The organism is Coprococcus sp. AM100_B19A (assembly GCF_027662015.1).
GTDB lineage: Bacteria > Bacillota > Clostridia > Lachnospirales > Lachnospiraceae > Allocoprococcus > Allocoprococcus comes.
The window spans coordinates 115344-173014 of sequence record NZ_JAQDKN010000007.1; the positions used below are offsets into that span (position 1 = coordinate 115344).

At 43.7% G+C, this 57671-nt stretch carries 56 protein-coding genes, 11 tRNA genes, 1 other RNA gene and 1 pseudogene (1 of these 69 only partly in view); 61 read left to right on the forward strand and 8 right to left on the reverse strand.

The genetic code is table 11. The annotated features are described in order from the left end of the window. Positions 1-219: 219 nt before the first annotated feature. Positions 220-630: pseudogene (gene eda / locus PGQ33_RS09075) on the forward strand (bifunctional 4-hydroxy-2-oxoglutarate aldolase/2-dehydro-3-deoxy-phosphogluconate aldolase); the annotation flags it as partial. A 129-nt stretch (positions 631-759) separates the two neighbouring features. Here the strand turns inward: eda and PGQ33_RS09080 are convergent. Beyond that, positions 760-1068, reverse strand: coding sequence for a hypothetical protein (locus tag PGQ33_RS09080; protein WP_181974553.1), 309 nt, complete (start codon positions 1066-1068; stop codon positions 760-762). A gap of 50 nt (positions 1069-1118) precedes the next feature. Further along, entirely contained in the window at positions 1119-2117 is a 999-nt protein-coding gene (locus tag PGQ33_RS17155) for an N-acetylmuramoyl-L-alanine amidase (RefSeq protein WP_330663253.1), read from the reverse strand. Positions 2118-2536: 419 nt separating this feature from the next. On the opposite strand from PGQ33_RS17155, the gene PGQ33_RS09095 reads away from it, so the two are divergent. Then, on the forward strand, positions 2537-3226 hold the full coding sequence (locus PGQ33_RS09095; RefSeq protein WP_270205621.1) for a hypothetical protein: 690 nt from the start codon (positions 2537-2539) through the stop codon (positions 3224-3226). Positions 3227-3642: 416 nt separating this feature from the next. Here the strand turns inward: PGQ33_RS09095 and pckA are convergent, their stop codons facing one another. Further along, positions 3643-5247 carry a phosphoenolpyruvate carboxykinase (ATP) gene (pckA, locus tag PGQ33_RS09100; RefSeq protein ID WP_055157751.1) on the reverse strand — a complete coding sequence of 535 codons (1605 nt, stop codon included), beginning with the start codon at positions 5245-5247 and terminating at the stop codon, positions 3643-3645. Between the two features lie 285 nt (positions 5248-5532). Beyond that, entirely contained in the window at positions 5533-6825 is a 1293-nt protein-coding gene (locus tag PGQ33_RS09105) for an HlyC/CorC family transporter (protein ID WP_270205622.1), read from the reverse strand. A 288-nt stretch (positions 6826-7113) separates the two neighbouring features. Here PGQ33_RS09105 and murB point away from each other — a divergent pair, with 288 nt between their 5' ends. The 46 genes from murB to PGQ33_RS09335 all read left to right on the forward strand — a co-directional run bounded on the left by murB (position 7114) and on the right by PGQ33_RS09335 (position 45118). Next, on the forward strand, positions 7114-8025 hold the full coding sequence (gene murB, locus PGQ33_RS09110; protein WP_117823387.1) for a UDP-N-acetylmuramate dehydrogenase: 912 nt from the start codon (positions 7114-7116) through the stop codon (positions 8023-8025). Between the two features lie 2 nt (positions 8026-8027). Beyond that, entirely contained in the window at positions 8028-8909 is an 882-nt protein-coding gene (gene rapZ / locus PGQ33_RS09115; RefSeq protein WP_270205623.1) for an RNase adapter RapZ, read from the forward strand. An 8-nt stretch (positions 8910-8917) separates the two neighbouring features. Then, positions 8918-9877: a DNA-binding protein WhiA gene (gene whiA / locus PGQ33_RS09120; protein WP_173690104.1), complete on the forward strand. Its 960-nt coding sequence runs from the start codon at positions 8918-8920 to the stop codon at positions 9875-9877. Beyond that, positions 9874-10137, forward strand: a complete 264-nt coding sequence (locus tag PGQ33_RS09125) for an HPr family phosphocarrier protein (protein ID WP_008372676.1) — start codon at positions 9874-9876, stop codon at positions 10135-10137. The genes whiA and PGQ33_RS09125 overlap by 4 nt, the downstream gene beginning before the upstream one ends. Positions 10138-10258: 121 nt before the next feature. Further along, on the forward strand, positions 10259-11155 hold the full coding sequence (locus tag PGQ33_RS09130; protein ID WP_055262206.1) for a diacylglycerol/lipid kinase family protein: 897 nt from the start codon (positions 10259-10261) through the stop codon (positions 11153-11155). Positions 11156-11241: 86 nt separating this feature from the next. Beyond that, positions 11242-11313: transfer RNA gene (locus tag PGQ33_RS09135), tRNA-Glu, on the forward strand. A gap of 40 nt (positions 11314-11353) precedes the next feature. Next, positions 11354-12220, forward strand: coding sequence for a class II fructose-1,6-bisphosphate aldolase (gene fba / locus PGQ33_RS09140; RefSeq protein WP_022219974.1), 867 nt, complete (start codon positions 11354-11356; stop codon positions 12218-12220). Between the two features lie 152 nt (positions 12221-12372). Beyond that, positions 12373-14493, forward strand: a complete 2121-nt coding sequence (locus tag PGQ33_RS09145) for a glutamine synthetase III family protein (protein WP_117823392.1) — start codon at positions 12373-12375, stop codon at positions 14491-14493. A 334-nt stretch (positions 14494-14827) separates the two neighbouring features. Beyond that, positions 14828-16942 (forward strand): glutamine synthetase III family protein, encoded by a 2115-nt coding sequence (locus PGQ33_RS09150; protein ID WP_044999028.1) that lies wholly within the window; start codon positions 14828-14830, stop codon positions 16940-16942. A 338-nt stretch (positions 16943-17280) separates the two neighbouring features. Continuing rightward, positions 17281-17736 (forward strand): DUF1700 domain-containing protein, encoded by a 456-nt coding sequence (locus PGQ33_RS09155; RefSeq protein ID WP_195478965.1) that lies wholly within the window; start codon positions 17281-17283, stop codon positions 17734-17736. Positions 17737-18055: 319 nt separating this feature from the next. Next, positions 18056-18289 carry a hypothetical protein gene (locus PGQ33_RS09160; protein WP_022219969.1) on the forward strand — a complete coding sequence of 78 codons (234 nt, stop codon included), beginning with the start codon at positions 18056-18058 and terminating at the stop codon, positions 18287-18289. Between the two features lie 179 nt (positions 18290-18468). Continuing rightward, the gene (locus tag PGQ33_RS09165; protein WP_117823400.1) at positions 18469-19629 is read left to right on the forward strand and encodes a THUMP domain-containing class I SAM-dependent RNA methyltransferase; all 1161 of its coding nucleotides are present in this window, start codon (positions 18469-18471) and stop codon (positions 19627-19629) included. Positions 19630-19648: 19 nt separating this feature from the next. After that, the gene (gene rdgB, locus PGQ33_RS09170) at positions 19649-20254 is read left to right on the forward strand and encodes an RdgB/HAM1 family non-canonical purine NTP pyrophosphatase (protein WP_270205624.1); all 606 of its coding nucleotides are present in this window, start codon (positions 19649-19651) and stop codon (positions 20252-20254) included. Further along, positions 20251-20733 carry a metallophosphoesterase family protein gene (locus tag PGQ33_RS09175; RefSeq protein ID WP_117823404.1) on the forward strand — a complete coding sequence of 161 codons (483 nt, stop codon included), beginning with the start codon at positions 20251-20253 and terminating at the stop codon, positions 20731-20733. Before rdgB ends, PGQ33_RS09175 begins: the two co-directional genes overlap by 4 nt. Before the next feature lie 166 nt (positions 20734-20899). After that, positions 20900-20974, forward strand: a tRNA-Pro gene (locus tag PGQ33_RS09180). 8 nt (positions 20975-20982) lie between these two features. Next, positions 20983-21053, forward strand: a tRNA-Gly gene (locus PGQ33_RS09185). A 22-nt stretch (positions 21054-21075) separates the two neighbouring features. Next, positions 21076-21149, forward strand: a tRNA-Arg gene (locus PGQ33_RS09190). Positions 21150-21157: 8 nt separating this feature from the next. After that, positions 21158-21231: transfer RNA gene (locus PGQ33_RS09195), tRNA-His, on the forward strand. 199 nt (positions 21232-21430) lie between these two features. Next, positions 21431-21502 (forward strand) — tRNA-Gln (locus tag PGQ33_RS09200). 4 nt (positions 21503-21506) lie between these two features. Continuing rightward, positions 21507-21579: transfer RNA gene (locus PGQ33_RS09205), tRNA-Lys, on the forward strand. Between the two features lie 39 nt (positions 21580-21618). Further along, a tRNA-Leu gene (locus PGQ33_RS09210) sits at positions 21619-21699 on the forward strand. A 478-nt stretch (positions 21700-22177) separates the two neighbouring features. Continuing rightward, positions 22178-23389, forward strand: a complete 1212-nt coding sequence (locus tag PGQ33_RS09215) for a glycosyltransferase family 4 protein (RefSeq protein ID WP_117558581.1) — start codon at positions 22178-22180, stop codon at positions 23387-23389. 127 nt (positions 23390-23516) lie between these two features. Further along, positions 23517-24200 (forward strand): PHP domain-containing protein, encoded by a 684-nt coding sequence (locus PGQ33_RS09220; RefSeq protein WP_117558582.1) that lies wholly within the window; start codon positions 23517-23519, stop codon positions 24198-24200. A 317-nt stretch (positions 24201-24517) separates the two neighbouring features. Beyond that, on the forward strand, positions 24518-25684 hold the full coding sequence (locus PGQ33_RS09225) for an FprA family A-type flavoprotein (protein ID WP_117558583.1): 1167 nt from the start codon (positions 24518-24520) through the stop codon (positions 25682-25684). A 41-nt stretch (positions 25685-25725) separates the two neighbouring features. After that, positions 25726-26658 (forward strand): DMT family transporter, encoded by a 933-nt coding sequence (locus tag PGQ33_RS09230; protein ID WP_330583458.1) that lies wholly within the window; start codon positions 25726-25728, stop codon positions 26656-26658. A 79-nt stretch (positions 26659-26737) separates the two neighbouring features. Next, positions 26738-26923 (forward strand): DUF6472 family protein, encoded by a 186-nt coding sequence (locus PGQ33_RS09235; protein WP_117557673.1) that lies wholly within the window; start codon positions 26738-26740, stop codon positions 26921-26923. Positions 26924-26968: 45 nt separating this feature from the next. After that, positions 26969-28507: an MATE family efflux transporter gene (locus PGQ33_RS09240; RefSeq protein ID WP_270205625.1), complete on the forward strand. Its 1539-nt coding sequence runs from the start codon at positions 26969-26971 to the stop codon at positions 28505-28507. A gap of 80 nt (positions 28508-28587) precedes the next feature. Then, the gene (locus tag PGQ33_RS09245) at positions 28588-29508 is read left to right on the forward strand and encodes a glycosyltransferase (protein WP_270205626.1); all 921 of its coding nucleotides are present in this window, start codon (positions 28588-28590) and stop codon (positions 29506-29508) included. Then, on the forward strand, positions 29508-30053 hold the full coding sequence (locus PGQ33_RS09250) for a histidine phosphatase family protein (RefSeq protein WP_055156301.1): 546 nt from the start codon (positions 29508-29510) through the stop codon (positions 30051-30053). The genes PGQ33_RS09245 and PGQ33_RS09250 overlap by 1 nt, the downstream gene beginning before the upstream one ends. Before the next feature lie 9 nt (positions 30054-30062). Continuing rightward, positions 30063-30536 (forward strand): LURP-one-related/scramblase family protein, encoded by a 474-nt coding sequence (locus tag PGQ33_RS09255; protein WP_055156302.1) that lies wholly within the window; start codon positions 30063-30065, stop codon positions 30534-30536. Positions 30537-30626: 90 nt separating this feature from the next. After that, a tRNA-Leu gene (locus PGQ33_RS09260) sits at positions 30627-30709 on the forward strand. 437 nt (positions 30710-31146) lie between these two features. Continuing rightward, on the forward strand, positions 31147-31542 hold the full coding sequence (panD, locus tag PGQ33_RS09265; RefSeq protein WP_055156306.1) for an aspartate 1-decarboxylase: 396 nt from the start codon (positions 31147-31149) through the stop codon (positions 31540-31542). Between the two features lie 80 nt (positions 31543-31622). Further along, the gene (gene panC, locus PGQ33_RS09270) at positions 31623-32462 is read left to right on the forward strand and encodes a pantoate--beta-alanine ligase (protein WP_270205627.1); all 840 of its coding nucleotides are present in this window, start codon (positions 31623-31625) and stop codon (positions 32460-32462) included. Between the two features lie 3 nt (positions 32463-32465). Continuing rightward, a complete protein-coding gene (locus PGQ33_RS09275) occupies positions 32466-33440 on the forward strand; it encodes a bile acid:sodium symporter family protein (protein WP_270205628.1) in 975 nt (324 codons plus the stop codon). A gap of 285 nt (positions 33441-33725) precedes the next feature. Beyond that, positions 33726-34688 (forward strand): beta-ketoacyl-ACP synthase III, encoded by a 963-nt coding sequence (locus tag PGQ33_RS09280; RefSeq protein WP_117823457.1) that lies wholly within the window; start codon positions 33726-33728, stop codon positions 34686-34688. Between the two features lie 36 nt (positions 34689-34724). Continuing rightward, positions 34725-34949, forward strand: coding sequence for an acyl carrier protein (locus tag PGQ33_RS09285; protein WP_008372743.1), 225 nt, complete (start codon positions 34725-34727; stop codon positions 34947-34949). 35 nt (positions 34950-34984) lie between these two features. Continuing rightward, on the forward strand, positions 34985-35923 hold the full coding sequence (gene fabK, locus PGQ33_RS09290) for an enoyl-[acyl-carrier-protein] reductase FabK (RefSeq protein WP_055249162.1): 939 nt from the start codon (positions 34985-34987) through the stop codon (positions 35921-35923). Further along, entirely contained in the window at positions 35916-36836 is a 921-nt protein-coding gene (fabD, locus tag PGQ33_RS09295) for an ACP S-malonyltransferase (protein WP_270205629.1), read from the forward strand. The genes fabK and fabD overlap by 8 nt, the downstream gene beginning before the upstream one ends. Before the next feature lie 27 nt (positions 36837-36863). Further along, positions 36864-37619, forward strand: a complete 756-nt coding sequence (gene fabG / locus PGQ33_RS09300; protein WP_270205630.1) for a 3-oxoacyl-[acyl-carrier-protein] reductase — start codon at positions 36864-36866, stop codon at positions 37617-37619. 673 nt (positions 37620-38292) lie between these two features. Beyond that, a complete protein-coding gene (gene fabF, locus PGQ33_RS09305) occupies positions 38293-39531 on the forward strand; it encodes a beta-ketoacyl-ACP synthase II (protein ID WP_117557682.1) in 1239 nt (412 codons plus the stop codon). Positions 39532-39541: 10 nt separating this feature from the next. Beyond that, a complete protein-coding gene (gene accB, locus PGQ33_RS09310; RefSeq protein ID WP_117557683.1) occupies positions 39542-40009 on the forward strand; it encodes an acetyl-CoA carboxylase biotin carboxyl carrier protein in 468 nt (155 codons plus the stop codon). 20 nt (positions 40010-40029) lie between these two features. Then, positions 40030-40476, forward strand: a complete 447-nt coding sequence (gene fabZ / locus PGQ33_RS09315) for a 3-hydroxyacyl-ACP dehydratase FabZ (protein ID WP_008372752.1) — start codon at positions 40030-40032, stop codon at positions 40474-40476. Further along, positions 40469-41824, forward strand: a complete 1356-nt coding sequence (locus tag PGQ33_RS09320; protein WP_173825382.1) for an acetyl-CoA carboxylase biotin carboxylase subunit — start codon at positions 40469-40471, stop codon at positions 41822-41824. The genes fabZ and PGQ33_RS09320 overlap by 8 nt, the downstream gene beginning before the upstream one ends. A 26-nt stretch (positions 41825-41850) precedes the next feature. Then, positions 41851-43548 carry an acetyl-CoA carboxylase carboxyltransferase subunit alpha gene (locus tag PGQ33_RS09325; protein WP_173825383.1) on the forward strand — a complete coding sequence of 566 codons (1698 nt, stop codon included), beginning with the start codon at positions 41851-41853 and terminating at the stop codon, positions 43546-43548. Between the two features lie 19 nt (positions 43549-43567). Further along, the gene (locus tag PGQ33_RS09330) at positions 43568-44638 is read left to right on the forward strand and encodes an NAD(P)H-dependent flavin oxidoreductase (RefSeq protein ID WP_173825385.1); all 1071 of its coding nucleotides are present in this window, start codon (positions 43568-43570) and stop codon (positions 44636-44638) included. Between the two features lie 39 nt (positions 44639-44677). After that, positions 44678-45118 carry a MarR family winged helix-turn-helix transcriptional regulator gene (locus tag PGQ33_RS09335; RefSeq protein ID WP_117557686.1) on the forward strand — a complete coding sequence of 147 codons (441 nt, stop codon included), beginning with the start codon at positions 44678-44680 and terminating at the stop codon, positions 45116-45118. Positions 45119-45246: 128 nt separating this feature from the next. On the opposite strand, the gene PGQ33_RS09340 is transcribed toward PGQ33_RS09335, so the two are convergent. Further along, the gene (locus tag PGQ33_RS09340; protein WP_117823471.1) at positions 45247-45966 is read right to left on the reverse strand and encodes an NAD-dependent protein deacylase; all 720 of its coding nucleotides are present in this window, start codon (positions 45964-45966) and stop codon (positions 45247-45249) included. Between the two features lie 194 nt (positions 45967-46160). On the opposite strand from PGQ33_RS09340, the gene PGQ33_RS09345 reads away from it, so the two are divergent. The 7 genes from PGQ33_RS09345 to ssrA all read left to right on the forward strand — a co-directional run bounded on the left by PGQ33_RS09345 (position 46161) and on the right by ssrA (position 52477). Next, positions 46161-47036, forward strand: a complete 876-nt coding sequence (locus tag PGQ33_RS09345; RefSeq protein WP_117823473.1) for a YitT family protein — start codon at positions 46161-46163, stop codon at positions 47034-47036. After that, positions 47029-48219: a YncE family protein gene (locus PGQ33_RS09350; protein ID WP_117823475.1), complete on the forward strand. Its 1191-nt coding sequence runs from the start codon at positions 47029-47031 to the stop codon at positions 48217-48219. Before PGQ33_RS09345 ends, PGQ33_RS09350 begins: the two co-directional genes overlap by 8 nt. An 89-nt stretch (positions 48220-48308) precedes the next feature. Further along, on the forward strand, positions 48309-48551 hold the full coding sequence (gene secG, locus PGQ33_RS09355) for a preprotein translocase subunit SecG (protein ID WP_008372776.1): 243 nt from the start codon (positions 48309-48311) through the stop codon (positions 48549-48551). A 71-nt stretch (positions 48552-48622) separates the two neighbouring features. After that, the gene (rnr, locus tag PGQ33_RS09360; protein ID WP_270205631.1) at positions 48623-50773 is read left to right on the forward strand and encodes a ribonuclease R; all 2151 of its coding nucleotides are present in this window, start codon (positions 48623-48625) and stop codon (positions 50771-50773) included. Then, the gene (smpB, locus tag PGQ33_RS09365) at positions 50766-51239 is read left to right on the forward strand and encodes an SsrA-binding protein SmpB (protein ID WP_055156322.1); all 474 of its coding nucleotides are present in this window, start codon (positions 50766-50768) and stop codon (positions 51237-51239) included. Before rnr ends, smpB begins: the two co-directional genes overlap by 8 nt. Before the next feature lie 134 nt (positions 51240-51373). Continuing rightward, positions 51374-51976, forward strand: coding sequence for an ECF transporter S component (locus PGQ33_RS09370; protein ID WP_044999095.1), 603 nt, complete (start codon positions 51374-51376; stop codon positions 51974-51976). 155 nt (positions 51977-52131) lie between these two features. Next, positions 52132-52477: a transfer-messenger RNA gene (gene ssrA, locus PGQ33_RS09375) on the forward strand. 105 nt (positions 52478-52582) lie between these two features. Here ssrA and PGQ33_RS09380 read toward each other — a convergent pair. After that, positions 52583-52861: a DUF3343 domain-containing protein gene (locus tag PGQ33_RS09380; protein WP_055156326.1), complete on the reverse strand. Its 279-nt coding sequence runs from the start codon at positions 52859-52861 to the stop codon at positions 52583-52585. Between the two features lies 1 nt (position 52862). Beyond that, positions 52863-54137: a double-cubane-cluster-containing anaerobic reductase gene (locus PGQ33_RS09385; RefSeq protein ID WP_117557690.1), complete on the reverse strand. Its 1275-nt coding sequence runs from the start codon at positions 54135-54137 to the stop codon at positions 52863-52865. A gap of 314 nt (positions 54138-54451) precedes the next feature. Here PGQ33_RS09385 and PGQ33_RS09390 point away from each other — a divergent pair, with 314 nt between their 5' ends. The 4 genes from PGQ33_RS09390 (at position 54452) to PGQ33_RS09405 (ending at position 55938) form a co-directional block, all read left to right on the forward strand. Further along, positions 54452-54994, forward strand: coding sequence for a GNAT family N-acetyltransferase (locus tag PGQ33_RS09390; RefSeq protein ID WP_195509173.1), 543 nt, complete (start codon positions 54452-54454; stop codon positions 54992-54994). 143 nt (positions 54995-55137) lie between these two features. Further along, a tRNA-Val gene (locus PGQ33_RS09395) sits at positions 55138-55210 on the forward strand. A gap of 27 nt (positions 55211-55237) precedes the next feature. Further along, a tRNA-Met gene (locus PGQ33_RS09400) sits at positions 55238-55311 on the forward strand. Positions 55312-55596: 285 nt separating this feature from the next. Beyond that, on the forward strand, positions 55597-55938 hold the full coding sequence (locus tag PGQ33_RS09405) for a VOC family protein (RefSeq protein WP_117557694.1): 342 nt from the start codon (positions 55597-55599) through the stop codon (positions 55936-55938). A 182-nt stretch (positions 55939-56120) separates the two neighbouring features. On the opposite strand, the gene PGQ33_RS09410 is transcribed toward PGQ33_RS09405, so the two are convergent. Beyond that, a complete protein-coding gene (locus tag PGQ33_RS09410) occupies positions 56121-56825 on the reverse strand; it encodes a 3'-5' exonuclease (protein WP_270205632.1) in 705 nt (234 codons plus the stop codon). Between the two features lie 213 nt (positions 56826-57038). Between PGQ33_RS09410 and PGQ33_RS09415 the strand changes: the two genes are divergently transcribed. After that, the gene (locus tag PGQ33_RS09415; RefSeq protein WP_195502519.1) at positions 57039-57446 is read left to right on the forward strand and encodes a helix-turn-helix domain-containing protein; all 408 of its coding nucleotides are present in this window, start codon (positions 57039-57041) and stop codon (positions 57444-57446) included. Positions 57447-57459: 13 nt separating this feature from the next. Beyond that, positions 57460-57671 carry the 5' portion of a hypothetical protein gene (locus tag PGQ33_RS09420; RefSeq protein ID WP_055261784.1) on the forward strand. Its footprint extends 124 nt past the window's final position, so 212 of the gene's 336 nt are visible here — the first part of the coding sequence; the start codon lies at positions 57460-57462; its stop codon lies off the right edge, out of view.

The window sequence follows — 57671 nt, forward strand, 5'->3', positions numbered from 1 at the left end:
GGTGTTTTTTGTTACCCAAAACCCATAATTCAATACATAACCACAGGTTAGTACAAATAACTTATGTGCTTTTTTGAAAGGCTTAGAAAGGTACCAGCGGTCATGTAAACAAGGTATGGTTTTCCTTCAGCGCGTTTTCTATCAAGGAACTGATAGACAGGTTCGTTTACAGGCTTGGAGAAAACTTAGAGAAACTCAAGGAAAACGGATTCTATGAGAAATGCTGTTGTTAAGGCAGGAACAAAATTCATCGTAAGTCCTGGATTCAATCCTGAAATCGTAAATTATTGTCTGGAAAAAGAAATTCCGATTTTCCCGGGATGTGTGACACCGTCTGAAGTGGCACAGGCAGTAAAAAGAGGACTGAAAGTAGTTAAATTCTTCCCGGCAGAACCTGCAGGTGGAGTGGCTATGATCAAAGCAATGGCAGCACCATACAATCAGCTTCGTTTTATGCCGACAGGTGGAATCGGAACACAGAATCTGAAAGATTATCTGGGATTTGACAAGATCATCTGCTGCGGCGGAAGCTGGATGGTAAAAGCAGATCTGATCCAAAACGGCGAATTCGAGAAAATCTGTAATCTGACAAAAGAAGCGAAAGAACTGGCAAAGAGCATTCGCCCTTAATGAACTGAGCCCTTTTATCAAGGGGAACACATGACCTCCAAGGAGGTACTAATCTATCCTTTATAATATACAAAAAAGAACAGAAAAGATTTTGGTATCTGAGAATCTTTTCTGTTCTTTTTACTTGGCTTAAAGTGCATTGATGTGGATATGATTAAAACCCCTGGGAGATTTATTGTTTGGTTCAAAATAAGTTTCTGTATCTTTTTCATCACGGAAAATATCAGCAACAGAACCGTCACAAGCAACCAAACGATAACGGTTCCTGTATAGAGTAGGTTTAAGCTTCTGGTTAAAAATCTGCAAAAGTTCCCATAATGCACCATCTTTTAATTTTGTACGTTGGCGATAAAAAGCAGCTTTTGATGGTGTTTCATCGGAGCGTCCGAAAAAATGGTAAAGTTCTTCCCTTAAACAGTCATCTTCCATGGTCAGCAAAAGAAGAAGAAAATCATGGAAGCTAATGTATGAATTTTTTGCAGTATCAATCAGGCTTCTTCAGAAAAACTCACGATCACAGTTGGATATCCGCTCTGTTTTAGTCTTCGTTCCATCATGGCGGCATCATTCAATACATCGAACTGACCGACCAGAACCCGGTCATACTGGCTGCTGTCATCAATCCGGGCAGGGAAATCCATTTCGGTCAGTTCATTAAGAAGCCGTCTGGCATACGCCGGATTTCGGAATGCACCGACCTGCACACTGTAGGTTACAGATGGAGAAAAATTAGGAGATTCGGAGTCTGTATTTTTATCAGACGGATTCATGTGAGCAGAGTCTGACGTACAAGGAGAATCAGGGACTGAGCCTGAATTTGTCAGGGTACCAACATCTGATTTTGTAGAACCGTCAGCAGGAGAAACGGAAGCAGAAGTATCTGCGTCAGAAGAAGTCCTTCCTGATTCCGATGCGGTCGAACTGTTTCTTGCGCCTTCTGGTTTCCAGAGCCCTTTTTCTTCCAGCGTATCCAGGATTCCATCTGCAATTGCCTGCGCAATATCATTGAAGTTCTTATCGAAAATTGTGTTATCAGAATCGGAATTGATAAAACCGACTTCGACCAGAATCGCCGGCATTTTTGTACGGCGAAGGACAACCAGATTTGGGCGCACCTTTACTCCGAGATCCTTGAACCCAACTGTCTCCAACTGTGCATTGATATTTTCCGCCATCTCATATTTGATACCGGAAAGGTTATAGATCAGGCTTTCCACACCCATGTACTGATTGGCAAGAGGACTGGAATTCCGGTGGATCGATATGAAGAAATCCACACCGGCTTCGTTTGCCTCTGTTGCTTTCTGGAAAGGTGTCTCATAAATATCCGTTGTCCGTGTGTATTCCACATCAATTCCGCTGTTTTGTAAAATTTCTCCGATCGCAAGCACCAGCTTCAGTACATCATCTTTTTCCTGGCGACCATTATACACAGCTCCCGGATCACGTCCTCCGTGACCGGCATCGAGCATGATAGATACAGGCATAGATATACCTCAAAAAATGAACTTTATATAATATATGTCGGATATCCTGAAAAGTGAAAATGAGAAATCGATTAAGAAAAATATGCTGCGTGCTTTGCACTCTCGCAATTCTCAAAAACATTCGTAATCCGCTCATTTTTCTTTGAAAAATGGCTACTTACTCATGTTTTTGGTGGGTCAAGAGGTCAAAAATCCTCTTGCAAGCAAGCATGCATCGGCTTTCTGACCTTTTGACCCTGGTATCCTCATTATATTGCAGAAAAATAAATTGTCAGGTAGGAAATATAATGTTATGATAAGTCTGTAGCGATATGCTACAGGAAAGCAATCATTAGTTTGTTGATTACGTTTCTTGTCTTTCTTGACCGGAAGAACAAGAAAAATATATTCATATATTATAGAATCGGGAGAATCAAAATATGGCAGAAAGATTAGAATTTCGTGAAAAACTTGCAGGGATCCTTACCCTGTGTGAAAGCCAGAATAACATCACAGACAAAGCCACAGTCGAAGCTTACTTCGCAGAAGACAATTTATCAGCAGAACAGATGGAGCTTGTATTTGATTATCTTCTTTCCAAGAAAGTAATCGTAAAAGGCTACGTCAAAGCTGGTGGTTCGATCAAAAATGCAGAAAACACCGAAGGACCGATCCGATATACCCAGGAAGAACAGGATTATTTAAACCTTTACGAGCAGGATCTGAAAGGATTAAGAGATGGGGATCCATTAAAAGAACTCCTACCGGCAATCCTCACCATGGCAAAAGAGATGCACAGGGCAGATATCTACATCGGAGATCTCGTCCAGGAAGGCAACATGGGACTCATGCTCGCCATGGAAGACCATGCAGATGATACCGAAGCCCTTTTAAGCATGGCAAAAGAAAGCATGCAGGCACTTCTTGAATCTCAGGAAGAAACTAAAAAACAAGATAACCGCATGGTAGAAAAAGTCAACGACCTTGATGAACAGATCAAAAAACTTTCCGATGAACTCGGCCGAAAAGTCAGCGTAGACGAGCTGGAAGAATTCGCTGGCATCACCGAAGATGAGATCAGCAACATCCTAAAACTAGCCGGTGAAGAACTTCCCCCAGAAGAGAAGTAGAAATATACTGCAGAAAAAAATTATTTTACATAAATACATGTAGTTGATATTACACTATCGTCATACTCTAAAAGTACGAAAAGAATATCTGCAACCAACAAACTTCAACAGTCAATAGAACCCACAGCCCGAAGATGGCTGTGGGTTCTGTTTCTCATAAATCATTCCATTCTGTTTTGTCTTGAAAAACCAGAGGGAGAGGTTATTGCAGCCTCTCCCTCGTCCATTCGCACAATCGAGTAAGCTGACGCCTACTCGATTGGCATACTTTGTACACCATCTCGCTTGACAGATCGATGATGTACATTCGCCAAATGCAGATCCTTGTGCAAGCACAAATCTGCACTTGGCTCATCGTATACACAAAAAAATGGATGCAGGAGAAACTCTCCCACATCCATTTTCTAATTTTGCATTTAAGCCTGCGGTCCAGCAGATACAAGTGCTTTACCAGCAGCATTTCCTTCGTATTTAGCGAAGTTCTTAACGAATCTTGCAGCAAGATCCTTAGCTTTTTCTTCCCATTCAGAAGCATCAGCATATGTGTCGCGAGGATCAAGGATTCCTGAATCAACGCCCGGAAGTTCTGTAGGTACTTCGAAGTTGAAGTAAGGAATTTTCTTGGTCGGTGCATTTAAGATGTCTCCGTTCAGGATTGCATCGATGATACCACGAGTATCTTTGATAGAGATACGTTTTCCTGTTCCGTTCCATCCTGTGTTAACGAGGTAAGCTTTTGCTCCGCTCTTTTCCATCTTCTTAACAAGTTCTTCTGCATATTTTGTCGGATGCAGTTCAAGGAATGCCTGTCCGAAGCAAGCAGAGAATGTTGGTGTCGGTTCTGTGATTCCACGTTCTGTACCGGCAAGCTTAGCTGTGAATCCAGACAGGAAGTAGTACTGTGTCTGTTCCGGTGTCAGTACAGATACCGGTGGAAGTACTCCGAAAGCGTCTGCAGACAGGAAGATTACATTCTTAGCTGCCGGTGCAGAAGAAATCGGACGTACAATATTTTCAATGTGGTTAATCGGATAAGATACACGTGTATTTTCTGTTACACTCTTATCAGCAAAATCAATTTTTCCTTCAGCATCAAGAGTTACGTTCTCAAGAAGAGCGTCACGTCTGATTGCGTTGTAGATATCTGGTTCAGATTCTTTGTCAAGGTTGATAACCTTAGCGTAGCATCCACCTTCAAAGTTGAATACTCCGTTGTCATCCCAGCCGTGTTCGTCATCACCGATGAGGAGGCGCTTCGGGTCTGTAGAAAGTGTAGTTTTACCTGTTCCTGAAAGACCGAAGAAGATAGCTGTGTTTTCGCCGTTCAGATCAGTGTTTGCTGAGCAGTGCATAGCAGCGATTCCCTTAAGTGGGAGGTAGTAGTTCATCATAGAGAACATACCTTTCTTCATCTCTCCGCCGTACCATGTATTAACGATAACCTGTTCTTTGCTTGTGATATTGAATAAAACAGCTGTTTCAGAGTTAAGTCCAAGTTCTTTGTAGTTTTCAACTTTTGCTTTAGAAGCGTTGTATACTACGAAGTCAGGCTCGAAGTTCTCAAGTTCTTCAGCTGTTGGTTTGATGAACATGTTTGTCACAAAATGAGCCTGCCAAGCAACTTCAACGATGAAACGGATTGCCATACGTGTATCTTTGTTAGCGCCGCAGAATGCATCTACAACATAAAGTTTCTTGTTAGAAAGTTCTTTCTTGGCGATCTCCTTTACAGCTTCCCATGCTTCCTGTGAAGCCGGGTGGTTGTCATTCTTATATTCGTCTGAAGTCCACCATACAGTGTCTTTAGAGTTTTCATCAACTACGATGAATTTGTCTTTAGGGGAACGTCCGGTGTATACACCTGTCATTACGTTCACAGCACCAAGTTCGCTGACCTGACCTTTTTCAAATCCTTCAAGACCTGCTTTTGTTTCTTCTTCAAACAGTAATTCGTAAGAAGGGTTGTGCACGATTTCTGTTGTTCCAGTAATACCATACTTGCTTAAATTGATTTCTGCCATTGCAATTAACCTCTTTCTCCTAATTCTAGTTAAATGGTTAAATGATAAAAGCTGTGAGCGCAGATTTTATCATCTGATGAAGTAAAATTCTTCACCCATTTACCATAATTATACATAATTACGCAATAAAATCAATAAAAAACCGATATTTCTTGAAAAAATTGTTTAAAAAATAACGAAATCCCAAAAGGAAAAGGCAGTCCGCTTTGGACTGCCCTGAAATTGTTGTATATCCTGCAAAATATAAAGAAAAAATTTGTCAGGATTTCTTACTGGGAGGTCTGCTTAATCGTCATTTTCCGATGAGTCAGACGTATGTTCGCGGTAATTCTCCGGAAGATACAGGTGAACGGTCTCAATCCGGTTTTTGTCGAGCTTTTCTACGACCATACGGATTCCATCTTCGGTGACAACGGAGTCACCGGCTTTCGGAAGACGGTCCAGCTTTTCGATGATAAAGCCTCCGAGAGAATCATAATCTTCCGATTCCAGATTCAGCTCCAGGGAATCATTGAGATCGTCAAGATTAGTAGAACCCTCAATAATATATTCGTGTTCGCCTACCGCTTTGATATTTTCTTCTTCATTCTCATCATATTCATCGTGGATCTCGCCAACAATCTCTTCAAGAATATCTTCCAGGGTGATCAGACCGGATGTTTCACCGTATTCATCCAGGACAATTGCGATATTGAATGAGGCCTGGCGCATTTCAACAAGAAGCTCGGAAATGCTCTTGTATTCATAAGTGAAGTAGGCTTCACGGAGAATGTCTTTAATCTGGAACTCACTTTTCTTATTGTCATAAAGAAGAAGATCTTTCATATTGATCGTTCCGACAACATTATCCTTTGTCTCCTGGTAAACCGGAAGACGGGTGAATTTGTCTTCCCGGAACAGGTCGATCAGTTCATCGTAATTGCTGTCAATATCAGCAAAAGTTACGTTGACACGGGGCACCATGACGTCTTTGGCAATGGCATCACCGAGATCAAACACATTGTAGATCATCTCTTTTTCATCCGATTCGATCACGCCGTCCTGATGGCTGACATTTACCACACTTCGGAGTTCAGCTTCGGTCATGGTATTGTCTTTGGCATTCGGATCGATGCGAAGAAGCATCAGAAGACCGGTGGAGAGACCATTTACAATGAAGATAATCGGAGTCATGATCTTCATAAAAATATTGATAACCGGTGCGTAGAAAAGAGACATCTTCTCAGCATGAATGGTTGCCATCGTCTTCGGAGTAATCTCTCCGAAAAGGATGATGAGAAGCGTCATAAGCCCACTTGCGATCGCGACAGCGGTTCCACCAAGGCGGTATGCGATTGTGGTGGCAAGGGAAGCTACCGCAGTATTAACAATGTTGTTGCCGATGAGGATCGCGCTAAGCATTTTACCTGAATTCTCAGTTACGGCAAGTACGGCGCTGGCACGCTTGTTACCCTCGTCTGCAAGGGCACGCATCCGGATTTTGTTGTAGGTTGTAAGTGCTGTCTCGGCTGACGAAAATATGCCGGATAAGAGCAGCAGGACTAGCAAAATAAGTATTTGCGAGACACTCGAGTCCACAGTTAAAAATCACTCCTTTTTGAAAATATTGATAAAATTTCTATGTTATGCCTTACTATATCGCATTTCACTTAATTTTGCAAGAGTGCGTTGAACTTGCATATTTTTTGGTGTATCATATGATGTAAGTTCCAAAATTTATTTTTGACACTTACATCATATGAGGATGATATTAAAACGTGCTTTGGCACGTAGTAACTTCTATTTGGCGGGAGGTCCAATGGCAATTTCCTGTTAAATAAAAAAAGAAGAATGGCATAGAATATTTATAGATACTAGGAGAAGAGAATGGAACAGAATTTTGAGACATGTTTGTATAATGTGGTCGATGCAGCCAAAATACAGAAGGATGAACCGATGAAGAAGCATACAACCTTCCGAATCGGTGGTCCGGCAGATTATTTTATCATGCCATCGAATGAAAAGGAACTGGCAGAGGCAGTCCGGGTGTGCCGGAAATTTTTGATACCTATATATATAGTAGGAAATGGAAGTAATCTTCTGGTTGGAGACAAAGGTTTCAGAGGCGCGATCATCCAGCTTTATAAGAGTATGGGAACATTTCAGGTAGAAGGAAATCAGATTACGGCGCAGGCAGGATGTTCGCTTGCGCAGATTGCAAATGCAGCACTTGATGCAGCACTGACCGGATTTGAGTTCGCAGCGGGTATTCCGGGAACGCTTGGCGGAGCGGTTGTGATGAACGCCGGTGCGTATGGCGGAGAGATGAAGGATGTACTGACGAGTGTCAGGGTTATGACAGAAGAGGGCGAGATCATGGAGCTTCCGGCAGAAGAACTGGGACTGGGATACCGTACAAGCATTATTCCGGAGAAAAGATATATCGTTTTGGGTGCTGTGATTTCGCTTACAGAAGGCAAAAAAGAAGAAATAAAAGCGCAGATGGATGACCTACGTCAGAAGCGGGTATCGAAGCAGCCGCTGGAGTATCCGAGTGCAGGCAGTACCTTTAAGCGTCCGGAAGGATATTTTGCAGGAAAACTGATCCAGGACAGCGGACTGAAAGGATTTACAGTAGGTGGAGCGCAGGTTTCTGAAAAGCACAGTGGATTTGTGATCAATAAAGGAAATGCGACAGCGGCTGATGTGATGGAGCTGATCCGTCAGGTAACAGCGAAAGTGAAAGAAGATACCGGTGTTACGATGGAACCGGAAGTGAAACAAATAGGAGAATTTTAGGGATGAGATTCGTAATTGTAACGGGAATGTCCGGAGCAGGGAAAAGTACAACTTTGAAAATGATGGAAGACATGGGATATTTTTGTGTGGATAACATGCCGATTCCTTTAATGACAAAACTGACAGAACTTTTGATCGTTCCAAATGGTGAGATCACGAAGATCGCTCTGGGACTTGATATCCGCAGTGGTCAGAATCTGCGTGCACTGGACCAGGTTCTGGACGAACTTGAAAAAGCCAAGATACCACTGGAGATTCTTTTCCTTGAATCGAATGATGATACACTGGTGAAAAGATATAAAGAGACAAGAAGGAACCACCCACTCTCAAAGGGCGGCAGAATTGAGAACGGGATCGCCAAAGAACGTAAGAAGATTGCCTTTTTAAAAGAAAGGGCAGATTACATCCTGGATACAAGCCGGATGCTGACCAGGGAGCTGCGCAGTGAACTGAACCGTATTTTTGCCGAGAATAAAGAATACAAGAATCTCTACATTACCGTGTTATCTTTCGGATTTAAATATGGAATTCCGAGTGATGCAGATCTGGTATTTGATGTCAGATTCCTTCCGAATCCGTATTATATTGATGAACTTCGCCCGCAGAGTGGCAATGACAAGCCGGTCAGGGATTACGTGATGAATAACGATATTTCAAAAGAATTCCTGAAGAAGCTGGTCGACATGGTTGAGTTTCTGATTCCGAACTATGTTGCAGAAGGAAAGAACCAGCTTGTGATCGCAATCGGATGTACCGGCGGAAAACACCGCTCCGTGACACTTGCCAATGAGTTGTATGAACGGCTGTCTGTGGCAGAGAAAGAGTACGGTGTAAAAAAAGAGCATCGTGATATCGAGAAAGATGCAATTACGAAAGCAAAATAGGTGATAGTATGTCTTTTTCTGGAAATATTAAAGAAGAAATATCGCGTCAGCTAAGTCCTGCAAGACATTGCCGGATTGCAGAACTTGCAGCGATCATCAGCATGTGTGGGGCTGTCATGATCGACAGCAGAGGTCATGCAGCACTTAAGATTCATACGGAAAATCTGGCAGTTGCAAGAAAAAGCTTTACTTTATTGAGAAGAACGTTTAATATAGTGGTTGATATCGCTATTCGGGTGAACCGGGAAAAAGGCAGCAGCTACTATTATATAGTTGTAAAAAAACACGAAGATGCTATCAGGGTGCTTCAGGCGGCAAAACTGCTCAATCCTTATGGAGACGTGGAAGAAGAGCTTTCTGTAGTAAAGAATGTCGTGATTCAGGAGACTTGCTGTAAGCGGTCTTTCCTGCGTGGCGTTTTTCTTGCATCGGGATCCATGAGCGACCCGGAGAAGTCCTATCATTTTGAAATTGTCTGTGCGTCGATGGGAAAAGCGCAGCAGATTCAGAAGATAATGAGATGTTTTGCTCTGGACGCAAAGATTGTATCAAGGAAGAAATCATTTGTGGTTTATCTGAAAGAAGGAGCTCAGATCGTGGATGTGCTGAATGTGATGGAGGCACATCAGTCACTGATGGAGTTGGAGAATATCCGTATATTGAAAGATATGAGAAATACGGTGAATCGAAAAGTGAACTGCGAGACTGCGAATATCAATAAAACGGTTTCCGCTGCTGTAAAGCAGATTGACGATATAAGGTATATTGAGGAAACAAAAGGACTCGATAAGCTGCCGGAAGGATTGAAGGACATGGCCCTTACAAGACTTACATATCCGGAGGCATCTTTAAAAGAGTTAGGCGCACTTCTGCAAAATCCGGTAGGCAAGTCCGGAGTGAACCACAGATTGCGCAAGTTAAGTGAAATGGCGGAAGAGATAAGGGCTAAGCAAGGAGGAACATTATGATCAAAAAACCTGTTAAGATTCAATTGTCCGAGGGATTAGACGCCAGACCGATTGCACTTCTTGTTCAGGAAGCTAGTCAGTATTCAAGTTCGGTATATATCGAAGTTGACCAGAAGCAAGTCAATGCAAAGAGCATTATGGGGATGATGAGTCTGACACTGATGCCGGGAGAGGAAATCACCGTTGTTGCGAACGGAACAGATGAAAAGGAAGCAGCAGCTGGTATCGAAAGGTTTCTTGTGAACGTTAAGAACAGATAATTGCATAAAACTTTGAAGAGTCTGCCGAAAGCAGGCTCTTTATGCTATAATGCATGTATCCGTAAGGAGCTGTGGGGACAGCCCTTATAGAGAAAAGAACAGATAACAGGAGGACGGACGTATGAAAAAAGCATTGTTTATTTATAATCCGAATGCAGGAAAGGGACTTTTAAAACCGAAGCTTTCTGATATTATTGACATTATTGTAAAAGCAGGATATGAAGTGGTTGTATATCCGACGCAGAAATATAAAGACGCTTATTATAAAGTAAAGACATTTACAGAGGAGTATGACCGTGTGATCTGCAGTGGTGGTGACGGAACACTTGATGAGGTCGTAACCGGAATGATGAAGAGAGAAAAAAAGATTCCGGTCGGTTACATCCCGACAGGAACGACCAACGACTTTGCGAGCAGTCTCCATATCCCTAAGAATCTTCTCCAGGCGGCAAGTACAGCTGCAGGGGGGGAAGAGTTTCCCTGTGATATCGGACGGTTTAACGGAGATGTGTTCGTGTACATTGCAGCATTCGGACTCTTCACGGATGTATCTTATGAGACAAAGCAGGAAATGAAGAATGTTCTGGGACATCTGGCATATGTGCTGGAAGGAGCAACCAGAATTTTTGATATCCCGTCATATAAATTAAAAGTGACACATGACGGAGAAACGATTGAGGACGAATTTATTTATGGTATGGTGACGAATTCCAGATCTGTTGGCGGTTTCCGTAATATGATCGGGAAGAATGTGGTTTTTGATGACGGAGAATTTGAGGTTACCCTGATCCGGACACCGAAGAACCCGCTCGCGCTTCAGGAGATCATTGGGGCGCTTCTGAGCAGCCAGATCAATACGAAGCACATTTATTCATTTAAGACAGGTGAGATCCATTTTGAATCAGTGGAAGAGATCCCATGGACGCTGGATGGAGAGTTCGGTGGGGAACACGACAGTGTCTGCATCAAGAACGCGAAACAGGCACTTAAAATCGTAGTTCCGGAAGAGGAACAGTAAAAAAATAAAAAAAGGTCTTGTCAAATGAAAAGAAGTACGTTATACTAAGCAAGTGAGTTAGCCAGACAGCTAATGAACATACATCTGGCCCCCTGGTCAAGCGGTCAAGACGCGACCCTCTCACGGTCGAATCAGGGGTTCGATTCCCCTGGGGGTCAGCCTATAAAAGCCTTTAACAGAGAAGTGGAGGAATACAAAATGTTAGTTTCAGCAACAGAGATGTTAAAAAAAGCAAAAGCAGGTCATTATGCAGTAGGACAGTTTAATATCAACGATCTTGAATGGACCAAAGCAGTTCTGACTGCAGCTGAGGAATTAAGATCACCGGTTATTCTTGGTGTGTCTGAAGGCGCAGGAAAGTACATGGCTGGATACAGAACAGTTGTAGGAATGGTAAATGGAATGATCAAAGAAATGGACATTTCGGTTCCAGTTGCACTTCATCTTGATCATGGTAGCTATGAAGGCTGCCTGAAATGTATAGATGCAGGATTCTCATCAGTTATGTTTGACGGATCTCATTATCCGATCGAAGAAAACATTGAGAAGACTACAGAACTTGTTAAACTTTGCCATGGAAAAGGACTTTCTATCGAAGCAGAAGTTGGTTCTATCGGTGGAGAAGAAGATGGTGTTGTAGGAATGGGCGAATGCGCAGATCCTAAGGAATGTAAGATGATTGCAGACCTTGGCGTTGATTTCCTTGCAGCAGGTATCGGTAACATTCATGGAAAATATCCGGCAAACTGGAAAGGACTCAGCTTTGAGACTCTTGCAGCAGTTCAGGAGCTCACAGGAGAACTTCCACTCGTACTTCACGGAGGTACAGGAATTCCGGATGATATGATTAAGAAAGCAATTGACCTTGGAGTTTCTAAGATCAATGTTAATACAGAATGTCAGCTGGTATTCGCAGAAGCTACCCGCAAATACATTGAAGCAGGAAAGGATCTTGAAGGAAAAGGATACGATCCACGTAAACTTCTGAAACCGGGTGCAGATGCAATCGTTGAAAAAGTAAAAGAGAAGATGATTCTGTTCGGTTCTGACGGAAAAGCTGAATAGTCTGATTTTTGATAATATCATGGACAAAGGCGTCCGAAGAAAACGGTATAAAAGGAGTTTTGCGTAAGTGCAAGACTCCTTTATTTGAATCAAAAAACGACCGTTTTGTATAAGTAGTAGAAAATGAGTAGTAGAAAAGAGAGGTACATGGGATGAGCGAATGGATTAGTGTAGCAGAAATATTTGGAGAAAACGTCTTCAATGATGCTGTTATGCAGGAAAGACTTCCGAAGAAGACTTACAAAGAGCTGAAAAAGACGATTGAAGAAGGTAAAGAGCTTCAGGCTGCAACAGCAGACGTTATTGCACATGAGATGAAAGAGTGGGCGATTGAAAAGGGTGCCACTCACTATTCGCACTGGTTCCAGCCTCTTACAGGAGCAACAGCTGAAAAGCATGATTCGTTTATTTCAGCACCGAAGTCAGATGGAAAGATCCTGATGGAGTTTTCGGGAAAAGAGCTGATCAAAGGAGAACCGGATGCATCTTCCTTCCCGTCAGGAGGACTGCGTTCTACATTTGAAGCAAGAGGTTATACAGCGTGGGATTGTACATCGCCTGCATTTGTTAAAAAGAGTCCGGATGGGAAAAGATCGATTTTATATATACCGACGGCATTTTGTTCCTATACCGGAGAAGCACTGGATCAGAAGACACCTCTTCTTCGCTCTATGGAAGCAATCAACAAACAATCCATCCGTCTTCTGCGTCTTTTTGGAAACACAACGTCCCAAAAGGTTACACCATCTGTTGGAGTTGAGCAGGAATATTTCCTGGTAGACAGAGAAAAATATCTTAAGAGAAAGGATCTTGTATTTACAGGACGTACATTATTCGGGGCAAATCCTCCGAAGGGACAGGAACTGGATGACCATTATTTTGGTGCGATCCGTGAGAGAATCGCAGCATTTATGACTGATGTCAATGAAGAACTCTGGAAGATGGGTGTATCTGCAAAGACACAGCACAACGAAGTAGCACCTGGACAGCATGAGCTTGCGCCGATCTATGCACAGTGCAACGTAGCAGTTGACCATAATCAGCTGATCATGGAGACGCTGAAGAAAGTGGCATATCGCCATAATCTCCAATGCCTGTTACACGAAAAGCCGTTTGAAGGTGTAAATGGTTCCGGAAAGCATAACAACTGGTCACTGGTTACAGATGATGGGATCAACATTCTGGATCCGGGAAAGACACCTCATGATAATATTCAGTTCCTTCTGGTTCTGACCTGTATTCTCCGTGCAGTAGACCTGCATGCAGACCTGCTCCGTGAATCTGCTTCTGACGTAGGAAACGATCACAGACTTGGAGCAAATGAAGCACCGCCGGCAATTATTTCCGCATACCTCGGAGAACAGCTTGAAGACGTGCTTGCACAGCTTATTGATACCGGAGAAGCTGCACACAGCTTAAAAGGCGGCAAATTACATACCGGTGTAAGTACGCTCCCGGATTTTGCAAAGGATGCAACTGACAGAAACCGTACTTCGCCATTCGCATTTACAGGAAATAAATTTGAGTTCCGTATGGTAGGATCCAGAGACTCGGTGGCAGCACCGAACGTAGTATTAAATACAATCGTGGCTGAGTCCTTCTCTGATGCCTGCGATGTGCTCGAAAAAGCAGAAGATTTTGATCTTGCAGTCCATGATCTGATCAAGGAATATGCATCCAAACATCAGAGAATCGTATTCAATGGCAACGGATATTCTGATGAGTGGGTGAAGGAAGCCGAAAGAAGAGGACTTCCGAATATTAAGACCATGGTAGAGTCTGTTGAATGTCTGACATATGACAATACGGTTGAAATGTTTGAAAAATTCGATGTATTCAGCCGTGCAGAACTGGAATCCCGTGCAGAGATCAAATATGAGGCATACTCAAAGGCAATCAACATTGAAGCACGTTCCATGATCGATATCGCAAGCAAGCATATTATCCCGGCTGTGATCCAATATGTAACTTCGCTGGCTAATTCGATCAACCAGGTAAAACAGGCAAGCGCTGTAGCATATACAGGTGTACAGGAAGAGCTTCTTGTACAGTCGGCTGATCTTTTGAAAGACACAAAAGAAGCACTCAGAGCACTGGAAACTGTTGTGGCAGAAGTACCGGAGACAGAAGGAAAAGAACAGGCATTCTTCTTCATGCAGAAAGTTGTACCGGCAATGGAAGCTTTAAGAAAACCAGTGGATGAACTGGAAATGATCGTCAATAAGAATATGTGGCCGATGCCTTCTTACGGAGATCTGCTGTTCGAGGTCTAAGAAGTGACTGGTATAAATGTTGAAAAAGAAGTTGAAAACTTATGAAGTTTTGTGAAAATATACACAAATTAAAAAATTGGTCTTGAAATTTGAAAGAAAAAAGAGTATCGTAAATATATCTTAAATAACAGAGATCACAATGAACGAGGAAGTTCCACAAAGTGGAGTTTCCTCGTTTTTTTGTGTATACGATGAGCCAAGTGCAGATTTGTGCTTGCACAAGGATCTGCATTTGGTGACTGTACATCATCGAGCTGTTAAGCGAGATGATGTACAAAGTATAAGAATCGAGTAGGAGTCAGCCTACTCGATCGTTAGCGAAAGGAAGGTAATTATGAGTAGTGAATGGTTAAGCGTGGCAGAAATTTTTGGCGAAGATGTTTTTAACGATGCAGTAATGCAGGAGAGACTTCCGAAAAAAGTATACAAAAAATTAAAACAGACAATTGAAGAAGGAAAAGAGCTGGATCTTGAGACAGCAGATGTAATTGCACATGAGATGAAAGAATGGGCAATCGAAAAAGGTGCAACCCATTATACACACTGGTTCCAGCCTCTGACAGGAGTTACTGCTGAAAAGCATGATTCCTTCATCTCAGCTCCGCTTCCAAGCGGAAAGGTTCTGATGAGCTTTTCCGGAAAAGAACTGATCAAAGGGGAGCCGGATGCTTCTTCTTTCCCGTCAGGCGGACTTCGTGCTACATTTGAAGCAAGAGGATATACAGCATGGGATTGTACATCACCGGCATTTGTAAGAAAAGATGCAGCCGGAGCGATCCTTTGCATCCCGACAGCATTCTGCTCTTACACAGGTGAGGCACTGGATGAAAAAACACCGCTTCTCAGATCTATGGAAGCAATCAACAAAGAATCCATCAGACTGCTTCGTCTGTTCGGAAATACAACATCAAAGAAAGTAACACCTTCTGTAGGACCGGAGCAGGAATACTTCCTTGTTGATGCAAAGAAATTCTTACAGAGAAAAGACCTTATTTACACAGGACGTACACTTTTCGGAGCAATGCCGCCGAAAGGACAGGAGCTTGACGATCACTACTTTGGAACGATCCGTCAGAGGGTTGCTTCCTATATGAAAGATGTCAACGAAGAATTATGGAAACTCGGCGTTGCAGCAAAGACACAGCACAACGAAGTGGCACCTGCACAGCACGAACTTGCACCGATCTATGCAGAGGCCAATATTGCAGTGGATCACAACCAGATTATCATGAAGACACTGAAAAAGGTGGCATGCGAGCATGGACTGAAATGTCTGCTACACGAGAAACCGTTTGCAGGAGTCAACGGATCTGGTAAGCATAACAACTGGTCTATCACAACAGATGACGGAATCAATATGCTGGATCCGGGAAAGACACCTCATGAAAATGTACAGTTCCTTCTGGTACTGGCATGTATCCTGAAAGCAGTTGATGTACACGCAGATCTGCTTCGTGAATCGGCTGCTGATCCGGGAAATGACCACAGACTTGGAGCAAACGAAGCACCGCCGGCAATCATCTCTATCTTCCTTGGAGAACAGCTTCAGGACGTTGTAGAACAGCTTCTCAGTACAGGTGAGGCAACACACAGCCTGAATGGTGGAAAGCTGCAAACAGGTGTAACAACCCTTCCAGATCTTACAAAGGATGCAACCGACAGAAACAGAACTTCACCATTTGCATTTACCGGAAATAAATTTGAATTCCGTATGGTAGGTTCCCGCGATTCCATTGCAGGATCAAACGTAGTACTGAATACAATCGTAGCAGAGGCATTTGCAGAGGCATGTGATGTCCTGGAAAAAGCAGATGATTTTGATACAGCTGTACACAGCCTGATCAAAGAATATCTGACAGATCATCAGAGAATTATCTTCAACGGCAACGGATATTCTGACGAATGGGTAGCTGAAGCAGAAAAGAGAGGACTTCCGAATATCAAGTCCATGGTAGAAGCAATCCCGGCACTGACAACTGACAAAGCGGTAGAACTGTTCGGAAAATTTGGTGTATTTACCAAGGCAGAGCTGGAATCCCGTGCAGAGATCAAATACGAGAACTATGCAAAGGCAATCAATATCGAAGCAAAGGCCATGATTGATATTGCTGCAAAACAGATCATTCCTGCAGTTGTAAAATATACAAAAGAGCTTGCAGATACGGTTCTTGCAGTAAAAGAAGCCGGAGCAGATGCATCTGTACAGGCTGAAATGCTTGCTGACATCTCAGGACTTCTGACAGAAACAAAGGCTGCCCTTAAGAAACTGGAAGCAGTCACAGAAGAAGCAGCAGGAAAAGAAGAAGGAAAAGTACAGTCTGAATTCTATCACTTCAGCGTAGTTCCGGCTATGGAAGGACTCCGTACACCGGTAGATGAACTGGAAATGATCGTGGATAAAGAAGTATGGCCAATGCCTTCTTACGGAGATCTTTTATTTGAAGTTTAGAAAATACATATAAAATACTTATAGAAATTTAAGGACCTTAGACTTGGAAAGAAGCAGAAATTATGCTACTCTAAGTCTGAGGTTCTTTTCTATATCCGAAAATTTATTTCCGGATATAGAAAGCCTCCGGCGGGATGTGCACTGTGATACAGGGAAGATGTTGCGGGTAATGATCACAGGCGCGGGAATGGACCAAAGCACATTTTTGTATCAGAATGATGTTGGGGTCAAAAATCCTCTTGCAAGCAAGTTTGCATTGGATTTCTGACCTTTTGACCCTGGTATCATCAGAATATAATTATAAACAATGAAATAATGAGAATAGAGGAGAAAGAAAGATGACGAAAGCAGAGTTCCTTGAAAAACTGAGAATTGAACTTTCTTCCGGTGTGACACCACAGGTGCTGCAGGAGAATCTGAACTACTACGGCCAGTATATTGATGATGAGATCCGAAAAGGAAGAACGGAGAGTGAGGTACTGGCGGAACTTGGAGATCCGTGGATTCTTGCGAAGACGATCGTGGATGCGCAGAAAGAAGAAAGTGTAGAAGATGTGATCTATGATTCGGATGGAAGGACCTACAGAGGCAACAGCAGCACAGAAGAAAGTAGCAATATCCATGTGTGGAGCCTGGACAGCTGGTGGAAGAGACTTCTGCTGATTCTTGTGGTTTTGGCTGTGATCGTTGTGATCTTTGCGGTGATAAGTGGGATTGTAAGTCTGATCGCACCGGTACTGATTCCTCTTCTGGTGATCATACTGCTGGTCAGAATGCTGAGAAGGCGATGGTAATTAAAAAAGCCGGATGTATAAGATTCTTCTGCAATGAAAAGAAGCTTATGTCTCCGGCTTTTTGATTATATGTTCTATATGGCAGGTTCAAGTATTTAAAAAGGATCTGCCTGTTATATAACGTTAAACGCTCGATAGGGGAGCTATCGAGCGTTTGAGGGGAGTATAAATAATTAATAAGGGGTTGTAGAAAATAAATCTCTACACGACAAAGTATAATATAAACCGATTTAAAAATCAAGATAAAAATAAAAATGTATAAAAATACGAAAAGGATAGATACTATGTTTGTACAAAAAAATGTCAGGAGGAATTATCAATGGCAAAAAATTATAATGCTTCAGAAAACAGTACAAACAAAAATTCATATGGATCCAATAAGAATGCGTATGCTGAAAATGCTTCCGGCAAGAATCAGTCAAATAAAAATTCAGGCAATAAAAATGCATCCGGTAAAAATACGACTAACCGGAATGCAAAGAATGCATATGAATCAGACCGTAATGCATATGACAGCTCAAAGTCCTGCCATAACGAAAGTGATAAGTATTAAAAAGTGCAAAGCAGTTAAGAATGGAAAAGCAGCGGTTTGGATTCCGCTGCTTTTCTATTTTTGGTGCAGCAATCTGGTTCCTTAAAAAAAATTGTGGTACAAGCGCACTACTTGACAAAAGGCAACCGAAAAACGTAATATAGTTTATAACAGATTGCAGAGTAGAGAAAGGAAAAAGAATGGAAAAGATGGAGCTGATAGCACCCTGCCATTTCGGAATGGAAGCTGTTCTGAAGCGGGAAGTGCTGGATTTAGGATATGAGATATCAACAGTAGAAGACGGAAGAGTATGCTTCTGGGGAGATGCACAGGCGATTTGTGATGCGAACGTGTTCCTCCGGACAGCAGAGAGAATCCTTCTTAAGGTTGGTTCGTTTAAAGCAGAGACGTTTGATGAATTATTTGAGAAAACAAGAGTACTTCCGTGGGAGAATTATATTCCAAAGAACGGAAAGTTCTGGGTGACGAAGGCTGCATCTGTAAAGAGTAAGCTGTTCAGCCCGTCAGATATTCAGTCGATCATGAAAAAAGCCATGGTAGAAAGGCTGAGACGGATCTACGGGATAGAATGGTTCCAGGAGGATGGACCGGCTTACCCGATCCGTGTATTTCTGATGAAAGATATCGTGACGATCGGGATAGATACCTCCGGCGTATCTTTACATAAGAGAGGTTATCGTCAGATGACTGTAAAGGCACCGATCACAGAGACACTGGCATCCGCACTGATCATGCTGACACCGTGGCACAAGGACCGGATCCTGGTAGACCCTTTCTGCGGAAGTGGAACATTTCCAATCGAAGCGGCTTTGATGGCAGCTAATATTGCACCGGGGATGAACCGTTCCTTTACAGCAGAAGAATGGGTGAACCTGATTCCGAAAAAGGCATGGTATGATGCAATGGATGAGGCAAATGATGTGATCGACCGGAAGGTACAGGTTGATATTCAGGGATATGACCTGAATCCGGAGGCAGTAAAAGCAGCAAGACAGAATGCCAAAGATGCAGGCGTTGACCATCTGATCCATTTTCAGGAAAGAGCGGTAAAGGATTTAAGCCACCCGAAGAAGTATGGCTTTATCATTACCAATCCGCCGTATGGCGAGCGACTGGAGGATAAAAAGGATCTGCCGCAGTTATACCGAGAATTCGGTGAGAGTTTTAAAAAGCTGGATAGCTGGTCTGCATATATGATCACCAGTTACGAGGATGCAGAGCGTTATTTCGGAAGAAAAGCAGATAAGAACCGGAAGATATATAATGGTATGCTGAAGACCTATTTCTATCAGTTCTTAGGTCCGAAACCACCGAAACGCCCAAGAGAACCAAGACAGTAAGAGAAAGAAGAATTTACAGATGAAAATAATTTTTGCAACGGGTAATAAGAATAAAATGATAGAGATCCGTCAGATCTTGCAGGATCTGGGGATGGAGATCCTTTCTATGAAGGAAGCCGGGATTGATATTGATATCGTAGAGGATGGAAAGTCCTTTGAGGAAAATGCGATGATCAAAGCCGCAGCGATTGCAGAGCTGCCGGAAGTGAAGGCAATGGATGCGATTGTGCTGGCAGATGATTCCGGACTGGAAATCGATTATCTGAATAAAGAGCCGGGAATCTATTCTGCACGTTATGCAGGAACCGATACTTCGTATGATATCAAGAACAGCCTCCTGCTCTCGAGAATGAAGGGCGTACCGGACAAGCAGCGTACAGCAAGGTTTGTCTGTGCGGTGGCAGCAGTATTTCCGAACGGGGACAAAGAGGTTGTCCGTGGAACGATGGAAGGATGTATTGGTTACAAAATCGCCGGGGCAAATGGATTTGGCTACGATCCGATCTTTTTCCTGCCGGAATACGGTTGCACATCGGCAGAGCTTGCACCGGAAAAGAAGAATGAACTCAGCCACAGAGGAGAAGCGCTTCGGATGATGAGACAGATCATGGAGAAAAAGTTATGAGAGTATTGATTATTAGTGATACACATGGAAGACATACTGCATTTGACCGGGCAATCATGGAAGCTGGAAAGATTGATTATCTGGTGCATCTCGGGGATACAGAGGGCGGAGAAGATTATATTGAGGCATTCTGCGGATGTCCGGCGTATATACTGGCTGGGAATAATGATTTCTTCTCACGCAATCTCCGGGAGATGGAGATTTATTTTGGCAAGAAAAAAGCATTTATGGCACATGGACACCAGTATTCGGTGTCTCTTGGTGTAGAGCGGATCCTGGATGAGGGAAGATCGAGAAATGCAGATATCGTGATGTTTGGTCACACACACAGACCGTATCTGAAAAAGTTTGGTGATATTACAGTGCTGAATCCGGGCAGTCTGTCATTTCCACGGCAGGAAGGCAGAAAAGGCAGTTATATTATTATGGAGATGGATCGGGACGGGAATACGGAGTTTACGATTCATTATCTGGATTAGAGTAGGTGGCACGTATTTCTGCTAAAAAAGGGCAAAAATGCGTGTCTTTTACAAGAAAAAGAAAAATAAAAATTTCTTTTAAAAAATTTAAAAAACATGTTGACTTTTTGGAAACCTTGTAATATAATAACTTTTGTCGTCACGGAGATGACAAACAGATAAACAACGGGGTGTGGCTCAGCTTGGCTAGAGCGCCTGGTTTGGGACCAGGAGGTCGCAGGTTCGAATCCTGTCACCCCGATGTGATCTGCGGGTGTAGTTCAATGGTAGAACACCAGCCTTCCAAGCTGGATACGTGGGTTCGATTCCCATCACCCGCTTGCACTGAGAATTCAGTGTTGTGTGTTTGTAGCTCAGTTGGATAGAGCAACGGCCTTCTAAGCCGTGGGTCGGGGGTTCGAATCCCTCCAAGCACGTTTATATGGTGGGTATAGCGCAGTTGGTTAGCGCGCCAGATTGTGGCTCTGGAGGCCCAGGGTTCGAATCCCTGTATCCACCCTTTAATCTATAATATTTGAAAGAAATGGCAAGCAGAAATGCTCGCATTTTTTTTATGATAGACATTGCAAGAATGGATATCATAAAAGTCTCCGGCAGGATATGAGAGCTTTGTCAGATTCGGGATGCTGTAAGTTAAGCGATTGTCGCAGGCGCGGGAATGTGCCATGGCGCATTCTATGTCAAGACATAAAGATAATGGGTCATCGCCAAGCGGTAAGGCACAGGACTTTGACTCCTGCACTCGCTGGTTCGAATCCAGCTGGCCCAGTTACGGGCGTGTAGCTCAGGTGGTAGAGCACTTGACTTTTAATCAAGTTGTCCGGGGTTCGAATCCCCGCACGCTCACTTATTTAGTCCCATGGTTTTCTGTGGGACTAAAAAAATGCGGATGTGGCGGAACTGGCAGACGCGCTAGACTTAGGATCTAGTCTCTACGAGGTGCAGGTTCAAGTCCTGTCATCCGCATTTAGTTAAACATAACAAAACCAGTTATATTATATATAGAAGTAATAGAGGAACCTTTGCCAAAAAGGTTTCTTTTTTTGCTTTTTTTATGGATTTTAAGGAAAAAGCGGAAAAAGAAAAGAAAAAGCAGTATTTAGATATTTCTGTTGAAAATATCCGGATCGAGATCGTCTCTTTTACAGATTCCAACTATATGTTAATATAATCATATGAAGATGTTGGGACCCAAAGGTATTTTGACCCCTTTGATACCAGATTGCTACGTGCTTTGCACTCTCGCAATCCTCAAAAACATTCTCCTTTCGGAACATTTTCATCCAATGAAAGGAAGAACTTCTAAAAAAACAGATGAAAAAGAAACTGGAGAATAACTAAAGCATGGATAAATGATAAACGGTGAGTACCGCTTTTATTGATTACATTGCGGCAATAAATACATGTAACAGGGAAATTTTAACAAAGTAAGAGGGACGAAAGAATGAAAATATTAAGTGTCACAGCCCAGAAGCCGGACAGTACCGGAAGCGGTATCTATCTGACGGAACTGGTCAGAGGATTTAAAAAAAAGGGAATCACACAGTCAGTGATCGCGGGAGTTACAAAAGCTGATCAGGTATGTCTTCCGGAGGGGGTAAGCTTTTATCCGGTATATTTTGAATCGGAGCAGTTACCGTATCCGATCACGGGAATGTCGGACGAGATGCCGTATCCGAGTACCAGGTATTCAGACCTGACAGAGGAGATGACGGAAACGTTCCGGAACGCATTTGGCGAGGTACTGAAAAAAGCAGTGGAGGAGTTGGATCCGGACGTGATCCTGTGTCACCATCTGTATCTCCTTACAGCGATTGTAAGAGAGCTGTTTCCTGATAAAAAGGTATATGGAGTATCCCATGGATCCGACCTGCGGCAGATCCGCAAGACAGAACAGAACCGGGAATACATTTTACAGAGAATTCCTGCGCTGGATGGGATTTTTGCATTGCATGAGGAGCAGAAAGAGATGATCTGCGGAATTTACGGGGAGCATATCAGAGAGAAGGTACGGGTGATCGGAACCGGCTATAACAGTGATGTTTTCCGGCAGGAGATGGGGGCTTCACAGGGAGAAGAAAAAGAGCTGAGACTAATCTTTGCCGGAAAGATCTCAGAGAAAAAGGGTGTGAAAAGTCTGATCCGTTCGTTGGATTATCTGAAGGATTCCGGTCTTATTATTTCTCTGGAACTGGCAGGAGGTGCCGGAGATGAGGGCGAATATCAGGAAATCCGGGAGCTTGCCGAAAAGTGTCCGTTTGCAGTTGCCTTTGCCGGGAAGATCACACAGCAGGAGTTGGCGAAGAAGATGAATCAGAGTGATGTGTTTGTACTGCCATCTTTTTATGAAGGTCTTCCGCTTGTGATCATTGAGGCTCTGGCATGTGGTACCTATGTGATCTGTACAGATCTACCGGGGATCAGGAATTGGATCGATCAGAATCTTCCGGATAATGGTGTGGTTTTTGTAGAGCCGCCAAAAAGAGTGAATGAAGATGAACCTGTGGAAGAAGAACTTCCGGTATTTGAAAAGAAACTTGCCGGAGCCATCGAAGGGATCGCAAAATATCCTGGATCAAAGCCGGAGAAGGAGCATCTGGAGCAGATTTCGTGGGACGGACTTTGTGCGCATCTTATGCAGATATTTGAGCAATAGAGTGTTTATCGGAAAACTCTATAATTGAATTTCTGCATGTAAATTATCAATTATTTTTTTGTAAAACAACATGTTAAAATGAAGAAAAGAGAAATGAAAAGGCATTTTAACAGGAGGTTATTAACAGTTGATAATTGATATGCATATGCATGAGATGCGTTATTCGGGGGATAGCTTTTTAAGATTGGAGAACATGGTAGAGATCGCAAAGCGCAGAGGACTTGATGGAATCTGTATTACGGATCATGACAGTATGGGACTGAAGGAATTTGCGGCAGAGTATTCGGAGAAAACAGGATTTCCGATTTTTGTCGGAATTGAATTTTATTCCCTGCAGGGAGACATTGTAGCATTTGGAATTGAGGATTATCCAAAAGAGAGAATCCCGGCACAGGAGTTTGTAGATCTGGTACAGGCACAGGGCGGTATGTGTTTCAGTGCCCATCCATTCCGCAATAATAACAGGGGACTGGAAGAGAACCTGAAGATTGTAAAGGGACTTGATGGAATCGAAGTGCTGAACGGCAGCACACTTTACGAGGCAAATCGAAAGGCGGCAGAATATGCGGCTGAGCTTGGAATTGCAACAGTTGGATCAAGTGATTGTCATGTGCCGGAGAAGCTGGGACTTTATGCAACGTATTTTCCAAGAGAGATCCGTTCGGTGCAGGAACTGATCCGGAGTGTAAAACGATGCGAGACTCTTCCGGTGTATTATAAAGAGGGTGGATATTATCTCTGGGATATGAAAAATCCGATTGATGCGCCGTTTCACATTTACGAGCAGGAACAGATGGTGTGTGCCGGTTAATGTAAAAAATGAGAACAGATATGAAAAAATTAAACGCTTTTTTTATTGAAAGTGTGTTATTTCCATAGTATTATTAAGAGTGGAAATTAAGGGGGCTGGAATGTAATATTTCCAGCTTTCTTATTTAACAGGAAATTCTGTAGGAACTTCCTGCCAAAAAAATGAGTAAGTAGCCAATTTTTAAAAAAAATGAGCGGATTACGAATGTTTTTGAGGATTGCGAGAGTGCAAAGCACGTAGCAATTTGGTATCAAAGGGGTCAAAATACCTTTTGACCCCAACATCTTTTCAATCACCAATTACAAGGAGGAACTAACATGAAAGACATAGTAATTTCAGATGCAGTAAAATATATCGGAGCAGATGATAAGGATCTGGATCTCTTTGAGAGCCAGTACATCGTTCCAAACGGAGTATCCTACAACTCTTATGTGATCCTGGACGAGAAGATCGCAGTTATGGATACGATTGATACGAGAAAGACAGACGAATGGAAAGAGAATCTGGAGAGGGTGCTGGATGGAAGAACACCGGATTATCTGGTTGTATCTCATCTGGAACCGGATCATGCCGGAAGCATCAAAGAATTTGCAGATAAATATCCGGAAGCCAAGATCGTGGCAAGTGCAAAAGCTATTGCAATGCTTCCACAGTTCTTTGAAATCGCAGATCTGGCAGACCGTGCAGTTGCGGTAAAAGAAGGTGAAGAACTTTCCCTTGGAAGCCATACCCTTCAGTTCTTTATGGCTCCGATGGTTCACTGGCCGGAAGTTATGGTTGAATACGAAAAGTCTGAGAAGATTCTGTTCTCAGCAGATGGATTTGGTAAATTCGGTGCGCTGGATGCAGATGAGGACTGGACTTGTGAAGCAAGAAGATACTACTTCAATATCGTAGGCAAATACGGTGCACAGGTACAGGCGCTTCTGAAAAAAGCAGCGACTCTGGACATTCAGACGATTTGCCCGCTTCATGGACCGATCCTGAAAGAAAATCTGGGATACTATATCGGAAAATACATGACATGGAGCAGCTATGAACCGGAAGATGACGGGGTACTGGTTGCTTATGCATCGATCCATGGCAATACCAAGAAGGCAGCAGAGAAGATGAAAGAAATCCTGGAAGCCAAAGGTGCAAAGAAGGTAGCGATCACTGACCTTTCCAGAGATGATATGGCAGAGGCAATCGAGGATGCATTCCGCTATGACAAGCTGGTTCTTGCAGCAGCTTCCTATGATGCAAGTGTGTTCCCGTGCATGGAGACTTTCCTGAACAAACTGACCAATAAGAACTACCAGAACCGTAAGATCGCAATTATCGAGAATGGTTCCTGGGCTCCGACAGCAGCACGTGTGATGAAAGGTTATGTAGAAAAGATGAAGAAGATCACTCTCTGCGAAAAGACGGTTACGATCAAATCTACGATGAAAGATGCAGATGTAACTGCAATGGAAGAACTTGCAGATGAACTGCTTGCGTAAGAAACGGAAAGAATGAGATGATAAAGTTAAAAGAGACTACAATGAGGAAAACCTGGGTGGTATGTCTTCTTGCAATGGTCTGCTGTGCGTTATGGGGAAGTGCTTTTCCTTGTATCAAGGTTGGCTACCGACTGTTTCAGATCGATTCAGCCGATACCGCCACGCAGATCCTGTTTGCAGGGTGCCGCTTTACGATTGCAGGCATTATGGTTATTTTGTTTGGATCGATCCTACAGGGACGTTTTCTGAAAGCGGGGAAGGGAGATCTTCCGAGAATCGGAAAAATCTGTCTTTTACAGACGGTGGTCCAGTATTTTTTCTTTTATGTAGGACTTGCACATACGACCGGAGTCAAAGGATCGATCGTTGAGGCATCCAATGTATTCCTTGCAATCCTTGTTTCAAGCCTGATCTTTCATCAGGAGAAACTGGATCAGAAAAAAGTGCTCGGATGTATCGTCGGATTTGCAGGGGTGGTTCTAATCAATCTGAGCGGAAGCAATGTGGATATGAGCTTTAATCTGACCGGAGATGGATTTATTTTTATCTCTGCGATCGCTTATGCATTATCTTCTGTACTGATCAAGAAGTATTCAGCCAAATCTGATCCGGTGATGTTAAGCGGATATCAGTTTACTGCAGGCGGGCTCGTGATGATCCTGATCGGATTCGTGATGGGTGGAAGAATCCATACGGCAAGTATGCCGGCAATGATTCTTCTGATCTATATGGCGCTGATTTCTGCAGTTGCATACACACTGTGGGGAATCCTGTTGAAATACAATCCGGTATCCAAGGTATCGATCTTCGGATTTACGAATCCGGTATTTGGGGTGATCCTTTCCGCAATCATTTTGCGTGAGGGAAATGTATTCGGAATGAAAGACCTGATCGCACTGGTGCTGGTTTCTATCGGAATCCTGATTGTCAACTGGGCGAAACCGGTGGGAGAAAAAGAAAAAGGAATGAACTAAGATGGAACCTGTTTTAAAGGAGGACACCTGCAGCTGATACCGATTTTTGAACAGGAAAAGAAATAACAGGAGGCAGGTTATGGCAAATACAGCGAGCTGTTGTGACACCTGTACATTTTATATTTACGATGATGAATATGAATGTTACACGTGTGACAGAGACCTGGATGAGGATGAGATGATGCGGTTTCTGACGGATAAGCATTATCAGTGCCCTTACTACAGATCTGGAGATGAATACAGAGTCGTCAGAAAACAGATGTAAATTGTAGATGATGGAGTAGAAGTATAAAAAACACAGAATTTTGTAATGCGTCAGGTAATAGATGAATTTGTACTTGTTCCAAGAGGAGAAGTTGCGGAGCGGATAAATGGAACGATGATACTAAGTGAGACAGCGGCATTTATATATGAACATCTGGAGGAGGCTATAAAGGTGAGAGATAAAAAGGCAAATACAGTGAATGAGCAGGACAATCCGCTTGGGTATGAAAAGGAATCAAAACTACTGGTTGGATTTGCGATTCCATGCATTATTTCCATGCTGGTAACAGCTCTTTACAATATTGTAGATCAGATTTTCATTGGTCAGGGTGTAGGAATGCTGGGAAATGCAGCAACGAATATTGCGTTTCCGCTTTCTACTTCCTGTACGGCAATCTCACTGCTGCTTGGAATCGGCAGTGCGACCAATTTTTCATTGAAGCTTGGTGCAGGAGAAGAAAAAGAATCTGCAGAGTATGCGGGAAATGGAATTTGCCTGATGGCAATTTTCGGGATTGCACTTTTTGCAGTAACGACGATTTTTCTGACTCCGATGCTGAAATTCTTCGGTGCCACATCGGAGGTACTTCCGTATGCACAGGAATATACACGGATCACGGCAATTGGCTTTCCATTTCTGATCGCAAATACGGGGATGAGTAAGCTGATCCTTGCGGATGGAAGTCCGCGGTATTCGATGACATCTATGCTGGTGGGTGCTATTGTAAATACAATTCTGGATCCGATTTTTATTTTTGGGCTGCAGATGGGAATGAGGGGCGCAGCACTTGCTACGATCATAGGACAGATCGTTTCGTTCTGCATCAGTCTGCGGTATATGTTCCATTTTAAAACGATCCGACTTACAAAAGAAAGTTTCCATATGACGGGAAGACATATCGAGAATATTTTCAAATTCGGTGCCAGTGCCTGCTTTAACCAGATTGCAATGACGATCGTACAGATCGTACTGAATAATACATTGTCGCATTATGGAGCACAGTCTGTATATGGCGGTGACATTCCGCTTGCCTGTGCCGGGATCATTACAAAAGTAAATATGATTTTTATGTCATTTGTTATCGGAATTTCCCAGGGAATCCAGCCGATTATCGGATTCAACTATGGCGCAGAGAAGTATGAACGAGTACGGAAAAGCTACCTGCTCGCACTTGGAACTGCAACCGTTCTTTCCGGAATTGCATTTTTCTGTTTCCAGGTATTCCCAAGACAGATCATCAGCGTATTTGGTTCGGGAAGTGAGCTGTATTTTCAGTTTTCAGAGCGGTATTTCCGGATCTATATGTTCCTTACGCTTATCAATGGAATCCAGCCGGTTACATCGAACTTTTTCAACTCCATCGGAAAATCGCAGCTGGGTGTATTTATGTCCCTGACAAGACAGATTCTCTTTTTATTGCCGCTGATCGTGATCTTTCCATTGTTTATGGGAATTGACGGGGTTATGTATGCCGGACCAATTGCAGATGCGGCAGCAGCAATCGTCTGCGGATATTTCATGGTGAGGGAGCTTAAGGAACTTTCCGCGATGGACAGGAAGAAAAAAGAAGAATATGCAGCATAATGGTTGTAAGTAAATCAGGATATAAGCTGGAAAAAATTTGTATATACTGATTAGTAAGAAAAACGAAATGAGATGATGACTTGAATATTGAGATTGTTATTCCAGTCTTCCGACCAGATGGACGACTGAAAATGAGTATAGAGAGATTATTGAGACAGAGTGTAATGCCGGACAGAATTTTGCTTGAAGTTCTTTATGAGAATCCGATTGATAGGGAAATCCCGGAAATCTATATGGATAAAAGAATTGAGGTCCGATATACTCCAAAGGAGGAATATGACCGGGCAGGAAGCAGAGATGCGATTTTACGGGAACTGGATTCGGATATTGTGATTTTTATGGTACAGACGGCGATACCACAGAACCGATATCTGGTAGAGAAGCTGACAGAACCGTTTAAAGAGGAGCGGACGGCGGTCGTGTATGGAAGGCATATGACAGATGATGAATGCAGTCCGATCGAGTGTTGTGTGAGACAGTTTAACTATCCGCCGAAAGGTATGACAAAGTCTTTGGAAGATACCGGAAAGCTTGGGATCCGGACATTTTTCAATTCTAATGTATGCGCAGCGTACAGAAGAAGTGCGTATCTGGAGACAGAAGGCTTTGGAAAGAGGATGATCGCCGGAGAGGACATGCTCGCGGCGAGAAGACTTCTGGAAAAGGGCTGGCAGACGGTTTATGCGCCAGAGGCTGAGATTCTGTATTATCGCAATGACAATCTGCGCGAACTCTGGAAGCGTAGCTTTGATATCGGGGTTGCGCATGCGGAGCATCCGGAGATGATTGAAAATACAAAACCTGGAAAAGAAGGAATGCGGCTGGTCCGTGTGACTTCAGCGCTTCTGAAGCAGAATCATATGGAGGAATATTTAGGTGAAGTGGCGGCGCGAAGTGCGGTTCGGTATCTTGCCTATCATTTTGGAAAACATTATGCGCATTTACCGGAACATTTTGTCCGGAAATGCTCGGCAAATAAAGTGTACTGGGAGAAAGAATAATGGGACATTTTTATTTTACAAGACATGGACAGACTGTATGGAATGTGGAAAATAAAATCTGTGGTGCGACAGATATCGAGCTGACAGAGCTTGGACATGAGCAGGCAATGGAGCTTGGAAGAAAGATTAAGGAAGAGGGCGTAAAGATTGACGAGATCCTGTATTCGCCACTTGTCCGGGCGAAGGAGACCGCGCGCCATATTTCGGAGGTAACAGGGATTCCGATGCGTGAGGAGATGCGCCTGAAGGAGCAGAATTTTGGAAAATATGAGTCCACTCCGAGAAATGGGGAGGAGTTCAAAAAGGCAAAACAGAACTTTATCAATCATTTTGAAGGCGGGGAGACAATGCTTCATCTGTGCCAGAGGATTTACAATCTTCTGGATGACATTCGGAAAGAAGCGGATGATAAGGTTTATCTACTGGTTGCACATAATGGAATTTCCAGAGTAATCCAGTCTTATTTTTATGATATGACGAATGAAGAGTTTGCGGCATTTGGAATTAAGAACTGCGAATTGAGGAAGTATGAATTTCCGGAGTAGGAGTAGCGTATGAAATTACTTGTTAAGCAGAGAGTTTTTTCATGGACAGATTCATATGATGTTTATGATGAGAATGAAAATGCGAAGTATTTTGTAAAAGCAGAGTTTTTGTCGCTTGGACACCGGCTGCATGTATATGATATGGCAGGGAACGAACTCGGGTTGATTAAAGAAAAAGTGATGTCATTACTTCCAGTGTTTGAAATTGAAGTGAATGGGCAGACACTTGGACGGATTGAAAAGCGTTTTACATTGTTTCGACCGAAGTATGATGTTGAGTTTAATGGATGGCATGTAGAAGGAGATTTCATGGGATGGAATTATGATATCTATGAAGCATGCAGTCCTGTGGTACATATTACAAAAGAATTACTCCACTGGGGAGATACTTATGTACTGGATTTTGCAAATCCGGCAGATGAATTGATGGGACTTCTTCTGGTAATTACAATTGATGCGGCAAACTGCATTCAAAATAATTGATGTAATTTAATGAAATGTAAAAAAAGTCAAAAAAAACATAAAAAACACTTGCCAAACCGGTTGGTATGTGATAAGATTCTTTTTGTTGACGCGGAAGTGTCGGAATGGCAGACGAGCTAGATTCAGGTTCTAGTGCTCGCAAGGGCGTGTGGGTTCAAGTCCCATCTTCCGCATAATAAAAGAAACCTCAGGTGATTCGCCTGAGGTTTTCTTTTATTGTACCGAAGCGATCCCTGAACCCAGGGTCCAGGTCTTCGCTCCGCTACGGTCGGCGCAGAGCACTCGTCCACCGGACGAGTTGCGCCCCATCTTCCGCACAGATGTCTTGAATTAAATACATGAGAACATCGGATTGACAATCTCTTGTCAAGGTGCAATAATATCCGCGGAGGTAGTATTTGAAAACTACAAAACTATACTCTGACTGAATCACAACAATTTCATATCGAAATCGTTTCCGTCAACAGGTGACGGAGAAGGAGCTTATATTTATTAAGAGGTAAAATAAGACTCAGGGAATACGAAGAATAGCAGAAGCATTTGCAGGGAGAAGTATACCTTGATGATGCTTTTTTGTTTTACGTGTTTCCGGACAGAAAAGGAGTAAGACATGACAGTTGAGATGCTAAAAGGAAAGATTCATCGTGCTACGGTAGTACAGGCAGAATTAGATTACGTGGGAAGTATTACCGTTGATGAGGAACTGCTGGAGGCAGCAGGAATTATGGAATATGAGAAGGTTCAGATCGTGGACGTGAATAACGGAAGCCGATTTGAAACTTATACGATCTGTGGTAAGCGTGGAAGCGGAATGATCTGCTTAAATGGCGCTGCGGCAAGATGTGTAAGTACAGGTGATAAGGTTATTATCATGTGTTATGCAAATTATGAGGCAGAAGAAGCCAAAGAACATAAACCAAAAGTTGTTTTCGTGGATGATGAAAATAAGATCAGCCGTGTGACAAATTATGAAAAACATGGGTTGTTGAAAGACCAGGAAAAATAAGGAATCTAAAAACAAAATGAAATTTGTTGAATTCAGAACAAGAGGCTATCTCCGAATTTATTATAAAGAGGAGAATTATCATGCAGGTAACAACAACAGTCGAAGAGACAAGAAAATTAGTTAAGAACTGGAAAAAAGAAGGAAAAACCATAGGTCTTGTACCGACCATGGGATTCTTACATGAAGGGCATGCAAGCCTGATAAGGAGATGCCATGAGGAAAACGATATCGTTGTGGTATCCGATTTTGTCAATCCGACACAGTTCGGACCGACAGAAGACCTGGAAGCATACCCGAGAGATTTTAAACGTGACAGTGAGCTTTGTGAGAGCCTTGGAGCAGATCTGATCTTCCATCCGGAACCGAAGGATATGTATCATGATCCACATGCTTACGTAAGTATTGATACGTTATCTGATACCCTTTGCGGAAAGACAAGACCGATCCATTTTAAAGGGGTATGTACGGTTGTTTCCAAATTATTCAATATTGTAGCACCGGACAGAGCTTATTTTGGACAGAAGGATGCACAGCAGCTTGCAATCATCCGCAAGATGGTGCAGGATTTGAATTTTGATATCCAGATCGTAGGCTGCCCGATCATCCGTGAGGAAGACGGACTTGCCAAATCATCCAGAAATACCTATTTAAGCGCAGAAGAGAGAAAGGCTGCACTGTGCCTTTCAAGAGCCGTTAAAACCGGTCAGGAGGCGATCTGCAAAGGAATTAAGGCAGAAGAAGTTCTGTCAAAGATGCGCGCAGTGATCGAAGCAGAGCCGCTTGCAAAGATCGACTATGTATCCATGGTAGATGCACTGGATATGCAGCCGGTCGAAAGTGTGGAAAAAGATGTTCTGGTTGCCATGGCAGTCTATATTGGAAAAACAAGGCTGATCGACAATTTCAGCTATGAGGTATAGCCTATGGAAAACAGAATGAAAAAAGTGGGAAGGGTCAGCTCTTTTCTTACAAAATATATCGGGATCATCATTATCTGTTTTTCCATCATTGCATTTTTCTGGCGTGACGGTTTTGCGTGGACAACGAGCTACACTTCTGTATTTCTCGGAGTTGCCATGTTCGGCATGGGGCTTACGATCAAGATGGACGATTTCAAAAGAGTCTTTTCCAGACCAAAAGAAATCCTGATCGGATTCATCGCACAGTACACGATCATGCCGGTGATCGCGTGGATCCTGTGTCAGCTGATGCAGCTGCCGACAGATTTGGCACTTGGCGTGATCCTGGTTGGTTGCTGTCCGGGCGGAACGGCAAGCAATGTGATCACCTATATCGCCGGAGGTGATGTGGCACTTTCTGTCGGAATGACGATCACATCAACTCTTGCAGCACCGATTGTAACACCACTTCTGGTGTATGTACTCGCCGGAGCCTGGGTAGAAGTATCCTTCTGGGCAATGGTAATTTCTGTAGTAAAGGTTGTTCTGGTTCCGGTACTTCTGGGAATTCTGATCAACTGGGTCTGGGGAAAACAGATCCAGAAAATATCAGAGGTTCTGCCACTGATCTCAGTTGTATCGATCGTAATGATCATCAGCGGAATCGTAGCCGTCAATGCAGAAAAAATCTTAAGCTGCGGACTTCTGGTTCTTGGAGTTGTGATGCTTCACAATCTCTGCGGAATGGGAATCGGACTTGGTGCAGCGAAAATTTTACATATTGAGTACGATAAGGCAACCGCTATTGCGATCGAAGTCGGAATGCAGAACAGTGGACTTGCAATTTCCCTTGCGACTGCCAATTTCGCGGCAAATCCACTGGCAACCCTTCCGGGGGCGATCTTCAGTGTATGGCATAATATATCCGGATCTTTGTTTGCAGGGATCCGCCGGAGCGGAGAACAGACGAAAGAGGCATATCAGGAAGTTACAGAATAAGAAAAATCCTGCGATTTTGAATTGGCAAAATCGCAGGATTTTTTGTACTCAGAACAGAAAATACAGAGACTAAAGCACGTCATTTTTGTACCGATTTGAATGGCAGATGAATGGGAAAGAAGAGAACAGGAACTCTTCTTTTCCATTCATTTGCCCCTCGCGTCAAACAAAAAAATTTCCCTCTTGTCAAATCATTCCGATTATGTTATATTATCAAATAGTTTGAATATAAAAATATTTTAAACGAAAAAGATTTTAAAACAAAAATAAATGGAGAGAACAACCATGAGAGGAAGGATATGCGGTACCGGTTCTTATATACCGGAGCATTATTACGACAACAATGATCTCGCGAAGTTTGTGGAGACGAATGATGAATGGATCCGTGAACGGACCGGAATTGTGCGCAGACATATTGCAGAAGAAGATACAACAGTCAGCATGGCGGTAAAAGCGGCAAAAAATGCACTTACAGATGCAAAATTAAATGCAGACGATCTGGATCTGATCCTGGTATCTACAATCACGCCAAACACCGTGATCCCAAGCACTGCCTGCGAAGTCCAGAAAGAGCTGGGAGCAGTAAATGCAACCTGTTTCGACATCAGTGCCGCATGCAGCGGTTTTGTGTATGCCTACAATACTGCGCAGGCTTACATAGCAGCCGGAATGTATCAGAACATTCTGGTGATCGGAAGTGAAACCCTATCCGGAATTGTCAACTGGAAAGACAGAGGAAGCTGCATTCTTTTTGGTGACGGGGCAGGAGCAGCCGTGATCTGTGCAGAAGAAGGTGAAATCTTTCCGGCAGTTACCCATTCTGACGGAGCAAAAGGACAGGTACTTGCCTGCGAAAGCCGTCAGCAGAAAAACTGGCAGGACAAAGAAAATGAAAAACAGACTTATGTATCCATGGATGGACAGGCAGTTTTCAAATTTGCCGTAAAAAAAGTGCCGGAAGTCATTGGAGAACTTCTGCAAAAAGCAGATCTGACCGAGAAAGATATTGATCTTTTCGTTCTGCATCAGGCAAACTTACGGATCATCGAATCTGTGGCAAAACGGATGAAAACAGACCTTGCAAAATTCCCGGTCAACATTGAAGAATACGGTAATACATCATCCGCCAGCATCCCAATCCTCCTGGATGAACTGAACAAAACCGGTCGCTTCCACAAAGGACAGAAGATTGTTCTCTGCGGCTTCGGTGCCGGACTCACCTGGGGAGCCACACTCATAGAGTGGTAAATATAAAAATAATCAAACAATAAGGAGACTAAGAACATGTTAGAAAAAGTAAAAGAAATCGTAGCAGAAGGACTTGACGTAAACGCAGCAGACCTCACAGAGGAGACAACTTTTGAATCTCTTGGAGCAGATTCCCTTGATCTGATGGATATGGTTATGACATTTGAAGATGAATTTGGTGTGGAAATCGATACGGAAGCAATCGGTGATCTCAAGACAATCGGAAGTGTTGTAACATACATCGAAGGACTGAAAAAATAAGAATCGCAAAAACACAGACAGAAAGAGGTTGTAATATGAAAACAGAAGTAACCGAATTACTTGGAATCGAGTATCCGATCATCCAGGGCGGAATGGCCTGGGTTGCTGAGTATCATCTTGCGGCCGGCGTATCAAATGCCGGCGGGCTTGGGCTCATCGGGGCTGCAAGCGCCCCGGCTGAGTGGGTACGTGAACAGATCAGAGAAGCAAAAAAGCTGACTGATAAACCATTTGGAGTAAATATCATGCTGATGAGTCCTTATGCAGAGGACGTGGCAAAAGTAGTAGCGGAAGAAGGCGTAAAGGTTGTAACGACAGGCGCCGGAAGCCCGGAAAAATATATGAAAATGTGGAAAGAAGCAGGAATTAAAGTCATTCCGGTGGTTGCATCTGTTGCACTTGCAAGAAGAATGGAACGGTGCGGGGCAGATGCAGTTGTTGCGGAAGGATGTGAATCTGGAGGACACATCGGAGAAAATACGACTATGGTACTGGTTCCACAGATTGTAGACGCAGTGAAGATTCCGGTAATCGCAGCCGGAGGAATCGCAGATGGAAGAGGAATTGCGGCAGCATTTATGCTGGGAGCAAAAGCCGTACAGATGGGAACCCATTTTGTTGCGACCGAAGAATCTATCGTACATGAAAATTATAAAAATGCGATCATCAAAGCGAAGGACATTGATTCCAGAGTAACCGGAAGAAGCACAGGACATCCGGTAAGAGCACTTCGCAACCAAATGACGAAAAAATATCTGGACCTTGAGAAAAACGGTGCATCCTTTGAAGAACTTGAGCATCTTACACTTGGAGGCTTAAGAAAGGCCGTTGTAGACGGAGATGTGACAAACGGAAGCGTAATGGCGGGACAGAGTGCAGCCATGGTAAAAGAGATCATGAGCTGTAAAGACCTGATCCAAAAGCTGGTAAGTGAGACGGATGCACTGATCGGAGGCAAAGGATTTTATGAATAAAACAGCATTCATTTTCCCGGGACAGGGCGCGCAGAAGTGCGGTATGGGAAAAGATTTTTATGAAAACAGTGAACTTGCAAAAGAGGTTTTTGATACAGCAACAGCAGAGCTGGGACTTGATATGACAAAGCTATGCTTTGAAGAAAATGAGCAGCTGGATCAGACAGAATACACTCAGGCAGCCATGGTAACAGCCTGTCTTGCAATGACAGCCGAGATTGAAAAGAGAGGTCTTACACCGGATGTGACAGCCGGGCTCAGCCTTGGAGAGTACTGTGCGATCAGCGCAGCGGGAGGCATGCAGCCGAAAGACGCCATTTCTCTTGTGAGAAAAAGAGGGATTCTGATGCAGAATACTGTTCCGGCAGGTGAAGGAGCCATGGCGGCAATCCTGGGACTGGATGGAGAAACGGTTGAAAAAGTGACGGAAGAAATTCCGGGTGCGTCTGTGGCAAATTATAACTGTCCGGGACAGATTGTAATTACAGGAAAGACCGCAGCGGTAGAAAAGGCAGCAGAGTCTTTAAAAGCAGCCGGAGCAAAAAGGGCGGTTCTGTTAAATGTAAGTGGTCCGTTCCACTCAAAGATGCTGGAAAGTGCAGGCGAAGAGCTTGCGAAGGAAATGGAGAAGAGAAATTTTGAACCACTTGCCATTCCTTATGTGACGAATGTTACGGCAAAATATGTGACGGATATCAAAGAGACAAAGGCACTTCTTGCAAAACAGATTTCTTCACCGGTACGATGGGAGGAAAGTGTGAGAACTATGATTGAAGATGGTGTAGACACTTTTGTGGAAATCGGACCGGGAAAAACACTCGCCGGATTTATGCGGCGTATCGACAAAGGTGTCAAAGTATATAATATCGAAACCTGGGAAGATATGGAAAAAGTAATTGCTGAACTGGTGTAAAAAACAGGCAATGGAAAGGAAAAGCATATGACAGACAGAGCAAATTTGGAAGGACAGATCGCGGTGGTTACCGGCGCGTCCCGTGGAATTGGAAAGGCAATTGCGAAGGAGCTGGCTGCACAGGGAGCAACAGTTGTGATCAATTACAATGGTTCTGAAGCAAAAGCAGATGAAGTAAAACATGAAATTGTAGAAAAGGGTGGATGTGCCCAGTGTATGCAGTGCGATGTGGCAGATTACGAGGAATGTGAAGCATTTATAAAAGCAGTGATCGAGCAGTTTGGAAGAATCGATATTCTGGTAAATAATGCAGGGATCACAAAGGATGGTCTGCTGATGCGTATGAGTGAAGAAGATTTCTCCGATGTCATTGATGTCAATCTGAAAGGAACTTTCCATTGCATCCGTTTTGCATCCAGACAGATGATGAAGCAGAGAAGCGGAAAGATCATCAATCTTGCATCTGTAGTTGGAATCAGCGGAAATGCCGGTCAGGTAAACTATGCTGCATCTAAAGCAGGAATTATTGGAATGACCAAATCTGCGGCAAAAGAACTGGCATCCCGCGGAATCACGGTTAATGCGGTTGCACCGGGCTTCATTGAAACGGAGATGACAGAAGTTCTTTCCGATAAGCTCAAAGAAGAAATGAGAGGTCAGATCCCTCTTGCCAGAATGGGACACCCAGAAGATGTCGCGAAGGCAGTGGCGTTTCTGGCGTCTGAGCATGCGAGTTACATTACGGGGCAGGTTCTGCAGGTCGATGGGGGGATGGTGATGTAAAAATGGTTGCAGAGAAGGTTGAGGGACAAATTGTACAAAAGATGTCATTCAAATTCAGACTCGCAAACCATTCCGATGAGCCTCCTAAAACAAGGATTGTGTCAGCAAAGGCTTCCACAATCCTTTGAGTCTCATCTCCATTGCTCGAAAAATGAATTTGAATGACATCTTTTGTACAGTTTGTCATTCAACTTTGTCGAGAAAACCATTTTACATCCGTGAAGTAGTTCAATATACCAAGTGCGGATCGCGAAGGGGAAGAAATTAGTTTTAGTTTTCATTTGTACTGCGGGTAGGAAGAGTAAGAAATCTGATTAGAGGAAATGATCAAATGAGCATTCAATAGTAAAAATTAAAATCGTAACTTATCAAAAGTTAAAAATGATAAATTTTTTCAAAAAGTAAAAACAGTCAACAACACACCAAAAATGTTTCGTGGAAAACGTGTTTTAGACAGTAGACTTGAGTGCCACGAAGCACAAATATTATCGGAAGCATTCAATTTTTGTGCAATGGAGATGAGACTCAAATCATTGTGGAAGCCATTGCTGACACAATGATTGATTTCGGAGGCTCATCGGAATGGTTTGCACAACTGAATGTCTCCGATAATATTTGTGCGGAGTGGTGTCACAACCTACCAATCCACACATTTTCCACCAAAGGAGGCAATATGAAGCGCAGAGTTGTTATTACGGGGCTTGGAGCGATTACCCCGATTGGTAATACAGTAGAAGAATTCTGGAACGGTATCAAAAATGGAACCGTAGGAATCGGTCCGATCACAAAATTTGATACAACCGAATATAAAGTGAAGATCGCAGCGGAAGTCAAGGACTTTGTTGCAAAGGAACGGATGGATTTCAAGGCATCGAAGAGAATGGAAACATTTTCCCAGTATGCGGTTGCAGCGGCGAAGGAAGCGTGTGCGGATGCGGGATTTGAAATCGAAAAAGAGGATCCATACCGTTGTGGCGTGATCATCGGTTCGGGAATCGGAAGTTTGCAGCAGATTGAGAAGCAGTACACGACGATTCAGGAAAAGGGACCGGGAAGGGTGGCACCACTGATGGTTCCGATGATGATTTCCAATATGGCAGCCGGAAATGTATCGATCCAGCTTGGGCTTAAAGGAAAGTGCACCAATGTCGTTACAGCGTGTGCAACGGGAACCAATTGTATCGGAGATGCGCTTCGTGCCATTCAGTACGGAGATGCGGATGTAATGTTTGCAGGTGGTACGGAAAGCTGTATCTGTCCGACGGGGATTGCTGGATTTACCGCACTTACCGCACTTACTACCAGTGAAGATCCACTACGTGCATCGATTCCATTTGATAAAGACAGAAGTGGATTTGTTCTTGGAGAAGGAGCCGGCGTGGTGGTTCTGGAAGAGCTGGAGCATGCGAGAGCAAGAGGCGCAAAGATTTACGCAGAGCTTGCAGGTTACGGGGCAACCGGAGATGCTTACCATATCACTTCCCCGGCAGAAGACGGAAGCGGTGCGGCAAAGGCGATGGAGCTTGCGATGGAAGAGGGCAGCGTGACACCGGAAGAAGTACAGTACATTAATGCACACGGAACCAGCACGCATCATAATGATCTGTTTGAAACCTATGCGATCAAGAAAGCATTCGGCGATGCGGCAAAGGATGTGGTTGTGAATTCAACGAAATCCATGATCGGTCATCTTCTTGGTGCGGCAGGTGCGGTAGAGTGTATCGTTACTGTAAAATCTATTCAGGATGGATTTATCCATCAGACCGTTGGAACCAGGGAATGTGATGAAGAATGTGATCTGAACTATGCAGTTGGCGCACCGGTCGAAAAAGAGATCAAATGTGCGCTCACCAATTCCCTTGGATTTGGCGGGCACAATGCAACCCTTCTTTTGAAGAAGTATGAAGGATAGAGGTAGAAGGATGGAATTAGAAAATCTGGTAAAACTGATTCAGACCGTTTCAGATTCGGACCTGACAGGATTTCAGTATGAAGAAAACGGTGTGAAATTGAAAATACAGAAAGAAAAAGAACAGATGGTTGTCAGTACAGGGGCAGCACAGCTGACGACAGTACAAAACGTGCCAGGAGCGCAGAGTAATGCAGTATCGGCACTGAAGTCGGAGGATGGACCGGAAAAAGGAAAAGAAGCAGAAGGGCAGCTGATCAAATCCCCTTTGGTTGGAACCTTTTACGCAGCACCGTCGGAAGAGGCAGCACCATTTGTGGCAGTTGGCGATCATGTGGCAAAAGGACAGACGGTTGCCATCGTAGAGGCGATGAAGCTGATGAATGATATTGAGTGTGATTTTGACGGTGTGGTATCGGAAGTACTCGTGAAAAATGGAGAAACTGTGGAATACGGACAGCCATTATTCCGAATCGCATAGCTGGATGGAGGGCGAAAAGCATGAAACATTTGGGAATCAAGGAAATTCAGAAAATCATTCCGCACAGACATCCGTTTTTGCTGGTAGATTATATCGAAGATTACGAGCCGGGGGAATATGCAGTTGGCTATAAATGTGTGACTTACAGAGAGGACTTTTTTGCCGGACATTTTCCACAGGAGCCGGTGATGCCGGGAGTGCTGATCGTAGAAGCACTGGCGCAGGTCGGTGCAGTAGCGGTTCTGATGCAGGAAGAAAATAAAGGAAAGCTCGGTTATTTTGGTGGGATTAAGAATTGCAAGTTCCGCAGAAAAGTTGTTCCGGGTGACAAGTTAAAACTGGAAGCAAGAATTATTCGTCAGAAGGGACCACTGGTAATCGGAGAAGCTGTTGCATCAGTGGATGGAGAAGTTGCAGTAAAGGCAGAGTTGTCTCTGATGATCGGGAAGGCGGAAACAGATGATTAAGAAAGTATTGATCGCAAACCGTGGAGAGATCGCAGTTCGGATCATCCGTGCCTGCCGGGAAATGGGGATCGAGACGGTTGCAGTTTATTCAGAAGCAGATAAAGAAGCATTGCATACACAGCTTGCAGATGAAGCAATCTGTATTGGACCTGCACCATCTTCGGAAAGCTATCTGAATATGGAGCAGATCATCAGCGCGACCATCGTGTCGGGAGCAGATGCGATCCATCCGGGATTTGGTTTCCTTTCTGAAAATACGAAATTTGCAGAGCTTTGCGAGAAGTGCAACATTATTTTTATTGGACCGGATTCGAAAGTGATCAGCAGGCTTGGAAATAAATCCGAGGCGAGAAATACCATGGAAAATGCCGGGGTTCCGATCATTCCGGGAAGCCGGGAAGCGATTTATGATGCAGCAAAAGGAAAAGAAGTTGCAAGAGAGATTGGCTATCCGGTGATCGTAAAGGCGGCTCTCGGCGGAGGCGGAAAAGGAATGCGTGTGGCGGAAAATGAAGCCGGATTTGATCTGGCATTCCGTACCGCACAGAAAGAGACCAAGGCAGCTTTTGGGGATGACACTATGTACATCGAGCATTTTGTGCAGCATCCGAAGCACATTGAATTTCAGATTATGGCGGATAAGTATGGAAATGTGGTGCATTTAGGAGAACGGGACTGTTCGGTGCAGAGAAATCATCAGAAGATGATCGAAGAATCCCCATGTGCCGTGATTTCGGATGAGCTTCGCCGGAGAATGGGCGAAGCAGCGGTAAAAGCGGCAAAGGCAGCGCATTACGAAAATGCAGGAACCATTGAATTTCTGCTGGAAAAGAGCGGGAATTTTTATTTTATGGAAATGAATACCAGAATCCAGGTGGAGCATCCGGTCACAGAATGGGTGACAGGGATCGATCTGATCAAGGAACAGATCCGGATCGCAGACGGTCAGCAGCTTTCTTTTACGCAGGAGGATGTAAAGCTGACCGGTCATGCCATCGAGTGCAGGATCAATGCGGAAAATCCGGAAAAGAATTTCCGCCCGTGTCCGGGAACGATCACCGATATGTACCTTCCGGGAGGAAAGGGGGTGCGGATTGATTCAGCAATTTACAGTGGATACACTGTACCGCCATATTATGACAATATGCTGGCAAAGCTGATCGTATTTGCAAAAAACCGTACCGAGGCGATCCGGAAGATGCAGAGTGCACTTGGTGAGGTAATTATAGAAGGTATTGATACTAATGTGGATTATCAATATGATATTTTGCATGATCCAAAGTATCAGGCAGGAGATTTTGATATTGAATTTATTGCCGAAAGAGAAGCAAAAAATCGGCAAGATTAGCTCTACAAAAGCGGAGGTAAAGCAATTTGAAACTGTCAAATATGTTCAAGAAAACAAGCAGAAGAGGGTATATATCTCTTGGCGAAGGAAAGCCTGCCCATATGGCACCGGAGGTTCCGGAGGGACTTCTGAAAAAATGTAACGTTTGCAAATCTGCCATTCTGACAGAGGATGTGAAGAAGGGGTATTATATCTGTCCAAAATGTCAAAATTATTTCCGTGTGCATGCGATGCGCCGGATTGAAATGGTAGCAGATGCGGATACCTTTGAAGAGTGGGACAAGGGACTTACTTCGGGAAATCCGCTGCATTATAAAGGCTATGAAGAAAAGGTAGAAGCACTGCAGGAAAAGACCGGGCTTGATGAGGCGGTTGTAACCGGAAAAGCGAGGATCGCGGGAAATGAAGTAGTTCTTGCAGTCTGTGACGGGCGGTTTATGATGGCGAGCATGGGAAAGGTGGTTGGCGAAAAAATTACTCGTGCAGTAGAAAAGGCAACCGGTGAGAGACTTCCGATTATCATATTTGCCTGTTCCGGAGGTGCCAGAATGCAGGAGGGGATCCACTCTCTGATGCAGATGGCAAAGACTTCGGCGGCACTGAAAAGACACCATGATGCAGGCTGTTTATATGTAAGTGTGCTGACTGATCCGACAACCGGCGGGGTAACGGCAAGTTTTGCCATGCTTGGAGATATCATTCTTGCCGAGCCGGGGGCGCTGATCGGTTTTGCGGGTCCGCGTGTGATTGAACAGACCATAGGGCAGAAGCTTCCGAAAGGATTCCAGAGGGCAGAATTTCTTCAGGAGCACGGATTTGTGGATCGGATTGTGGAGCGTCCGCGTCTCAGGGAGACACTGGCGGAAATTGTAGCAATGCATAAGCAGAGGACATACGATTTGCCGGAAGTAGAAGAAAAGGAAACACAGGCGGTACAGAAGAATCTGACGCCATGGGAACGGGTGCAGTTATCCAGAGACAAGGCTCGTCCGGTCGGTGCGGAGTACATTGAAGAATTGTTTACAGATTTTATGGAATTTCATGGAGACCGTTATTACCAGGATGATAAGGCGATCATTGGCGGGATTGCAAGATTTCACGGAATGCCGGTGACGGTGATCGCGCAGGCAAAGGGCCGCACGACAAAAGAAAATATCGAGCGTAACTTTGGGATGCCGTCACCGGACGGATACCGCAAAGCCCTTCGTCTGATGAAACAGGCAGAGAAATTTAACCGTCCGGTCATCTGTTTTGTAGATACGCCGGGAGCGTTCTGCGGGCTGGAAGCAGAAGAGAGAGGACAGGGTGAGGCAATCGCAAGAAATTTATTTGAAATGTCAAATCTTCAGGTTCCGATCCTGTCTGTTGTGATCGGAGAAGGTGGAAGCGGGGGGGCTCTTGCGATGGCAACTTCAGATGAAGTGTGGCTTCTTGAAAATTCGATTTACTCCATTCTTTCGCCGGAAGGATTTGCAAGTATCCTGTGGAAGGACAGCAGCCGCGCAAAAGAGGCGGCAGGTGTGATGAGGCTGACAGCAGATCATCTCCTGAAAGCCGGTATTGTAGAACGGGTGATTCCGGAGCCGGAAAACTTCAATCTGGAAACATTTACAGAAGTGACAGATCCGATGGATGATTATATCAGTATTTTTTTGAAAAAATATGGTGCAATGACAAAGGAAGAACTTACCGAAAAGCGGTATAACAGATTCCGCAGGATGTAGTAGAAAGAGGAGAAGAAAAATGAAAGGATTACCGGAACTTGTGATTGGTGAATTGAAAGTAAAAAGACCGGTCATTCAAGGGGGAATGGGAGTCGGTGTGAGCCTTGGGCAGCTTGCCGGAGCGGTTGCAAAAGAAGGTGGAGTCGGGATCATCTCAACCGCACAGATCGGATTTCGTGAACCGGATTTTGAAACGAATACAAGGGCGGCAAATATCCGCGCAATTGGATCTGAATTCCAAAGAGCAAGAGAGACGGCTCCGGATGGCGTGATCGGATTTAATATCATGGTTGCGTTGAAGGATTATGATGAACATGTGAAAGCAGCAGTGGATGCCGGAGCAGATCTGATCGTATCCGGGGCAGGGCTTCCGATCGAGCTGCCGGGACTTGTGGAGAGCAGCAGTACCAAGATCGCTCCGATCGTATCGACCGAAAAATCGGCGAAAGTTATCTTAAAATACTGGGATAAAAAATTTTCCAGGACCGCAGACCTGGTTGTGATCGAGGGACCCAAAGCCGGAGGACATCTGGGGTTCGACCGGGAGCAGCTGGAAACTTACACACAGGAAAGTTATGATAATGAAATCGAGAGGATCATGGCAGTGGTCAGAAAGTACGCTCAAAAATATCAGGTGCATATCCCGGTGGCAGTAGCCGGAGGAATTTCGGATAAAGATGCGGCAGAGCATGCCTTTTCATTAGGAGCAGATGCGGTCCAGGTGGCAACAAGATTTGTCACGACCTGGGAGTGCGATGCAGATCTCAGTTATAAGCAGAGTTATCTGAATGCGAAGAAAGAGGATGTCATTCTGGTGAAAAGTCCGGTTGGAATGCCGGGAAGGGCAATTAAGAATCCATTTATCAGTCATGTAATGGCAGGAGAGAGGGTGAAGCCTAAGAGATGTCTTGGGTGTCTGAAAAACTGTAACCCGGCGGAAGTGCCATACTGTATCACGGAAGCACTAATCAAAGCGGCAAAAGGTGAGATTGGGGAGGCACTTCTGTTCTGCGGAGCGGATGTGTGGAAAGCAGAAAAAATAGAAACTGTGAAAGAAGTGATTGATTCTTTGTTAGGTGACTGTGTATAATTGAACTAGAAAAAGACACAGCAAGGAGAAGAAGGGGAATTGGACGCATACGAAAGCATCAATAAGATATTGGTACATCTTTTTAATGATATATGGGGACTGGAAGAAAAAGCAGTGATCACAGAAGAGTTTAAGGATCTGACGAACAATGATATGCATATCATTGAGGCGGTCGGTCTGGGTGACGGGAATAATATGTCTACGATCGCAAAGAAGCTTGGGATTACCGTAGGATCTCTGACGACTTCGATGAACAGTCTGGTCAATAAAAAGTATGCGGTCCGCCACCGGAGTGAGGAAGACCGCCGGATCGTCAATATCAAGCTGACGGAAAAAGGGGAGAAGGCATATCATCATCATGCGAATTTTCATAAGAAGATGGTAGAAGCTGTTGTTGAGACGCTGGATGAAGAAGAGATCCCGGTTCTGACAAAGGCACTGGACAATCTGTATCAGTTTTTTAAGACGTATAACGGTTAAAATGAAAAATCCTCTGTCACTCTTTTGATAGAAAGAGCTGGCAGAGGATTTTTAGACTACATGAAAATGGCATGTTGTCCGGAAAATTACAGATTACGGGTATAGCGGATATTTCCTGGATTCTCCGGCTATACATGGATTCGGTCTAATACTTCTCCAATCGGCTCATGGATCGTCAGGGTTGCGCCTACATCACGGGCAGTTGCATCCTTGTTGATGAGTATCAGATATTTGCCGTGGAAATAATCGATAAATCCGGCAGCAGGGTAGACTACAAGAGAAGTACCGCCGATGATCAGCATATCTGCTTCTGAGATGGCGCGGATACTTTTCTGGATAATCTGATTATCCAGTCCTTCTTCGTAGAGAACTACATCCGGGCGGATAGTTCCGCCGCAGTCGCAGGTTGGGATTCCTTTCGATTCTTTTACAAAACGTGCACTGTACTGCTTTTTGCAACGCATGCAGTAATTGCGGTGGATACTTCCATGAAGCTCCAGTACATTTTTGCTTCCGGCAGCCTGGTGGAGTCCGTCGATATTCTGTGTGATAACGGCGGTCAGCTTTCCGGCGGCTTCCAGCTCGGCAAGCTTCAGATGTGCTTTATTTGGTTTCGCATCAAGGAACATCATTTTCTCTTTATAAAAATCATAAAATTCTTCCGTATGCTGCATGAAAAAGCTGTGGCTTACAATCTGCTCCGGTGAGTAGCGGTACTTTTGTTTGTAGAGTCCGTCTGCACTCCTGAAGTCCGGAATATTACTCTCGGTAGAGACGCCGGCACCGCCGAAAAAGACGATTCGGTTGCTCTCGTTAATCATGTCCTGTAACTGTCTGATCTTGTCCATAACTTGCTAACCTCTTTTCCTGGAAAATCAAAACCTGTCTTTTTAATCACAGTATACCAAATGAAACGAAAAAAGAGAATAAAATAAAAAAATTCCTTGTCCACAAAACATGCACCGAGTATACTATAAAGTATTGGGTTGCGGAAAATTGGGGAAATCTGCAGACAAAATACATATGTCAAGGAGAGCGTAATATGAAAATGTCAAACATGAGGAATCTGTGCCTGATTTTATTTGGGAATACAGTATATGCACTTGCAATTGTAATGTTTATCCTGCCGAATGATATCATTACTGGAGGGACCACGGGGCTTGGAATTGCCGTAAACCATTATTTCGGATTACAGATTCATACATTTGTACTGATCTTCAACACACTGATGTTTCTTCTGGGGGCGGCAGTGCTTGGTATGAAATTTGCACTTACTACACTGGTTAGTACGTTTTATTATCCGATCATTCTGGGAATACTGGAGAATGTTCCGGTATTACAGAACGTCACAGACGATAAGATGCTTTCAACGATCTGTGGAGGTCTGATGATCGGACTTGGAATCGGAGTTGTTATAAGATGCGGAGCATCAACAGGAGGTATGGATATCCCACCGCTGGTATTGAATAAGAAATTCGGGCTTCCGGTATCTGTTATGCTTTATGTATTTGATTTTGCAATTCTGATCTTCCAGATGGTATTTACCAATAAAGAAGAGGTCATCTATGGTATCCTTCTGGTACTGATTTACACGGTGATGCTGGATAAAGTGCTTCTGATGGGATCGACCAGAACACAGGTCAAGATCATTTCCGGAGAGTATGAGAAGCTGAACCATCTGATCCAGGAGAAGCTTGACCGAGGAACTACACTGGTCTACACGCAGACCGGTTATTTGAGAAAGGATCAGCCGATGATCCTTACCGTTGTATCTAACCGTGAACTGATGCGGCTGAACCAGATCGTGCAGGAGATAGATCCGCACGCATTTATGATCATTGGCAATGTAAATGAGGTCAGAGGACGGGGATTTTCAACACAGAAAGTATATAAAAACGAAGTGGGCATGAATGAATAAACAAGAGCTTGAGAATGAGGAAGTAAGACAGGAAGAGAAAAAAGCAAAGAAGAAAAAGGTCCGGAAAAAGAAGACCATGCTTGGACATATCCGCAGTATCATCAGTATTCTACTGGTTGTGGGAATCATCGGAGGAAGCTACTGGTATTACGCATTCCAGTACAGAACCGAGATGGAGCCGGAAACTAACCGGAAGGTGACGAATACGGATTCCGTTTACACGATGGAGCAGTATCTGAAAACGCTGAAGCGTAACCAGACTGTTTATAAGTACGCCTGCGATGAAGCTGAAGTAGACAATTACTACGGGACTTATGTTGTGCCTGGTCTGAAGTCAACAAGAACGCTGAAAGTAAAAGGGGACGGAGAAGCAGAAGTTTGCACATCCATGACACCACAGGGACTTGCAATTACAGAGGATTATATTCTGGTCAGTGCTTATTGTAAGACAAAGGCACATGATTCGGTGATCTATGTGATCGACAAAGAAAGCAGACGGTTTGTGAAAGAGATTGTGCTGAACACCAAAGCACATGTGGGCGGAATGGCATACGATACGATGAACCAGATCCTGTGGGTGACAGGACAGGGTTCCACTTGGGCGCAGGCAAATGCGATCACGCTGTCCCATCTGGAGAACTATTCCTTTGATGATGGGTATCATCCGATTGAATTCGATATGTCTTACAATCTTTACAAGATCAAGCGGGCATCATTTATGACGTATCATGACGGTGCATTGTTTGTCGGATTCTTTACACAGGATAATGCCAGTGTCATTGAAAAATATCTGATCAATGCAGACGGTACCTTGTATGAAAAAGAAGATATGAACCTGAAACGGACGGTCGGCGTGACGGATCCGGTTGCCTATGCGGTCAGTATGCAGGTAATTTCTGGTAAGGTGCAGGGAATGGCATTTTACAACAATAAGATCCTGCTTACCAGATCCTGGGGAATCCTGCCATCGGAGGTACAGATCTTCAACTATTCCAGATATGGAATCTTGTCAACTTCCGAAGCTTATAAGACGATCAAGTTTCCAGAGAGACTGGAACAGATCTATCAGGATGGTGGCAGCATTTATGCACTTTTTGAGTCGGGGGCTTATGCCTACCGGATGTCATCCATTAACCGGATTGACCGGGTTGTGAAGCTGAAAGGAAGCAAACTGGTAAAATAAAGACTGAAATCCATGAAATTTGCTTGAATCGGAAGTAGATTTATGGTAAAATACATGAGTGGTTCAAACATCAGGAGGTGTGATTAGTAATGGAAATTTTAAAAACAGTACTTTTAATTTTATTTGCAATAGATTGTATCGCATTGACAGTAATCGTATTGATGCAGGAAGGTAAGTCAGCAGGTCTTGGAACAATCGCAGGTATGGCAGATTCTTATTGGGGACAGAACAAAGGACGTTCTATGGAAGGCGCACTTGTTAAGTCTACCAAGTTTTTAGCAATTCTGTTTATCGTACTTGCAGCAGTCTTGAACCTGAAAGTTTTTGCATAACGAATGATTGAAAGAAGATGAGGAACACTCTATAGTATCTATAGGGTGTTCCTTTTTTGACAGGAGAAGAGATGGACGAATTATTTGAAAAAAGAAAGAAAATTATTTATGAATTTATCTGTGATGAATTTTATGTGCCGATGAAGCTGAAAGAGCTGTCGATGCTGCTTCAGGTTCCGAAAGATCAGAAAGGGGAACTCAAAGCTGTCATGGACAGCCTGGAAAAGGAAGGCAGGGTACATGTCACACAGAAAGGAAAATACATCAAAGGTGAGGCAAAGCAGCTGCGGGGAATGTTCCAGGCAAATGCGAGAGGCTTCGGCTTTGTTACTGTGGAAGGTGAGAGTGAAGATATCTTTATCTCTGAAGATGATATGAACGGTGCCATGCAGGGAGATGAGGTAGAGGTTGTCATCACCAAAGCACCGGAAGGAAAGCGAAGAGAAGGAAAGATCACGAAGATCGTACAGAGGGGAATCCAGCGGATCGTCGGCTATTATCAGAGCCGGAAGAATTTCGGATTCGTTGTGCCGGATAATGAGCGTTTCCTGCAGGATATCTTCGTACCGGCAGAGCGTTCTAAAGGAGCTGTGACCGGGCATAAGGTTGTGGTCGAGCTGACCTCTTATGGGGAGAATGGAAAGAAGCCAGAAGGAAAGATCGTAGAGATCCTGGGACATGTGACCGATCCGGGAGTTGATATTTTGTCGATTGTCAAAGGATATGATCTGCCAACCGAATTTCCGGAGAAGGTATTGAATCAGGCAGAGCGTGTGGCAAAAGCAGTGACGACCGCTGATATGGCAGGACGGAAAGACGTGCGGAGCTGGCAGACCGTGACGATCGACGGCGAGGATGCGAAGGATCTGGATGATGCGATCACTCTGACAAAAGAGGGAGACCGTTATATTCTGGGTGTGCATATCGCTGATGTGACCAATTATGTGCAGGAGAACAGCGCCCTTGACCGGGAAGCACTGAAAAGAGGTACCAGTGTTTATCTGGCAGACCGTGTGATCCCGATGCTGCCAAGAGTTCTGTCTAATGGAATGTGTTCATTAAACGCAGGCGAGGACCGGCTGGCACTGAGCTGTATCATGACCATTGATGCGAAGGGAAATGTAATCGATCACCAGATTGCAGAAACTGTGGTAAATGTGGATGAACGCATGAGCTATACCAGTGTGAAAAAGATTCTTGAGGATCGGGATGAGGCAGAATGCGAGCGATATCATGATCTGATCTCGATGTTTGAGCTGATGAAAGAACTGTCACACATTTTGAGAGAAAGACGCCACAGAAGAGGGGCAATCGACTTTGATTTTCCGGAGGCAAAGATTATTTTAAATGAAAGCGGTGAGCCGGTGGATATTAAGGCTTACGACCGCAACGTGGCAACGAAGATCATCGAGGATTTTATGCTTGTTGCAAATGAGACGGTTGCAGAGGATTATTTCTGGCAGGAGATTCCATTCTTATACCGTGTGCATGAAACACCGGATGATGATAAGATGAAGAAACTTGTGACATTTTTGCAGAATTTCGGATATACCATGCATATGCAGGGAGGACAGGAGATCCGTCCAAAGGAAGTCCAGAAGCTTCTGGATAAGATCGAGGGGACTCCGGAAGAAGCCATGATCTCAAGGCTTGCACTCCGTTCGATGAAGCAGGCGAGATATTCGCCGGATAATGACGGACATTTCGGACTTGCGACCCAGTATTATACGCATTTTACTTCACCGATCCGGCGCTATCCGGATCTGCAGATCCACCGGATCATCAAAGATAATCTTCGAGGCAGGATGAACGATGCAAAGAGGAATCATTATGAAAAAATCCTGCCGGAGGTGGCGATGGAGACAAGCTCCTTAGAGCGCCGTGCGGATGAGGCAGAGAGAGAGACGCTGAAGCTGAAGAAGGTACAGTATATGCGGAATTTCTTCGGACAGGAATTTGAAGGAGTTATTTCGGGTATCACAAAGTGGGGAATCTATGTAGAGCTTCCGAATACCGTAGAAGGGCTGGTACATGTTACCAATATGACGGACGATCATTATGATTACGACGAAGAACATTATCAGATGATCGGTTCCCATATCAGAAAGACCTATAAGCTGGGGCAGAAGGTGCGTGTGAAGATGATCGATTGTGATGAGATATCAAGAACCATTGATTTTAGACTTGTAAAGGAAAGAAAAGAGGAGAGAGAAGATGGCTAAGGCAAAAGCGCAGGGCAAGATGATTGCGAACAATAAAAAAGCGTATCATGACTATTTTATCCTGGATACTTATGAGGCGGGAATTGCACTTGCAGGTACGGAAGTAAAATCCCTCCGCATGGGAAAATGCAGCATCAAAGAATCCTTTATCCGTATTGAGGATGGGGAAGTGTTCATCTATGGAATGCATATCAGCCCATACGAAAAGGGAAATATTTTCAATAAAGATCCTCTGCGTGTGAGAAAGCTCCTTCTTCACAAATCGGAGATCAACAAACTGATCGGCAAGACCAAGGAAAAAGGAATGGCGATCGTGCCACTGAAGGTGTATTTCAGCAAGAGTCTTGTCAAGGTAGAGATCGGACTGGCAAAAGGTAAAAAACTATATGATAAGCGTGATGATATCGCGAAAAAAGACCAGAAGCGTGAGGCAGAAAGAGAATTCAAGATCCGCAATTTCGGATAAAACAAAACTGTCCCCTTGAAAAAAGTGAAAATTGTATATTTTTACAGAGACAGTGACGCGGTACAATGTTCAATAACCTGATGAATCAATGTACTATAGTGTTTCAAAAGGAATAAGAAAGGATGGGACAGACTATGAAAACAAATTCAACCGTTATGAAAATTGCACAGACAGCGCTGTTTGCTGCACTTTGCTACGTAATCTTTACGTATCTGCAGATTAAAATACCGATGCCGGGAGGAGATGCAACATCAATCCACCTTGGAAATGCGTTCTGTGTGCTTGCCGCACTTCTTTTGGGCGGCTGGTACGGCGGACTTGCAGGAGCGATCGGAATGGGAATCGCGGATGTGATGGATCCGATCTATATTACCGGAGCACCGAAGACATTTATCCTGAAGCTCTGCATCGGACTGATCACAGGACTTGTAGCGCATAAGATCGCAAAGATCAATGAAAGCACCGACAAGAAATACATTTTCAAATGGAGCCTGCTGGCTTCTGTTGCCGGACTTGCATTTAATGTTATTGCAGATCCGATCGTCGGATACTTTTACAAACAGTACATTCTGGGACAGCCGCAGCAGATGGCAGAGGTTCTTGCAAAGTGGAGCGCAGCTGCTACCTTTGTAAATGCGATTCTTTCTACGATTGTTGTAGTGATCATCTACAATGCGCTGAGACCGGCACTTGCAAAGAGCGGAATGCTGGAAGTGGGAAAGACAAAAGAAGCGTAAAATGACAGAGTGAGTAAATTATATGCGGAGATGCCTTGACATGAGCCTGGATGTCCGCATATAATATATAGAGCAAATGGGAGAGCAGAAGGCTGACTTCTGAACGGATCTTGTTTGCAGAAGCGTATTTTTGATGATACGGCTTCCAAGAACCAGGGCTTGTACTGGTTTCGACGGGGGCACGGAAGTCAAGGAAGCCATCCGTAGCGGGACACTACGTTAAAAGTTCCAACTAAATATAAACGCAGACGAAAATTTAGCGTACGCTGCCTAGTTGCAGCAGTCGGTCTTGAGTCTCTCATCGCTTAAGTAACCGGCTTCGACCAGATGAGGCACTTCGTTTCCAAAGCTTTGAGGGAATGGAAGAATTTATGAAGCTACTAAAGTAAGTAGCCTGTTGTTCGGCGGCTTATGGAGGGAATGTCAAAAGAATGACTGTGATGGGAGATGCCTTTATGGAAGAGCTTTCGGACAGGGGTTCGATTCCCCTCAGGTCCATACCTGTAAAACCGCTGAAAATGAGATGATTCAGCGGTTTTTGAATATGATGAGTCAAAATGAGGAGAGAGCTTTTCGCTTTCTCCTCATTTATCATACACTCTGCATTTAACAATATCGGTCTCTCTTTTTCTGCAACTGATTTTCCAATGGAACGATGTTTACATATTCCGCATGATTCTCTTCGATGCATGTCCTGACTGCATCAATGTCATCCGGATGGATCAGAAGCGCCATCCCGCAGGCTGCTTTGCCGTCAGTGTCACGTGGGGCAGGTGCAATCCGGTTAGGAAGACCTTGCTTATCCAGAAGCTCATGGAGCATCATGCCCTGTGTGTGATTGTCAAAGAGAATATAATAGCGGATATGTTTATTTTTTTCTTCCATTTTACTGATTCAGCATCTCCACAAATGCTCCGATTCTTGTACGAAGCTGTTCAGCATCTTTATCGGTGTAATCTGTTTCCAGAGAGAGTACCGGAATATTTTTCGCCTTCAGTGCTTCTGAAACTGCAAGCTTTTCTGTGTCATACAGGCAGCAGAACATCAGACTGCAGTCGATGACGCCATCTACCTGATATTCGTCTACCATACGGAGAATATCGTCGATACGTCCGGTATTTGGTGTGAAGCATGCACAGTTTGTCTTCATGTAACGTTTGGACAGATTCATGAACTGTTCATCCAGCGTTTCACCGGATTCGTCTACAAGATTTTCAAAATATCTTGTTCCTGTACACATCTCTTCGCAGACAACAGCAGCGCCGCTTGTCTCGATGATGTTATGTAATTTCCAGTTCGGAACTGCAAGAGGTGTTCCTGTGATCAGGATACGTTTTGTACCCTCCGGTACAACGGATACGCCATCTTTGATTCGCTGTTCCAGTTCGTCAGCCAGACGGTTACACATCTGGGCGCAACGTACCGGATCATCGAAGAAGGAAATCTGGGTCATGAGCAGAGCATCTCGTCCGGAAATTGGCAGACATTTTGATTTTCTGCAGTCATAAACTCTCTGAAGAGCTTTACGCTTCTCATTGCAGATACTGATCGCTTCTGCAAGCTTTTCCGGTGTAATTTCGTTTCCGGTGAATTCTTCTACAATCTTTGCAAAATCTGTAATTTCTTCTTTCCATTTGATAATATCTTTCTCACGCTTCATCTGTGGAACGTCCATAATATGCATTGGAACGTCTTTCCCGAGAATCTCGTAAGCTTTCTTCTTGCCATCGCAGGTAGTTTCCCCGACATACATATCTGCGATACGGAAGAACGGACAGGTACGTCCAAGTCTTGCTCCTACAGAAGCTTTTACAAGCGGACAGACATTTTTCGGAAGGACTTTTTCGCCGTCCGGAACCCAGAACTGTGATCCACCGCAAAGTCCTGTTACGATACCATTTGCAGCGATAATTACTTCATCCGGTACATATACGCAGAAGGTTCCGAATACCTTGCGTCCTTTTTTCTGCTCTTCAATGAGTTCGGCCGGGCGGATACCGTGCACCTCAGCGATGACCATATCCCAGAAGTCCATTGCCTTCGGGCGGTTTTCCTGTGTCATAAATACATCCCCAACTGCTGTCGGAAGAACCTGACAGAGATTGTCATGATTTTTGACATCCATCCCAAGGTCTTCCCACATTTTTTCATAATCAGCCATTTTCATTTCCTCCTTTTATACAATGACGATTTGTTAGTATCCATATATTTTGTCGCTATCCATATAAAATATTGTACAAAATGACGAATGAGTTAGTCAATGCATATGGTGAAATGTGTAAAATAACTATAAATAGGACGATATATAGAAAAAATGAATTATTGAAATACGTTTTACGTATAACCATGCAAATGTGGAATGTTGAAACTATAAAATCCTTATGATATACTGAGACAGCAGATTAACGTATAGAATAGAATTTGAAGAAAACAAATTTATTAAAAATTTAAATATCAAGACTGAGGTGGAAGAGTATGCTGGAGACCGAAAGATTAATACTGAGAAAATGGACAGAGGAAGATGCGGAAAGTCTGTTTGAATACGCAAAAGATCCGGAGATCGGACCTGCTGCAGGATGGCCGCCGCATAAGAGTGTGGAGGAAAGCAGAGCTGTCATCAAAAATGTATTTGATGGAGCAGAGTGCTACGCAATCTGTGAAAAGGAAAATAATATTGCGATAGGTGCTGTGGAACTGAAACTGAATGGATACACGAATAAAACAAAGCGTGACGATGAGTGCGAGCTTGGATATTGGCTTGGACAGCCATTCTGGGGAAGAGGCTATATGCCGGAAGCTTCTAGAGAGTTATTGAGACATGGATTTGAAGATCTTGGCATGACAACAATCTGGTGCGCTTATTATGATGGCAATCTGAAATCAAAAAGAGTGCAGGAAAAGCTGGGATTTGTTTATCATCATACCTGTAATGAAGTTCCTGTGCCGCTTTTACATGAGGTGCGGGTTGAACATACGAATGTTATGACAAAAGAGCATTGGGAAGAAATCTACAGGTAATGGTCTGGAAAGCAGGAAGTAAGGGGGAGATATGCTGACGGAAAAAGAGAAAATCTGTAAAAAAAATCTGTAAAAAAACTGAAAAAAGTATTGACATTTGTAGAAAATAATAGTAGACTAAACAAGTCGCATAAATGTGATGAGGGATCATAGCTCAGCTGGGAGAGCATCTGCCTTACAAGCAGAGGGTCATAGGTTCGAGCCCTATTGGTCCCATTACAACATAAGTTGTGAATTTCATATGGCGGGATAGCTCAGTTGGCTAGAGCACGCGGTTCATACCCGCGGTGTCGCTGGTTCAAATCCAGTTCCCGCTACTAAAGAAGGAGTCCTTGTTTGGGACTTCTTTTTGCATGGAAAAACGGTATGTTTACATTGTCCAATGTCTTGAAACTTTTACATATATGATAGCTAATGGCTCCCACACATCACATCTCTGCAACAAATAAGTTTGAGTGCCAGTTGTATGAAGACGGGTGTCACAACCGTATTTGTCAATAACTTTTATCTATCTCCTCATATCATTGTTTTTCTTGCACGCTCTCACAAAATGAATTATCCTAAAATAGAACATAAACTTCGAAAATAGGAGGATATAGAATATGGCAAAGATAGATCATGCAGCAATCAGAACGGCATCTTACGAGAATGCACAGAAATTTTTTGAAGATGTATTTGAAATGCATATGTGGAGAGAGATCGGTGAAAAACCGGGAAGAAAATGCTGGTACGAAGAAGGAATCCAGCTCTGCGAAATGGAAGAAATTAACACAGAGGGAGAAAATGGCTACGACCACATTTCAATCGCGGTGGATTCCGTGGAAGAAACGATGGAAAAGATCAAGGCTTATCCGGTAAAAGCAATCAACGACCACTGGTTCTCACTGCCGAATGGAACGAAAATAGAATTAAAACTTCTGGAAAACTGGAAAGTAAATAAATAGAATTTGGAAGTTGGAAGTTTCTGATACCAGAGGATGCAAGACGCGTTTCCGGAACAAGAGAAGAGGCAATCGCGTATCTGGGATAAGAAAAAAGATAGAGTACGTTTATGAGAAGAAAAATTTTTCAAGACGGACTCTATCTTTTTAGTTTCTGAGATAACGGGAATCTGCAGACGATGCTTTTAAATTACTTTGGATTTCAGCAAAGAATCAATCAGCCGAGATGCTTCACTGCGCGTGATCGTATCCGGATTCCATTCCGGTACTTTTTTCTTCTGGCTGCACAGTCTCTGCAAAAGAGCAACTTGTTTTGCTGTGGCAGGCTGCACTTTTTTTATTTTGTATGTAAGCTGCTGTGGCTTGAAAAGAGAAGGATCCTCATTTTCAAAATAGTGTGCCAGTGTCTGATACAGCTTGGCTGTGGCAAGTGCATCATAGTAGGCGCGGTGCGCAGCTTTATTTTCAATCTGGTAGTATTCACACAGACTGGAGAGACTTTTGGAGGGAAGTGATTTTAAGGTGCGCTGGGCAATCTTAAATGTGTCGATTCCAAATTTTTCAAAAGTAAGTCCTAAATTGGAAGCACCTGATTTCATGAAGCTGTAATCAAAGCCTACATTGTGACCGATCAGGACATCATCTTCACAGAATTCAAGAAAATCACTGATCACAGCATCGGCAGGTCTGGCATTTGCAACCATTTCATTCGTAATGCCGGTGAGATTCGTGATCATCGGGGAAATCTCTTCCTGTGGATGAATGAATTCCATAAAACGTTCGGCAACCTTTCCGTCACGGACTTTCAATGCTCCGATTTCAATAATTTCATTATATAGTGGGTCAAGCCCGGTTGTTTCCAGGTCAAAACAGACATAGGATTTTAGCATTTCAAAACCTCCGTTTCTGAAATCCTATTTTAACAGATGCGAGGAGAAAGTGCCATAGTTTTCTTGATACAAATCTCTCCGGATGGTAAGATACAGGTATATTTGCCGGTGTAAAAGAATTTTGACAGGCAAAAATGCCATTTGTAAAAGATGTTTGATAGACTTTTGGTGTTCTATATGGAATGATGTCCGTGAAAGGAAGAAACAGGAATTATGGAAATAGGGAAGAAACTAAAAAATGCACGGATAGAAGCCGGGCTTACCCAGGAGAAGGCTGCAGAGAAAATCGATGTTTCCCGCCAGACTATTTCCAATTGGGAAAATGAAAAATCGTATCCAGATATTATCAGTGTCATTGCACTTAGTGATCTATATTCCGTAAGTCTTGATGAACTGTTGAAAGGAGATCAGAAGATGGCAGAACATCTGGAAGAGAGTACAAATGTTGTAAAAAGCAACAAAAAACTGACTGGAGCAATTCTTTTAAATATTATACTGATGATACTGTTGATTGCGCTGAACATACTGTTGCCGGAAGGAACCTATTATCTGGTAATTGTATTTTGTGTGGTAATCATGAGTTCATCGGCATTGCTTTATCAGATTATCAAACGGATTTAGGAGGCGGATTATTATGGGATGGAATCAAATAGCAGCAGTAGCAAGCGGAGCAATTGCGTTGGTAGGAGCAATCTGCACCGCATGGCAGATTTATCAGATGACGGTATCAGATGCAAAAGCAAGAGGCTTAAAGCACCCGAAATTCTGGGGATTTTGGGCGATGAATGGAAATAATTCAAGTGGACTGATTCTTTATCTGATCGGTAGAAGAAAATATCCGGTCCA

Coding starts and splice junctions, on each gene's coding strand:
- PGQ33_RS09165 (WP_117823400.1), top strand. CDS start 18,469: ATGGAAAAGATGGAGCTGATAGCACCCTGCCATTTCGGAATGGAAGCT.
- fabK (WP_055249162.1), top strand. CDS start 34,985: ATGAAAACAGAAGTAACCGAATTACTTGGAATCGAGTATCCGATCATC.
- panD (WP_055156306.1), top strand. CDS start 31,147: ATGACAGTTGAGATGCTAAAAGGAAAGATTCATCGTGCTACGGTAGTA.
- PGQ33_RS09385 (WP_117557690.1), bottom strand. CDS start 54,137: ATGGCTGATTATGAAAAAATGTGGGAAGACCTTGGGATGGATGTCAAA.
- fabF (WP_117557682.1), top strand. CDS start 38,293: ATGAAGCGCAGAGTTGTTATTACGGGGCTTGGAGCGATTACCCCGATT.
- PGQ33_RS09095 (WP_270205621.1), top strand. CDS start 2,537: ATGGCAGAAAGATTAGAATTTCGTGAAAAACTTGCAGGGATCCTTACC.
- panC (WP_270205627.1), top strand. CDS start 31,623: ATGCAGGTAACAACAACAGTCGAAGAGACAAGAAAATTAGTTAAGAAC.
- PGQ33_RS09125 (WP_008372676.1), top strand. CDS start 9,874: ATGATCAAAAAACCTGTTAAGATTCAATTGTCCGAGGGATTAGACGCC.
- PGQ33_RS09160 (WP_022219969.1), top strand. CDS start 18,056: ATGGCAAAAAATTATAATGCTTCAGAAAACAGTACAAACAAAAATTCA.
- fba (WP_022219974.1), top strand. CDS start 11,354: ATGTTAGTTTCAGCAACAGAGATGTTAAAAAAAGCAAAAGCAGGTCAT.
- PGQ33_RS09240 (WP_270205625.1), top strand. CDS start 26,969: ATGCGTCAGGTAATAGATGAATTTGTACTTGTTCCAAGAGGAGAAGTT.
- PGQ33_RS09235 (WP_117557673.1), top strand. CDS start 26,738: ATGGCAAATACAGCGAGCTGTTGTGACACCTGTACATTTTATATTTAC.
- PGQ33_RS09410 (WP_270205632.1), bottom strand. CDS start 56,825: ATGCTAAAATCCTATGTCTGTTTTGACCTGGAAACAACCGGGCTTGAC.
- PGQ33_RS09405 (WP_117557694.1), top strand. CDS start 55,597: ATGGCAAAGATAGATCATGCAGCAATCAGAACGGCATCTTACGAGAAT.
- PGQ33_RS09250 (WP_055156301.1), top strand. CDS start 29,508: ATGGGACATTTTTATTTTACAAGACATGGACAGACTGTATGGAATGTG.
- PGQ33_RS09255 (WP_055156302.1), top strand. CDS start 30,063: ATGAAATTACTTGTTAAGCAGAGAGTTTTTTCATGGACAGATTCATAT.
- PGQ33_RS09285 (WP_008372743.1), top strand. CDS start 34,725: ATGTTAGAAAAAGTAAAAGAAATCGTAGCAGAAGGACTTGACGTAAAC.
- fabZ (WP_008372752.1), top strand. CDS start 40,030: ATGAAACATTTGGGAATCAAGGAAATTCAGAAAATCATTCCGCACAGA.
- PGQ33_RS09370 (WP_044999095.1), top strand. CDS start 51,374: ATGAAAACAAATTCAACCGTTATGAAAATTGCACAGACAGCGCTGTTT.
- PGQ33_RS09145 (WP_117823392.1), top strand. CDS start 12,373: ATGAGCGAATGGATTAGTGTAGCAGAAATATTTGGAGAAAACGTCTTC.
- accB (WP_117557683.1), top strand. CDS start 39,542: ATGGAATTAGAAAATCTGGTAAAACTGATTCAGACCGTTTCAGATTCG.
- PGQ33_RS09350 (WP_117823475.1), top strand. CDS start 47,029: ATGAATAAACAAGAGCTTGAGAATGAGGAAGTAAGACAGGAAGAGAAA.
- murB (WP_117823387.1), top strand. CDS start 7,114: ATGGAACAGAATTTTGAGACATGTTTGTATAATGTGGTCGATGCAGCC.
- PGQ33_RS09175 (WP_117823404.1), top strand. CDS start 20,251: ATGAGAGTATTGATTATTAGTGATACACATGGAAGACATACTGCATTT.
- PGQ33_RS09345 (WP_117823473.1), top strand. CDS start 46,161: ATGAAAATGTCAAACATGAGGAATCTGTGCCTGATTTTATTTGGGAAT.
- rapZ (WP_270205623.1), top strand. CDS start 8,028: ATGAGATTCGTAATTGTAACGGGAATGTCCGGAGCAGGGAAAAGTACA.
- PGQ33_RS09215 (WP_117558581.1), top strand. CDS start 22,178: ATGAAAATATTAAGTGTCACAGCCCAGAAGCCGGACAGTACCGGAAGC.
- PGQ33_RS09380 (WP_055156326.1), bottom strand. CDS start 52,861: ATGGAAGAAAAAAATAAACATATCCGCTATTATATTCTCTTTGACAAT.
- secG (WP_008372776.1), top strand. CDS start 48,309: ATGGAAATTTTAAAAACAGTACTTTTAATTTTATTTGCAATAGATTGT.
- PGQ33_RS09340 (WP_117823471.1), bottom strand. CDS start 45,966: ATGGACAAGATCAGACAGTTACAGGACATGATTAACGAGAGCAACCGA.
- PGQ33_RS09330 (WP_173825385.1), top strand. CDS start 43,568: ATGAAAGGATTACCGGAACTTGTGATTGGTGAATTGAAAGTAAAAAGA.
- PGQ33_RS09415 (WP_195502519.1), top strand. CDS start 57,039: ATGGAAATAGGGAAGAAACTAAAAAATGCACGGATAGAAGCCGGGCTT.
- whiA (WP_173690104.1), top strand. CDS start 8,918: ATGTCTTTTTCTGGAAATATTAAAGAAGAAATATCGCGTCAGCTAAGT.
- rdgB (WP_270205624.1), top strand. CDS start 19,649: ATGAAAATAATTTTTGCAACGGGTAATAAGAATAAAATGATAGAGATC.
- rnr (WP_270205631.1), top strand. CDS start 48,623: ATGGACGAATTATTTGAAAAAAGAAAGAAAATTATTTATGAATTTATC.
- PGQ33_RS09320 (WP_173825382.1), top strand. CDS start 40,469: ATGATTAAGAAAGTATTGATCGCAAACCGTGGAGAGATCGCAGTTCGG.
- pckA (WP_055157751.1), bottom strand. CDS start 5,247: ATGGCAGAAATCAATTTAAGCAAGTATGGTATTACTGGAACAACAGAA.
- fabG (WP_270205630.1), top strand. CDS start 36,864: ATGACAGACAGAGCAAATTTGGAAGGACAGATCGCGGTGGTTACCGGC.
- fabD (WP_270205629.1), top strand. CDS start 35,916: ATGAATAAAACAGCATTCATTTTCCCGGGACAGGGCGCGCAGAAGTGC.
- PGQ33_RS09150 (WP_044999028.1), top strand. CDS start 14,828: ATGAGTAGTGAATGGTTAAGCGTGGCAGAAATTTTTGGCGAAGATGTT.
- PGQ33_RS09280 (WP_117823457.1), top strand. CDS start 33,726: ATGAGAGGAAGGATATGCGGTACCGGTTCTTATATACCGGAGCATTAT.
- PGQ33_RS17155 (WP_330663253.1), bottom strand. CDS start 2,117: ATGCCTGTATCTATCATGCTCGATGCCGGTCACGGAGGACGTGATCCG.
- PGQ33_RS09390 (WP_195509173.1), top strand. CDS start 54,452: ATGCTGGAGACCGAAAGATTAATACTGAGAAAATGGACAGAGGAAGAT.
- PGQ33_RS09225 (WP_117558583.1), top strand. CDS start 24,518: ATGAAAGACATAGTAATTTCAGATGCAGTAAAATATATCGGAGCAGAT.
- PGQ33_RS09155 (WP_195478965.1), top strand. CDS start 17,281: ATGACGAAAGCAGAGTTCCTTGAAAAACTGAGAATTGAACTTTCTTCC.
- PGQ33_RS09275 (WP_270205628.1), top strand. CDS start 32,466: ATGGAAAACAGAATGAAAAAAGTGGGAAGGGTCAGCTCTTTTCTTACA.
- PGQ33_RS09130 (WP_055262206.1), top strand. CDS start 10,259: ATGAAAAAAGCATTGTTTATTTATAATCCGAATGCAGGAAAGGGACTT.
- smpB (WP_055156322.1), top strand. CDS start 50,766: ATGGCTAAGGCAAAAGCGCAGGGCAAGATGATTGCGAACAATAAAAAA.
- PGQ33_RS09230 (WP_330583458.1), top strand. CDS start 25,726: ATGAGGAAAACCTGGGTGGTATGTCTTCTTGCAATGGTCTGCTGTGCG.